General features: G+C 60.3%; 50 protein-coding genes (1 of these 50 running past the window's edge). 23 read left to right on the forward strand and 27 right to left on the reverse strand.

All coding sequences use genetic code 11. The annotated features are described in order from the left end of the window. Window positions 1-115 precede the first annotated feature (115 nt). Entirely contained in the window at window positions 116-613 is a 498-nt protein-coding gene (locus C8K63_RS24710; RefSeq protein WP_108219060.1) for a hypothetical protein, read from the reverse strand. Window positions 614-1,381: 768 nt separating this feature from the next. Between C8K63_RS24710 and C8K63_RS24715 the strand changes: the two genes are divergently transcribed. Beyond that, the gene (locus C8K63_RS24715) at window positions 1,382-1,741 is read left to right on the forward strand and encodes a DUF6124 family protein (protein WP_108219061.1); all 360 of its coding nucleotides are present in this window, start codon (window positions 1,382-1,384) and stop codon (window positions 1,739-1,741) included. A gap of 148 nt (window positions 1,742-1,889) precedes the next feature. Further along, complete coding sequence (locus C8K63_RS24720; RefSeq protein ID WP_108219062.1) at window positions 1,890-2,075, forward strand: hypothetical protein; 186 nt, start codon at window positions 1,890-1,892, stop codon at window positions 2,073-2,075. Between the two features lie 183 nt (window positions 2,076-2,258). Here C8K63_RS24720 and C8K63_RS24725 read toward each other — a convergent pair whose 3' ends face one another. Genes C8K63_RS24725 through C8K63_RS24750 form a run of 6 tightly spaced genes read right to left on the reverse strand, consistent with a single transcriptional unit; the run spans window position 2,259 to window position 8,214 of the window. Continuing rightward, window positions 2,259-4,001 (reverse strand): ABC transporter substrate-binding protein, encoded by a 1,743-nt coding sequence (locus C8K63_RS24725; protein WP_108219063.1) that lies wholly within the window; start codon window positions 3,999-4,001, stop codon window positions 2,259-2,261. 47 nt (window positions 4,002-4,048) lie between these two features. After that, window positions 4,049-4,321 (reverse strand): DUF2160 domain-containing protein, encoded by a 273-nt coding sequence (locus C8K63_RS24730; RefSeq protein ID WP_108219175.1) that lies wholly within the window; start codon window positions 4,319-4,321, stop codon window positions 4,049-4,051. A gap of 10 nt (window positions 4,322-4,331) precedes the next feature. Continuing rightward, window positions 4,332-5,132 carry a carbohydrate ABC transporter permease gene (locus C8K63_RS24735; protein WP_108219064.1) on the reverse strand — a complete coding sequence of 267 codons (801 nt, stop codon included), beginning with the start codon at window positions 5,130-5,132 and terminating at the stop codon, window positions 4,332-4,334. 9 nt (window positions 5,133-5,141) lie between these two features. Further along, window positions 5,142-6,008 (reverse strand): carbohydrate ABC transporter permease, encoded by an 867-nt coding sequence (locus C8K63_RS24740; RefSeq protein WP_108219065.1) that lies wholly within the window; start codon window positions 6,006-6,008, stop codon window positions 5,142-5,144. Continuing rightward, window positions 6,005-7,120 (reverse strand): ABC transporter ATP-binding protein, encoded by a 1,116-nt coding sequence (locus tag C8K63_RS24745; RefSeq protein WP_108219066.1) that lies wholly within the window; start codon window positions 7,118-7,120, stop codon window positions 6,005-6,007. Before C8K63_RS24745 ends, C8K63_RS24740 begins: the two co-directional genes overlap by 4 nt. Further along, the gene (locus C8K63_RS24750) at window positions 7,120-8,214 is read right to left on the reverse strand and encodes an ABC transporter ATP-binding protein (protein ID WP_108219067.1); all 1,095 of its coding nucleotides are present in this window, start codon (window positions 8,212-8,214) and stop codon (window positions 7,120-7,122) included. Before C8K63_RS24750 ends, C8K63_RS24745 begins: the two co-directional genes overlap by 1 nt. A 382-nt stretch (window positions 8,215-8,596) precedes the next feature. Here C8K63_RS24750 and C8K63_RS24755 point away from each other — a divergent pair, with 382 nt between their 5' ends. Further along, on the forward strand, window positions 8,597-10,432 hold the full coding sequence (locus C8K63_RS24755) for a sigma-54-dependent Fis family transcriptional regulator (protein WP_108219068.1): 1,836 nt from the start codon (window positions 8,597-8,599) through the stop codon (window positions 10,430-10,432). A 147-nt stretch (window positions 10,433-10,579) separates the two neighbouring features. Here the strand turns inward: C8K63_RS24755 and cysS are convergent, their stop codons facing one another. Next, complete coding sequence (gene cysS / locus C8K63_RS24760) at window positions 10,580-11,962, reverse strand: cysteine--tRNA ligase (protein WP_108219069.1); 1,383 nt, start codon at window positions 11,960-11,962, stop codon at window positions 10,580-10,582. A 14-nt stretch (window positions 11,963-11,976) separates the two neighbouring features. Beyond that, on the reverse strand, window positions 11,977-13,674 hold the full coding sequence (locus tag C8K63_RS24765) for a glutamine--tRNA ligase/YqeY domain fusion protein (protein ID WP_108219070.1): 1,698 nt from the start codon (window positions 13,672-13,674) through the stop codon (window positions 11,977-11,979). 252 nt (window positions 13,675-13,926) lie between these two features. On the opposite strand from C8K63_RS24765, the gene C8K63_RS24770 reads away from it, so the two are divergent. Continuing rightward, window positions 13,927-14,430, forward strand: coding sequence for a peptidylprolyl isomerase (locus tag C8K63_RS24770; protein ID WP_008053603.1), 504 nt, complete (start codon window positions 13,927-13,929; stop codon window positions 14,428-14,430). After that, on the forward strand, window positions 14,427-15,179 hold the full coding sequence (locus C8K63_RS24775) for a UDP-2,3-diacylglucosamine diphosphatase (RefSeq protein WP_108219071.1): 753 nt from the start codon (window positions 14,427-14,429) through the stop codon (window positions 15,177-15,179). The genes C8K63_RS24770 and C8K63_RS24775 overlap by 4 nt, the downstream gene beginning before the upstream one ends. A 124-nt stretch (window positions 15,180-15,303) precedes the next feature. On the opposite strand, the gene C8K63_RS24780 is transcribed toward C8K63_RS24775, so the two are convergent. The 7 genes from C8K63_RS24780 to C8K63_RS24810 all read right to left on the reverse strand — a co-directional run bounded on the left by C8K63_RS24780 (window position 15,304) and on the right by C8K63_RS24810 (window position 26,506). Next, the gene (locus C8K63_RS24780; protein ID WP_108219072.1) at window positions 15,304-16,836 is read right to left on the reverse strand and encodes a DHA2 family efflux MFS transporter permease subunit; all 1,533 of its coding nucleotides are present in this window, start codon (window positions 16,834-16,836) and stop codon (window positions 15,304-15,306) included. Window positions 16,837-17,024: 188 nt separating this feature from the next. Beyond that, window positions 17,025-18,227 (reverse strand): efflux RND transporter periplasmic adaptor subunit, encoded by a 1,203-nt coding sequence (locus C8K63_RS24785; RefSeq protein WP_108219073.1) that lies wholly within the window; start codon window positions 18,225-18,227, stop codon window positions 17,025-17,027. 15 nt (window positions 18,228-18,242) lie between these two features. Further along, complete coding sequence (locus C8K63_RS24790) at window positions 18,243-19,712, reverse strand: efflux transporter outer membrane subunit (RefSeq protein WP_108219074.1); 1,470 nt, start codon at window positions 19,710-19,712, stop codon at window positions 18,243-18,245. After that, window positions 19,709-20,182: a MarR family winged helix-turn-helix transcriptional regulator gene (locus C8K63_RS24795; protein WP_108219075.1), complete on the reverse strand. Its 474-nt coding sequence runs from the start codon at window positions 20,180-20,182 to the stop codon at window positions 19,709-19,711. The genes C8K63_RS24790 and C8K63_RS24795 overlap by 4 nt, the downstream gene beginning before the upstream one ends. A 212-nt stretch (window positions 20,183-20,394) precedes the next feature. Continuing rightward, a complete protein-coding gene (locus tag C8K63_RS24800) occupies window positions 20,395-24,066 on the reverse strand; it encodes a translocation/assembly module TamB domain-containing protein (RefSeq protein WP_108219076.1) in 3,672 nt (1,223 codons plus the stop codon). Continuing rightward, window positions 24,063-25,790 carry an autotransporter assembly complex family protein gene (locus C8K63_RS24805; RefSeq protein ID WP_108219077.1) on the reverse strand — a complete coding sequence of 576 codons (1,728 nt, stop codon included), beginning with the start codon at window positions 25,788-25,790 and terminating at the stop codon, window positions 24,063-24,065. The genes C8K63_RS24800 and C8K63_RS24805 overlap by 4 nt, the downstream gene beginning before the upstream one ends. 65 nt (window positions 25,791-25,855) lie before the next feature. Further along, window positions 25,856-26,506 (reverse strand): N-acetyltransferase, encoded by a 651-nt coding sequence (locus C8K63_RS24810; protein WP_103395455.1) that lies wholly within the window; start codon window positions 26,504-26,506, stop codon window positions 25,856-25,858. A gap of 297 nt (window positions 26,507-26,803) precedes the next feature. Between C8K63_RS24810 and xthA the strand changes: the two genes are divergently transcribed. Continuing rightward, complete coding sequence (gene xthA, locus C8K63_RS24815) at window positions 26,804-27,616, forward strand: exodeoxyribonuclease III (protein ID WP_108219078.1); 813 nt, start codon at window positions 26,804-26,806, stop codon at window positions 27,614-27,616. Between the two features lie 141 nt (window positions 27,617-27,757). Next, window positions 27,758-29,098, forward strand: a complete 1,341-nt coding sequence (locus C8K63_RS24820; protein ID WP_108219079.1) for a phosphate ABC transporter substrate-binding/OmpA family protein — start codon at window positions 27,758-27,760, stop codon at window positions 29,096-29,098. A gap of 137 nt (window positions 29,099-29,235) precedes the next feature. On the opposite strand, the gene C8K63_RS24825 is transcribed toward C8K63_RS24820, so the two are convergent. Further along, window positions 29,236-30,465 (reverse strand): acyl-CoA dehydrogenase, encoded by a 1,230-nt coding sequence (locus tag C8K63_RS24825; RefSeq protein ID WP_108219080.1) that lies wholly within the window; start codon window positions 30,463-30,465, stop codon window positions 29,236-29,238. 165 nt (window positions 30,466-30,630) lie between these two features. Between C8K63_RS24825 and C8K63_RS24830 the strand changes: the two genes are divergently transcribed. The 3 genes from C8K63_RS24830 (at window position 30,631) to C8K63_RS24840 (ending at window position 33,185) form a co-directional block, all read left to right on the forward strand. Then, window positions 30,631-31,566 (forward strand): LysR family transcriptional regulator, encoded by a 936-nt coding sequence (locus C8K63_RS24830; protein ID WP_108219081.1) that lies wholly within the window; start codon window positions 30,631-30,633, stop codon window positions 31,564-31,566. Between the two features lie 150 nt (window positions 31,567-31,716). Further along, window positions 31,717-32,118 carry a MerR family DNA-binding transcriptional regulator gene (locus C8K63_RS24835; RefSeq protein WP_103395451.1) on the forward strand — a complete coding sequence of 134 codons (402 nt, stop codon included), beginning with the start codon at window positions 31,717-31,719 and terminating at the stop codon, window positions 32,116-32,118. A gap of 167 nt (window positions 32,119-32,285) precedes the next feature. After that, a complete protein-coding gene (locus C8K63_RS24840; protein ID WP_108219082.1) occupies window positions 32,286-33,185 on the forward strand; it encodes a hydroxymethylglutaryl-CoA lyase in 900 nt (299 codons plus the stop codon). A 691-nt stretch (window positions 33,186-33,876) separates the two neighbouring features. On the opposite strand, the gene C8K63_RS24850 is transcribed toward C8K63_RS24840, so the two are convergent. Next, window positions 33,877-35,574 (reverse strand): AMP-binding protein, encoded by a 1,698-nt coding sequence (locus C8K63_RS24850; protein ID WP_108219084.1) that lies wholly within the window; start codon window positions 35,572-35,574, stop codon window positions 33,877-33,879. Window positions 35,575-35,822: 248 nt separating this feature from the next. Between C8K63_RS24850 and C8K63_RS24855 the strand changes: the two genes are divergently transcribed. From C8K63_RS24855 to C8K63_RS24870, 4 genes are all read left to right on the forward strand, one after another. After that, entirely contained in the window at window positions 35,823-36,986 is a 1,164-nt protein-coding gene (locus tag C8K63_RS24855) for an isovaleryl-CoA dehydrogenase (RefSeq protein ID WP_108219085.1), read from the forward strand. 12 nt (window positions 36,987-36,998) lie between these two features. Continuing rightward, window positions 36,999-38,606, forward strand: coding sequence for a carboxyl transferase domain-containing protein (locus C8K63_RS24860; RefSeq protein ID WP_108219086.1), 1,608 nt, complete (start codon window positions 36,999-37,001; stop codon window positions 38,604-38,606). A gap of 118 nt (window positions 38,607-38,724) precedes the next feature. Then, the gene (locus C8K63_RS24865) at window positions 38,725-39,537 is read left to right on the forward strand and encodes a gamma-carboxygeranoyl-CoA hydratase (RefSeq protein ID WP_108219087.1); all 813 of its coding nucleotides are present in this window, start codon (window positions 38,725-38,727) and stop codon (window positions 39,535-39,537) included. Further along, window positions 39,537-41,492: an acetyl/propionyl/methylcrotonyl-CoA carboxylase subunit alpha gene (locus tag C8K63_RS24870; protein ID WP_108219088.1), complete on the forward strand. Its 1,956-nt coding sequence runs from the start codon at window positions 39,537-39,539 to the stop codon at window positions 41,490-41,492. Before C8K63_RS24865 ends, C8K63_RS24870 begins: the two co-directional genes overlap by 1 nt. 39 nt (window positions 41,493-41,531) lie before the next feature. Here C8K63_RS24870 and C8K63_RS24875 read toward each other — a convergent pair whose 3' ends face one another. After that, the gene (locus C8K63_RS24875) at window positions 41,532-42,179 is read right to left on the reverse strand and encodes a LexA family transcriptional regulator (RefSeq protein WP_108219089.1); all 648 of its coding nucleotides are present in this window, start codon (window positions 42,177-42,179) and stop codon (window positions 41,532-41,534) included. A 129-nt stretch (window positions 42,180-42,308) separates the two neighbouring features. Between C8K63_RS24875 and C8K63_RS24880 the strand changes: the two genes are divergently transcribed. After that, complete coding sequence (locus C8K63_RS24880) at window positions 42,309-42,650, forward strand: DUF6124 family protein (RefSeq protein WP_108219090.1); 342 nt, start codon at window positions 42,309-42,311, stop codon at window positions 42,648-42,650. Window positions 42,651-43,073: 423 nt separating this feature from the next. Here C8K63_RS24880 and C8K63_RS24885 read toward each other — a convergent pair whose 3' ends face one another. The 5 genes from C8K63_RS24885 to C8K63_RS24905 form a co-directional block, all read right to left on the reverse strand. Continuing rightward, entirely contained in the window at window positions 43,074-44,684 is a 1,611-nt protein-coding gene (locus tag C8K63_RS24885) for a gamma-glutamyltransferase family protein (RefSeq protein ID WP_108219091.1), read from the reverse strand. Between the two features lie 55 nt (window positions 44,685-44,739). Beyond that, entirely contained in the window at window positions 44,740-45,519 is a 780-nt protein-coding gene (locus C8K63_RS24890) for an amino acid ABC transporter ATP-binding protein (RefSeq protein ID WP_108219092.1), read from the reverse strand. A gap of 1 nt (window position 45,520) precedes the next feature. Further along, entirely contained in the window at window positions 45,521-46,288 is a 768-nt protein-coding gene (locus C8K63_RS24895) for an amino acid ABC transporter permease (protein WP_108219093.1), read from the reverse strand. Window positions 46,289-46,299: 11 nt separating this feature from the next. Then, on the reverse strand, window positions 46,300-47,106 hold the full coding sequence (locus C8K63_RS24900) for an ABC transporter substrate-binding protein (protein ID WP_108219094.1): 807 nt from the start codon (window positions 47,104-47,106) through the stop codon (window positions 46,300-46,302). A 131-nt stretch (window positions 47,107-47,237) separates the two neighbouring features. Then, window positions 47,238-47,906, reverse strand: coding sequence for a GntR family transcriptional regulator (locus C8K63_RS24905; protein ID WP_108219095.1), 669 nt, complete (start codon window positions 47,904-47,906; stop codon window positions 47,238-47,240). A 366-nt stretch (window positions 47,907-48,272) separates the two neighbouring features. On the opposite strand from C8K63_RS24905, the gene C8K63_RS24910 reads away from it, so the two are divergent. Next, window positions 48,273-49,418: a carboxypeptidase family protein gene (locus C8K63_RS24910; protein ID WP_177413305.1), complete on the forward strand. Its 1,146-nt coding sequence runs from the start codon at window positions 48,273-48,275 to the stop codon at window positions 49,416-49,418. Window positions 49,419-49,521: 103 nt separating this feature from the next. Here the strand turns inward: C8K63_RS24910 and C8K63_RS24915 are convergent, their stop codons facing one another. Both C8K63_RS24915 and C8K63_RS24920 read right to left on the reverse strand, forming a co-directional pair. After that, window positions 49,522-50,067: a cytochrome b gene (locus C8K63_RS24915; protein ID WP_108219096.1), complete on the reverse strand. Its 546-nt coding sequence runs from the start codon at window positions 50,065-50,067 to the stop codon at window positions 49,522-49,524. Continuing rightward, complete coding sequence (locus C8K63_RS24920) at window positions 50,064-51,149, reverse strand: catalase family peroxidase (RefSeq protein ID WP_108219097.1); 1,086 nt, start codon at window positions 51,147-51,149, stop codon at window positions 50,064-50,066. The genes C8K63_RS24915 and C8K63_RS24920 overlap by 4 nt, the downstream gene beginning before the upstream one ends. Before the next feature lie 158 nt (window positions 51,150-51,307). Between C8K63_RS24920 and C8K63_RS24925 the strand changes: the two genes are divergently transcribed. Both C8K63_RS24925 and C8K63_RS24930 read left to right on the forward strand, forming a co-directional pair. Continuing rightward, window positions 51,308-51,814, forward strand: coding sequence for an RNA polymerase sigma factor (locus C8K63_RS24925; protein WP_108219098.1), 507 nt, complete (start codon window positions 51,308-51,310; stop codon window positions 51,812-51,814). After that, complete coding sequence (locus C8K63_RS24930; RefSeq protein ID WP_108219099.1) at window positions 51,811-52,563, forward strand: anti-sigma factor; 753 nt, start codon at window positions 51,811-51,813, stop codon at window positions 52,561-52,563. Before C8K63_RS24925 ends, C8K63_RS24930 begins: the two co-directional genes overlap by 4 nt. 30 nt (window positions 52,564-52,593) lie before the next feature. On the opposite strand, the gene C8K63_RS24935 is transcribed toward C8K63_RS24930, so the two are convergent. Next, the gene (locus C8K63_RS24935) at window positions 52,594-53,430 is read right to left on the reverse strand and encodes an IclR family transcriptional regulator (protein WP_108219100.1); all 837 of its coding nucleotides are present in this window, start codon (window positions 53,428-53,430) and stop codon (window positions 52,594-52,596) included. Window positions 53,431-53,674: 244 nt separating this feature from the next. Between C8K63_RS24935 and C8K63_RS24940 the strand changes: the two genes are divergently transcribed. The 5 genes in view from C8K63_RS24940 to C8K63_RS24960 are tightly spaced (at most 47 nt apart) and all read left to right on the forward strand, a layout consistent with a single transcriptional unit that may run on beyond the window. Next, entirely contained in the window at window positions 53,675-54,700 is a 1,026-nt protein-coding gene (locus C8K63_RS24940; protein WP_108219101.1) for an ABC transporter ATP-binding protein, read from the forward strand. Further along, on the forward strand, window positions 54,697-55,566 hold the full coding sequence (locus C8K63_RS24945; RefSeq protein WP_108219102.1) for an ABC transporter permease: 870 nt from the start codon (window positions 54,697-54,699) through the stop codon (window positions 55,564-55,566). Before C8K63_RS24940 ends, C8K63_RS24945 begins: the two co-directional genes overlap by 4 nt. A gap of 6 nt (window positions 55,567-55,572) precedes the next feature. Then, a complete protein-coding gene (locus tag C8K63_RS24950; protein ID WP_108219103.1) occupies window positions 55,573-56,367 on the forward strand; it encodes an ABC transporter permease in 795 nt (264 codons plus the stop codon). Window positions 56,368-56,374: 7 nt separating this feature from the next. Beyond that, on the forward strand, window positions 56,375-56,665 hold the full coding sequence (locus tag C8K63_RS24955; protein ID WP_108219104.1) for a (2Fe-2S)-binding protein: 291 nt from the start codon (window positions 56,375-56,377) through the stop codon (window positions 56,663-56,665). Between the two features lie 47 nt (window positions 56,666-56,712). After that, a protein-coding gene (locus C8K63_RS24960) for an NAD(P)/FAD-dependent oxidoreductase (protein WP_108219105.1) crosses the window boundary here: on the forward strand, window positions 56,713-57,671 show its 5' portion. Its footprint extends 397 nt past the window's final position; the window shows 959 of its 1,356 coding nt (coding positions 1-959); it begins with the start codon at window positions 56,713-56,715; its stop codon lies beyond the right edge, outside the window.

The following is a 57,671-nucleotide window of genomic DNA, read 5'->3' on the forward strand; positions in this document are numbered from 1 at the left end:
ACTCGATCACCCTCGCGGGCATGGGCAATGCCGTACATCATGATCCGGGTGTCACCATCCAGGACCTTGCCGCCACAGGTGGTCTTGTCATGCAGACCGATGAAATGTCCTTCGTTCATTGATGTTCTTCCTCCTTGATGGAAGGCAGAAAGTCCTCGGCCATCGGCACAGCTGCACGCCCCACCAACAAACAACCGCCTTGTAAGGTGTTGATGACCTCGTCGCCATTGCAGAGACGGCTGCCGACCAGCGCCACATCGCTATTTTCTTGTCCCGCACCCGTGACGATCTGCGCCGTACCCCCATCGGCGTACACGACGTAATCGCCTTTCAGTGCCGCAGTTACTTTCTGACCGCTGTCCAATGTGAACGTCAGCGGCGCTGCTGCCTGTTGGATCACTCCGCCATCACGGGTTTGGCTGCCCTCGGTTGCCACACGGAAAATCGCGCGAGGGGGATGTGTTTCCGCGTAAACCTGCTGTTGACGGATGATCGCCATGACTTCGTCGTCAAATCCCGCAAGTTGCTCCTCGGTGAAAGACGAGTCGTCCAGTCGGCAGAGAAACTCAGGAGAAACTTCGTTGGTATACAAGGGGTGCACAGGTGCATTCATTTGCAACTTCCTTATCGTCATCGGATTGAGTGCCTTTCCTTCTCATCTCGGCAGAAGCGCTGAGCAGAGAGAATATTGGGCGACGACGAATAAGACGGTGGAACGCGTGCTGAACGCAATCCAATGGCATAGTCAAATGAACGAATAGGAATTTTCCTAACAACCAACAACCCATTTCCTACAGCGGTAGTTATAAAAGATAATTTTTCGCGCAGTTGAAGCGCACTGTGTGTGGTGTTTTTCACGAGCGAGCGTAGCCCGATGGGTAGACTAATAAACGACATCTTCCCAGACTGCGTGAGAACCCTGCTCACCTGCGCGGCGCTCAAAGAAATTTAAACACTCATATTTAATCGTTTCGGAGAGTTACTTCGTTAAAGCTACAACACCTTGCGGCGTTACCTACAGGTAAGACAGAATCCGCCGGCTTGTGCGTCTTTGACATGGGTTCTATCGTTTGCCGGTCGCTGAAAAAAACAGTGACCGGGTTTGGTAGACCCGTAGCATCGACGCATAGCGTCACCTTTTTGCTGTCCAATGTTTGGGCGGTATTTTTATGGTGGCCATGCGCAGGGCTCCTTCGGGAGCGCCGGTTCCGATGCCCGGTCTACCAACCTTCGTATGGTCGCCACCCTAATGAGATGGTCAGCCCAGTACGGGAGCCCCGGTAAGTTTAGATTTACCGGGGCTCCCGTACTGGGCTGACCATACATTCGTTTGGTAGCGAGGTGGTGATGGCTCCCTTTAAATAGCATCGGAGTTCCATCTATGTTCAAGGTCACACCTAATCCGCCAGACACCGATCCGGCTTCCCCGTACGAAACCCTCGATTCAAAAAGCCTTCACGAAGCCGCAGAGCGCGACATCGACTATCACCTGAAGCCAGAGGTCCCCATCATGGAGACTCCGCGCACACCCGGCACGATGTTCATCGTCAATCCCGAACTAGATACCGAAACCCTCCTGGCCCATGCTTGCGAGTCGCTGGCCTCGGCAAATGTCATGACCATGGATTTGGCGGACCATATGGATGGGCCCAGGCGCAACTCCCTACTAGGTATTGCGCAAGTCATCATGCTGGGCGAACTTGCGGTCAATCGCGCACTGGACCAACTTGACCCACCTTAATAGTCCCGGTAGCTGTGGCTCCGGCCGACTTTCAGGCACAACGCACCATTAGCGGACTAGTTTGTACCCCGCCAATGGTGCTTGGAGCTCTGACACCTATAGGTTGTGCCTCAAGCTGCTGGATAACGAAATTAATGCGAGAACGAAAATGAACCGTGACAGCTTTTCCGAACCCGTAGATGGCTTTGATGCGTTGGCTACTGAGCGTCTGAGTGATGCTGAACCCTGGTACCAACGTATAGGAGCGATGAAAGTTAAATTGGTGCTTCCCGAAGACTTCGACGCGCCCCTGCCTGATGACATACATGATGATTTCGAAGGCCCCCACAAATAAGATTTCTGTTCCACAAGCGGTTAACCAGCTCAGCGACCAGCGTTTCTGACAGATGTTTGTTCGGCTGGAAAAGCTGGCCGTCTGGCATGGCCTCTTCGTCAGACCGCCGCCCGGAGGCGGTGGATCAGGCACAAAAGCGAACGGCACCTTTCGGCGCCGTTCGCTTTTCAAACTCCAACCACTTTACTTACGCGCCGCCTCCCACGATTTCAGCAGTTCGTTGTAGCTCACGGTTTCGCCTTTCGGCTTCTCGTTCGCCAGTTTCGGCTTAGGTGCGCCCGGCTGGTCGAACCAGTATTGCGCGTCACGCTCGGGGTTCATTTTCGGGGCGCAGGTGGCTTGGGCCTTCGAGCGCTCCAGACGGGTCATGATCGCGTCCTGATCCTTGGCCAGCCCATCGAGTGCCTGCTGTGGGGTTTTCTCGCCGCTGGCGGCTTCAGCAATGTGGCTCCACCACAATTGCGCCAGGCGTGGATAGTCCGGCACGTTGGTCCCGGTCGGGGTCCATTGCACACGGGCCGGGCTGCGATAGAACTCCACCAGGCCACCGAGTTTCGGCGCAAGGTCGGTCATGGCTTGCGAGTTGATGTCCGACTCGCGGATCGGCGTCAGGCCGACGATGGTTTTCTTCAGCGACACGGTTTTCGAGGTCACGAACTGCGCGTAGAGCCAGGCCGCGAGTTTTTGCTTCTCAGGTGTGGACTTCATGAACGTCCAGGAGCCGGCATCCTGATAACCGAGTTTCATGCCCTCCTCCCAATACGGACCTTTCGGCGAAGGCGCCATGCGCCATTTCGGCGTGCCGTCGGCATTCATCACCGCCAGGCCCGGTTTGGTCATGTCGGCAGTGAACGCGGTGTACCAGAAGATCTGCTGGGCGATGTTGCCCTGGGAGGGCACGGGACCTGATTCGGAGAAGGTCATGCCCGCCGCTTCCGGTGGCGCGTACTTCTTCATCCAGTCCACGTATTTGGTGGTGGCGAACACCGCCGCCGGCCCGTTGGTGTCGCCGCCGCGGGTCACGCTGGAACCCACCGGATGGCAGTCCTCGACGCGGATGCCCCACTCGTCCACCGGCAAGCCGTTGGGGATGCCCTTGTCGCCGCCACCGGCCATGGAGAACCAGGCATCGGTGAAGCGCCAGCCCAGGGACGGGTCTTTCTTGCCGTAGTCCATGTGCCCGTAGACACGTTTGCCGTCGATTTCCTTGACGTCTTCGCTGAAGAATTTGGCGATGTCTTCATAGGCTGACCAGTTCACCGGCACGCCGAGCTCGTAGCCGTACTTTTCCTTGAACCTGGCTTTCAGCTCCGGACGCTCGAACCAGTCGGCGCGGAACCAGTAGAGGTTGGCGAACTGCTGGTCAGGCAGTTGATAGATCTTGCCGTCCGGCGCGGTGGTGAAAGAAATGCCGATGAAGTCCTTGATGTCCAGGGTCGGCGAGGTGAAGTCCTTGCCCTCGTTGGCCATCAGGTCGGTGATCGATTCGGTCTTGCCGTAGCGAAAGTGCGTGCCGATCAGGTCCGAGTCGTTGACCCAGCCGTCATAGATACTCTTGTCCGATTGCATCACGGTCTGCAGTTTTTCCACCACGTCGCCTTCCTGCAGCAAGTCGTGGGTCAGCTTGATCCCGGTGATTTCGGTGAAGGCCTTGGCCAGCACCTTGGACTCGTATTCGTGGGTGGCGATGGTTTCCGACACCACCTTGATGCTCATCCCGCGAAATGGCTCCGCCGCCTTGATGAACCACTTCAGCTCTTCCAGTTGTTGTTCGGCCGTGAGTGTGGACGGTTTGAATTCACTGCCGATCCATTTTTTCGCGGCATCTTCGTAGGCATCGGCCCAGGCCGAAGCGCTCAAACCGCTGAGTGCCAGCATGGCTGCCAATGAAATGCTATGTCGCAGCTTATTGTTTTTGTCGAACATAGAGACCTCCTGTTTAAGTTTCGGAGCAACATTGCCGAGCGATTCGACTAGCCCCAACGCATCACAGCCAACAGCCACACCAGGGACATCGCGAAGGCGACCCAGATGCTCCAGTCGGTGACGCCGATTACCAGCAAGTGCAGGTAGGCGCTGCCGAGAAGACCGATAAACAAGCGATCGCCACGGGTGGTGGCAATCGGCAGAAAACCACGCCGAAGGATGCTCGGCGAACGCAATTCCCAAGTGGTCATGACCACCAGGACCAGGGCAATCACGCTGAAGAATGCCGCCGTGGGGGTGGTCCAGCTCATCCATTCCATCATCAGTTCCTCATACCCGGCCCAGGGCAAAGCCCTTGGCCACGTGGTTGCGCACGAACCAGATCACCAGCATGCCCGGCAGGATGGTCAACACCCCCGCCGCCGCCAGCACGCCCCAGTCGATGCCGGATGCCGAGACCGTGCGGGTCATCACCGCGGCGATCGGTTTGGCGTTCACCGACGTGAGCGTTCGTGCCAGCAGCAGTTCGACCCAGGAAAACATGAAGCAGAAGAACGCCGTGACGCCAATGCCGGAGCCAATCAGCGGGATGAAAATCTTCACGAAGAACTTGGGAAAACTGTAGCCATCGATGTAGGCGGTTTCGTCGATTTCCTTGGGCACGCCGGACATGAAACCTTCGAGAATCCACACCGCCAAGGGCACGTTGAACAGGCAGTGAGCCAGGGCCACGGCGATGTGAGTGTCGAACAGGCCAATCGAGGAGTAGAGCTGGAAGAACGGCAACAGGAACACCGCCGGCGGCGCCATGCGGTTGGTCAGCAGCCAGAAGAACAGGTGCTTGTCGCCGAGGAATCGGTAACGCGAAAACGCATAGGCCGCCGGTAGCGCCACGGTCAGGGAAATGATCGTGTTCAGACTCACGTAGTACGCCGAGTTGATGTAGCCGGTGTACCAGCTCGGATCGGTGAAGATCACCTTGTAGTTGGCCAGGGTGAAATCCTGTGGGAAAAGCGTCAGGCCGCCGAGGATTTCGGTGTTGCTCTTGAAGGACATGTTCAGCAGCCAGTAGATCGGCACCAGCAGGAACAGGATGTAGATCAGCAGCGGAATAAGCTTTCTCTTGCTCATGGCCGGGCCTCAGCGGTTGGCGTCGGAATGAGTCATGGCGGTATAGAACAGCCAGGACACCAACAGGATGATCAGGAAGTACACCAGCGAGAATGCCGCTGCCGGCCCCAGGTCGAATTGCCCTACGGCCATCTGGGTCAAGGTCTGACTGAGGAAGGTCGTGGCATTGCCAGGACCACCGCCCGTGAGTACGAACGGTTCGGTGTAGATCATGAAACTGTCCATGAAGCGCAGCATCACCGCGATCAGCAGCACACTCTTGAGCTTGGGCAACTGGATATGCCGGAACACCGCCCAGGCCGAGGCACGGTCGATCCGCGCCGCCTGGTAATACACGTCGGGAATCGCCCGCAACCCGGAGAAGCACAGCAACGCCACCAGCGAAGTCCAGTGCCAGACGTCCATGATCAGCACCGTGACCCAGGCGTCCATGGTGTTCGCCGCATAGTTGTAGCTGATGCCCATGGCCTTGAGACTCGCCCCCAGCAGGCCGATATCGGCGCGGCCGAAGATCTGCCAGATGGTGCCGACCACGTTCCACGGGATGAGCAACGGGATCGCCAGCACGATCAGCACCACCGAAGACCAGCGGCCCTTGGTCGGCATGGTCAGGGCAATGGCGATGCCCAGTGGAATTTCGATCAGCAGCACACAGGCGGAATAGATGAACTGACGCAGCAAGGAGTCATGCAGCCTCGGGTCGAGCAGCACTTGCTTGTACCAGTCGGCACCGACGAAATAGCGGCTGGACTGGTCGAAAATATCCTGCACCGAATAGTTGACCACGGTCATCATCGGGACCACCGCACTGAACGCCACCAGCAGGAACACCGGCAGCACCAGCCACCAGGCCTTGTTGTTCTGCACCTTGTTCATGGCTGCACCTCAATGTTGGCTTGGGTTTCCAGGAGGAATTCGTCGGCGTAGACCATCAGCCACTGCGCCGGAAAGCTGATGTAGGCCGTGCCCTGGGGCACCGGTTTGTCTTCGGCCAGACGCACTTTCAGGGGGACGCCATCGAGGTCGAGGCTCATGATCTTGTAAGTGCCCAGGTCTTCGACGTGTACGACCTTTGCCCGCAGTGCGTCATCAAAGGCTTCGTCCCACACATGGACGAACTCCGGACGAATGCCGACCTTCAGGGTTTTCCACTCCGATTCGGCAATACGCTGCTGCATCGCCTCGGACAGCGGCAAGTGCGTCGAGGCGAAACCGACACCACCCGGTTGCGGCTGCACGTCGATCAGGTTCATCCCCGGACTGCCAATGAAGTAGCCGACAAAGGTGTGGCTCGGGCGCTCGAACAACTCCCGCGGCGTGCCGAATTGCACGATCTGCCCGCCGTACATCACCGCAATCTTGTCGGCGAAGGTCGAGGCCTCCAGCTGATCGTGGGTGACGTAGACCATGGTGATGTTGAACTGTTCGTGGATCTGCTTGAGCTTGCGTCGCAGCTTCCACTTCAGGTGCGGGTCGATCACCGTCAGCGGCTCGTCGAACAGGATCGCCGACACGTCATCGCGCACCAGCCCACGGCCCATGGAGACTTTCTGTTTTTCGTCGGCGGTGAGGTTGCGAGCTTTCTTGTACAGCAGTGCCTGGAGGTCGAGGACTTCAGCGATTTCCTGCACTTTGCTGTGAATTTTCGCTTCCACCATGCCTTGATTGCGCAACGGGAAGGCCAGGTTGTCGAACACCGTCATGGTGTCGTAGACCACCGGAAACTGGAAAACCTGGGCGATGTTGCGCTTCTCCGGGGTCAGGTCGTTGACCGCTTTGCCGTCGAACAGCACATGGCCCTGGGACGGGCTGAGCAACCCGGAAATGATGTTGAGCAAGGTTGACTTGCCGCAACCCGATGGTCCGAGCAAGGCGTAGGCACCACCCTGCTCCCAGATGTGATCCATTTCGCGGATCGCGTAGTCCTCAGGTCCCACCGGGGTCTTGGTGTAGCTGTGGGCGAGGTTCTGCAAACGGATTTCGGCCATCAGGCAACCCTCGTGACACGCCGGCCCGGCGCCTGGACCAGGCGCCCCTGCGTATCGAACACAAACAGTTTATGGGTCGGGATGTAGATGCGGATCGGCGCATCGACGTCGTATTCGTGGACACCCGGCAAGTGCAGCACCAGCAGGAAGTGCTCGTTGCGCACGTGCAGGAAGGTTTCCGAGCCGCTGATCTCGGCCACCTCGACGGTCACCGCCAGCTCAAGATCATCATCATTGCTCGGTACCAGCGAAATATGGCTGGGCCGCACGCCGAAGCGGAACTCGCCCTCGCCCACCGGGCGCAGATCGACGTTCAGGGGGAAGTGCACGAAATTGGCGAAACTCACTTCGTTGCCGGCAATGCGCCCCGGCATCAAATTGATCGGCGGCTCGGAGAACAGCTCGGCCGCCAGCACCGATTGCGGTTGGTGATAAACCGACGAGGACTGGCCGCTCTGGATCACCCGGCCTTCATGAAGAATGGTCGTGGTACCGCCCAGGGCCAGGGCTTCGTTGGGTTCGGTGGTGGCGTAAATGGCAATGGTGTGGCGCGCCTTGAACAGCTCGCGCATTTCCTGGCGCAGCTCTTCGCGCAACTTGTAATCGAGGTTGACCAGTGGCTCGTCGAACAGGATCAGCTCGGCGTCCTTGACCAGCGCCCGGGCCATGGCCGTACGCTGTTGTTGGCCGCCGGAGAGTTCGAGGGGATGGCGCTGGAGAAATTTCTCGATGCGCAGCATCTTCGCGGTTTCCAGCACCTTGCTCTGGATCAGCTCGCTGGACACACCGGCCTGGCGCAGCGGCGAGGCGATGTTCTCGAAGACGGTCATGGTCGGGTAATTGATGAACTGCTGATACACCATCGACACGTTGCGCAGGCGCACCGGGCGCTGGGTGACATCGACGCCGTTCATCAGGATGCGGCCGCTGTCGGGCTTGTCCAGACCGGCCATCAAGCGCATCAGGCTGGTTTTGCCGGACAAGGTGCGACCCAGCAAAACGTTGAAGGAACCGGGTTCAAAACTCAGGTTGGCATCGTCGATCCAGATCTGGCCCTCGACGGTGCGGCTGACGTGCTCCAGGGTGAGTGACATGGCTCGGCCTTTTTATTATTGGAGTCAAGCGACCGGAGCTCTAAAGCGACAAACATGCCAGAAATCACAAACTGTTGATTCAACTTGAAATTATTGAAAAACATAGTCAATCGACGTTCGTTGCTGAACACAAATGAACAATCGGAAATGAACAATTGAACAATTCACCCATTGACAGTGAACAATAGTGAACAACACTCTACGGACTGTTCACGCCCCCTGTAGGAGCGAGCTTGCTCGCGATGCACTTGAGAGCGCCGCGTTTATTCAGGCAGCCCTCTTCTCCGTTAACGTCCATCGCGAGCAAGCTCGCTCCTACAGGGACCGTGCGTAGTTGAAGTCACCATAAAAACAATAAAAGCTTGCCCAGAGATCGACTGCCATGGCCGCACCCGCATCGCCGTTGTCCCACGACGCCATCATCCAGGACTCCTGGTCCCGTTGCCGCGCGTTCGGCCTCAGTCATCAGAGCACGCCCGCATTCGACCAATTACCGGCCGCGGGCATCGCGCAGCTGCTGGAGAGCCAGCATTCACTGGTGCAAACCACCCACCAGGAAGTGCTGCCCTACTACGAAAACATCCTGAGCAATTCCAATTGCCTGATCATGCTCGCCGACCATCAGGGCCAGGTGCTCACGTCCTGGGGAACCCAGCGCTTTATCGAACCCAAACTGGCCCGGGGGTTCAGCGCCGGCGCCAGCTGGATGGAACGCTGCACCGGCACCAACGCCATTGGCACCGCCCTGGCCTGTGAACAAGCGGTGCACATCGAACACGACGAACATTTCCTCAAGGCCAACCGCTTCATGACCGGCTCCGCTGCGCCGATTTTCGATGCCGAGCGCAAGGTGATCGCGGTGCTGGACGTATCCAGTGACAGCTACCTGCCGCCCTCCCACACCCTGGGCATGGTCAAGATGATGAGCCAGACCGTGGAAAACCGGCTGATCCTCAACCTGTTCCATGGCCAGCATTTCCAGCTGACGTTCAATACCGGCCTGAACAACTTCGACAGTCAGTGGGCTGGCTTGCTGATCTTCGATGAAACCGGCCAGGTGCTGTCGGCCAATCGCAGGGCCGATAATCTGCTGGGCATCAGCCTGTCGCGGGTCAGTGTCGAGAGCCTGTTCAAGGTCTCGCTGCTGGAGCTGCTCAACCAGCCAGAAGGCCTGCCCTTCGCCCTGCAAACCTCTGGGCGCAACCGCTTCCAGTGCCTGTTGAAGCGGCCCAAACAGGCATCAATTCAACCTCGAGTGTTCACCGAGCCGGTTGTAGCTGCACCCGCGGCCATCAGCCTCAACACCTTGCATTTCGGCGACAGCCGCGTGGAAAAAGCCGTGCGTCAGGCCGAGCGCTTGCTGGAAAAAGACATTCCCTTGCTGATCCACGGCGAAACCGGGGTCGGCAAGGAAGTGTTCGTCAAAGCCCTGCATCAGGCCAGCTCGCGCAGCAAACAAGCGTTCATCGCCGTCAACTGTGCGGCGATTCCCGCCGAACTGGTGGAATCCGAGTTGTTCGGCTATGAGAAAGGCGCGTTCACCGGCGCCAACCAGAAAGGCAGCATTGGGCTGATCCGCAAGGCTGACAAAGGCACGCTGTTTCTCGACGAAATCGGTGACATGCCGCTGCCGACCCAGGCGCGACTGTTGCGGGTGTTGCAGGAGCGCTGCGTGCAACCGGTGGGCAGCAGCGAGTTGTTCCCGGTGGACTTGCGCATCATTTCAGCGACCAATCGCTCGTTGCGCGAACAGGTACAACTGGGGCGGTTTCGTGAAGACCTGTACTACCGCATCGGCGGCCTGACCCTGGAGCTGCCACCGTTAAGAGAGCGCAGCGATAAAGAGGCGCTGTTCAAACGCCTGTGGGAACAGCATCGCGAACCCAGCCAATGGGCTGGACTGAGCCGCGAGGTATTGGAGTTGTTCGACCGCCACCCGTGGCCGGGGAATTTGCGCCAGGTCAGCAGTGTGATGCAGGTGGCATTGGCAATGGCCGAGGAACAACCGGTGCGGCCGGAACATTTGCCGGATGATTTTTTTGTTGATCTGGAGATGGAGCCGGTGGAGACGCCCGAGCCACTGGTGGTCGACCTCAATGATGTCGAGGAATTGAACCGGCAGTTGCAGGCAGTTGGGGGGAATATTTCGTATCTGGCCCGACGGTTGGGGGTTAGTCGCAATACCCTGTACAAGCGGTTGCGTCAGTCGGAGGGTTAAAAGCCAGATCAAAAGATCGCAGCCTGCGGCAACTCCTACAGGGTGTATGCGATTCCAGTGTAGGAGCTGCCGCAGGCTGCGATCTTTTGATTATAAAAAAACAAAAACCCGCACATGGCGGGTTTTGTTTTACAGCGGATCAAGCAATCAGTCAGCCAATCGCCAGGTCGTCCCGCCCTTGCCGTCTTCCAGCACCACGCCCATGGCGGTGAGCTGGTCGCGGATGCGGTCGGATTCGGCCCAGTCCTTGCCGGCACGTGCCGCCAAGCGCGCAGCGATCAGCGCCTCGACTTCAGCGGCATCCACACGCCCTTCGGCGCCGGCCTGCAGGAAGTCATCGGCTTCGAGCTGCAACACACCCAGCACGCTGGCCAATTCCTTCAGGCGGGCTGCCAGACCGGCCGCTGCATCCAGATCGCTCTCGCGCAGGCGGTTGATCTCGCGGACCATCTCGAACAGCACCGCGCAGGCTTCCGGCGTGCCGAAGTCGTCGTTCATCACCTGGGTGAAGCGCTCGACGAAGGCTTCGCCGCCCGCCGGCGCCACGCTCGGCAGACCTTTCAACGCATGGTAGAAACGCTCCAGGGCGCCCTTGGCGTCCTTGAGGTTGTCTTCCGAGTAGTTGATGGCGCTGCGGTAGTGGCTCGACACCAGCAGGTAACGCACGACTTCCGGGTGGTACTTGTCGAGCACGTCGCGGATGGTGAAGAAGTTGTTCAAGGACTTGGACATCTTCTCGCCATTGATGCGGATCATGCCGCAATGCATCCACGCGTTGGCGTAGGTCTTGCCGGTGGCCGCTTCGCTCTGGGCGATTTCGTTTTCGTGGTGCGGGAACTCGAGGTCGCTGCCGCCGCCATGAATGTCGAAAGTATCGCCGAGGCAGCAGGTCGACATCACCGAGCACTCGATGTGCCAGCCCGGACGTCCGGCGCCCCATGGCGATTCCCAGCTCGGCTCGCCCGGCTTGGCGGCTTTCCACAATACGAAGTCCAGCGGGTCCTGTTTCGACTCGTCGACTTCGATCCGTGCGCCGATGCGCAGGTCTTCGATCTTCTTGCGCGACAGCTTGCCGTAGCCCATGAACTTGCCGACGCGGTAGTACACGTCGCCATTGCCCGGGGCATAGGCGTAGCCCTTGTCGATCAGGGTCTGGATCATCGTGTGCATGCCCGGGATATGATCGGTGGCACGCGGCTCCATGTCCGGCTTCTTGATGTTCAGGCGCGCTTCATCTTCGTGCATCGCCGCGATCATGCGCTCGGTCAGCGCTTCGAACGACTCGCCGTTCTCGCGGGCACGATTGATGATCTTGTCGTCGATGTCGGTGATGTTGCGCACGTAGGTCAGGTCGTAGCCGCTGAAGCGCAACCAGCGCGTCACCAGGTCGAACGCGACCATGCTGCGGCCGTGGCCCAGGTGGCAGTAGTCGTACACGGTCATGCCGCACACGTACATGCGCACCTTGTTGCCATCGAGCGGCTTGAAGACTTCTTTGCTCTTGGTGAGCGTGTTGTAGATCGTAAGCACGTTTAATCCTTGAATCACTGGCCCCACGAATCACGCAAGGTCACGGTACGGTTGAATACCGGCTGACCTGGTTTCGAGTCCTTGATATCCGCGACGAAGTAACCTTCGCGCTCGAACTGGAAACGGTCTTCCGGCTGTGCATTGCCCAGCGAGGGTTCAGCACGACAACCAGTGAGAACTTGCAGCGAGTCAGGGTTGATGTTGTCCAGGAAACTGGCACTGTCTTCGGCTTTTTCCGGGTTCGCAGAACGGAACAGACGATCGTACAGACGCACTTCGCATTCGACGCTGGCCGCAGCCGGCACCCAGTGCACCACGCCTTTGACCTTGCGACCTTCAGGGTTCTTGCCCAGGGTGTCCGGATCGTACGAGCAGCGCAGTTCGACGATATTGCCGTCGGCGTCCTTGATCGCTTCGTCGGCACGGATCACGTAGCTGCCGCGCAGACGCACTTCGCCGTTCGGCTCCAGGCGCTTGTAGCCTTTTGGCGGCTCTTCCATGAAGTCTTCACGGTCGATATAGATCTCACGGGCGAATGGCAGAACGCGCATGCCCATGTCTTCTTTCGGATGGCACGGCAGTTCGAGGTTCTCGACCTGGCCTTCCGGGTAGTTGGTGATCACGACTTTCAGCGGACGCAACACGCACATGGCACGCGGGGCGCTATGGTCGAGGTCGTCGCGGATGCTGAATTCGAGCATGCCGAAGTCGACCACGCCGTCGGAACGGTTGGTGCCGATCATTTCGCAGAAGTTGCGGATCGATTTCGGCGTGTAGCCACGGCGGCGGAAGCCCGACAGCGTGGACATGCGCGGGTCGTCCCAGCCATTGACGTGACCTTCGTCCACAAGCTGCTTGAGCTTGCGCTTGCTGGTGATGGTGTAGTTCAGGTTCAGGCGGCTGAACTCGTACTGGCGCGGGTGCGCCGGCACTGGCAGGTTATCGAGGAACCAGTCGTACAGCGGGCGATGGCTTTCGAACTCCAGGGTGCAGATCGAGTGGGTAATGCCTTCGATGGCGTCCGACTGACCGTGGGTGAAGTCGTAGTTCGGGTAAATGCACCACTTGTCACCGGTCTGGTGGTGATGGGCATGCCGGATGCGGTACATGATCGGATCGCGCAGGTTCATGTTCGGCGAAGCCATGTCGATCTTGGCCCGCAGCACGCGTGCGCCGTCCTTGAACTCGCCGGCCTTCATGCGGGCAAACAGGTCGAGGTTTTCTTCAACCGAGCGGTCGCGGAACGGACTGTTCTTGCCCGGCTCGGTCAGGCTGCCACGGTATTCCTTGGCTTGTTCAGGGGTCAGGTCGTCAACATAGGCCTTGCCGGCCTTGATCAGCTCTACCGCCCAGTCGTGCAGCTGGTCGAAATATTGCGAGGCGTAGCGCACTTCACCGGACCACTCGAAGCCCAGCCATTTGACGTCGCTTTCGATCGCGTCGATGTATTCCTGGTCTTCCTTGGCCGGGTTGGTGTCGTCGAAACGCAGGTGCGTGACGCCGCCGAACTCCTGGGCCAGGCCGAAGTTCACACAGATCGACTTGGCGTGACCGATGTGCAGGTAGCCGTTGGGTTCAGGCGGGAAACGGGTGACGATTTGCGTGTGCTTGCCCGAGTCCAGGTCTGCCTGGATGATCGGCCGCAGGAAGTTGACCGGCACGGCAGGGCCGGTCTTGGCATTCGAGGTAGGGTCGACAGTGGGCTTGCTCATAGGATCCTTGAACGTACAAGTGCGTGGCCGTAATGAAGGCCGGACAAAACAAAGCCGCTATCATAGCCGATGCCGTCAAGTACCTGACAGAGCGAGCTCTGTAAACCGTCGCATTTAATAGGCCGCAAATGAAAAAACAGCCTCGAAATTCGCGTCTGGCAGGCTAAACTGCGCACCTTGGCCAAAACAGGCTGAACCGGTGGCGGGACATGAGGTTCCAACACCACGAATTCCTTATAAAGAGTAACGATCATGACCCAAGTCAAACTGACTACCAACTTCGGCGACATCGTCCTCGAACTGAACGCCGATAAAGCCCCGATCACCGTGGCCAACTTCGTCGAATACGTCAAAGCCGGTCACTACGAAAACACCGTTTTCCACCGTGTCATCGGTAACTTCATGATCCAGGGCGGCGGTTTCGAGCCAGGCATGAAAGAAAAGAAAGACAAGCGTCCAAGCATCCAGAACGAAGCGGATAACGGTCTTTCCAACGACAAGTACACCGTCGCCATGGCCCGCACCATGGAACCGCATTCGGCTTCCGCCCAGTTCTTCATCAACGTGGCCGACAACAGCTTCCTCAACCACAGCGGCAAGAACGTGCAGGGCTGGGGCTACGCGGTATTCGGCAAAGTAACCGCAGGCACCGACGTTGTCGACAAGATCAAAGGCGTGGCCACCACCTCCAAGTCCGGCCACCAGGACGTACCGGCAGACGACGTGATCATCGAGAAAGCCGAGATCATTGAGTGATATTGCTGATTTCAGACTTGCATCTGGAAGAGGAGCGCCCGGACATTACCCGGGCGTTTCTGGATTTGCTCGCCGGACGCGCCCGCTCGGCGAGTGCGTTGTACATTCTGGGCGACTTTTTCGAGGTGTGGATTGGCGACGACGCCATGACACCCTTCCAGCGTTCCATCTGCCAGGCCCTGCGCGATTTGAGCGACAGCGGCACGGCTATTTTCCTGATGCACGGCAATCGCGACTTCATGCTCGGCAAGGCCTTCTGCAAAGCAGCCGGCTGCACCTTGTTGAAAGATCCGAGTGTCGTGCAGTTCAACGGTGAGCCGGTGCTGCTGATGCACGGCGACAGCCTCTGCACCCGCGACGTGGGTTATATGAAATTGCGGCGCTACCTGCGCAACCCGATCTCCCTGTTCATCCTGCGGCACTTACCGCTGAGCACCCGGCAGAAACTGGCGCGCAAGTTGCGCAGTGAAAGTCGAAGCCAGGTACGGATGAAGGCCAATGACATCGTCGATGTCACACCCGAAGAGATTCCGCGGATCATGCAGCAATACGGCGTGAAGACCTTGATCCACGGGCATACCCACCGTCCCGCGATTCATAAGTTGCAGTTGGGCGAGCAAGCGGCCAGGCGCATTGTGCTGGGGGATTGGGATCGTCAAGGGTGGGCGTTGCAGGTGGATGAGCAGGGGTTTGCGCTGGCGCCCTTTGATTTCACGCCGCCACCGCAGCTGGCAGCACCCGCGAACTGATGCCCGAAACACAAAGCCCTGTGGGAGTGAGCCTGCTCGCGATTGCGGACTCAAATTCAACATCATTGTTGATTGATCCACCGCTATCGCGAGCAGGCTCGCTCCTACAGGGGGTGTGCGGTGTTTAGTGTCCGGCCGAGGCAGCAGGCCCGGCCTTCGCCGTAAACGGCGGCTTGGCCAGCCACACGATCAGGATCAGCCCCATGAACATCCAGCCCAGCAAGGTGAAGTAATCCACCGTGGACATGATGTACGCCTGGCTGATCACCGTCTGCTCCAGCTGCGTGTAGGCCTTGGCCCCTGCCCCGCCCAGATGGGTCAATGCTTCGCGGGTCGCCGGATCGAACGGGGTGATGCTTTCGGTCAGGTAGGCGTGGTGCTGGTCGGCGCGGCGAATCCAGATCCAGGTGGTCAGCGACGCCGCGAAACTACCGCCCAGGGTCCGCAAGAACGTCGCCAGCCCCGAACCGTCGGCGATCTGACTCGGTGGCAGGTCCGACAGCAGGATGGTCAAAGTCGGCATGAAGAACAGCGCCACGCCAATCCCCATGAATAGCTGCACCATGGCGATGTGCTGGAAGTCCACTTCATTGGTGAACCCGGCGCGCATGAAACAGCTCAGGCCGATGGCCAGGAACGCCCCGCCCGCCAGCACGCGCATGTCGAATCGCGGCGCGTACTTGCCGACAAACGGCGACAGCAGCACCGGCAGGATCCCCAGCGGTGCCACGGCAAAACCGGCCCAGGTCGCGGTGTAGCCCAAGCGTGTCTGCAGCCACTGCGGCAGGATCAGGTTGATCCCGAAGAACCCGGCGTACCCCAGAATCAACACGATGGTGCCGTAGCGGAAGTTGCGATGGGCAAACAGGCGCAGGTTGACCACTGGGTGTTCGTCGGTCATTTCCCAGATCACGAAGAACGCCAGGGCCACCACCGAAATCACCGAACCGATCACGATGAAGCTGGATTCGAACCAGTCGGCATCGTTGCCCTTGTCGAGCACGATCTGCAACGCGCCGACGCCGATGATCAGTGCGATCAAACCCACGTAATCCATCGGTTGGCGGCTGGTGACCACCGGGCGTTTTTTCATCTGTTGGGTCACCACCCATGCCGCGAACAGGCCGATCGGCACGTTGATGAAGAAAATCCACGGCCAGCTGTAACTGTCGGTGATCCAGCCGCCGAGGATCGGCCCGGCAATCGGCGCGACCACCGTGACCATCGCCAACAACGCCAGCGCCATCCCCCGTTTCGCCGGGGGGTAAACTGCAATCAGCAGGGTCTGGGTCATCGGGTACAGCGGCCCCGCCACTACCCCTTGCAGCACCCGGAAACCCACCAGCTCGGGCATTGAGGTGGAGATCCCGCACAAAAACGAGGCCAGCACGAACAGCAGTGTCGCCCAGACAAACAGCTTCACCTCGCCAAAACGGCGACTGAGCCAACCGGTCAGCGGCAAGGCAATGGCGTTGCTCACGGCAAACGAGGTGATGACCCAGGTGCCTTGCTCCGAACTCACGCCCAGGTTACCGGAGATCGTCGGCAACGCCACGTTGGCGATGGTGGTGTCGAGCACTTGCATGAAGGTCGCCAGCGACAGGCCGATGGTGCTGAGCAACAGGCTGGGCGGTGTGAAAGACGCGTTATTGCTCATCGCGAATCCTTTGGAGCTGATTTCTTTGGAGCGGGGCTGGCGCTGCGCCGATTACTGGCGCCGCCGACCCTGTGGGAGCGAGCCTGCTCGCGATAGCGGACTCGCATTCAACATCAATGTCGACTGAACCGACGCTATCGCGAGCAAGCTCGCTCCCACAGAGGTCAGTGTGATGACGGATTGGCATATCAGCGTTGCGCGGTCTTGCTGACCGCGGCGCTGTTGTCGTGGATCAACTGGGTGATCATCGCGTCGACCTCGGCCAACTGGCGGTCGTAGACGTTGGTGCTGAACGAAGCCTTCTGCGGCGGTTGTTGCGCCAGCACCGGCCCGCTCTGATCGCGCAGGTTCACATCGACCATGGTCGACAGGCCCACCCGCAACGGGTGCCTGGCCAGTTCTTCGGCGTTGACATGGATCCGCACCGGCACGCGCTGCACGATCTTGATCCAGTTGCCGGTGGCGTTCTGCGCCGGCAGCAAGGCAAATGCGCTGCCGGTCCCGGCGCCGAGGCTGTCGATGGTGCCGCTGTACTTCACGTCGCTGCCGTAGAGGTCGGTTTCGATCTCCACCGGCTGGCCGATACGCATGTCACGCAGCTGGGTTTCCTTGAAGTTGGCGTCGATCCACAGCTGATCCAGCGGAATCACCGCCATCAGCGCGGTACCCGGTTGCACGCGCTGACCAAGCTGAACGGTACGTTTGGCCACGTAACCGGTCACCGGTGCGATCAAGGTGCTGCGGGCATTGTTCAGGTAGGCCTGACGCAGTTGTGCGGCGGCGGCCATCACGTCCGGGTGCGACGAAACCACGGTGTCATCGACCAGCGCGCTGGTGGTCTTGAGCTTTTGTTCGGCGTTGGCCAGGGCGTTTTGCGCCGAGGTCAGGTCGTCGCGGGCGTGGGACAGCTCTTCCTGGGAAATCGCCCCGCCAGCGGCGAGGTTCTTGCGTCGGTTGAAGTTGTCCTGGGCCTTTTGCACTTCGGCTTTCTGGGCGTTGACCTGGGCTTTCATGCCGTCCACATCGCTGTACAAGCCGCGCACCTGACGCACGGTGCGGGCCAGATTGGCCTGGGCGTTTTGCAGACCGATTTCGGCATCGTTCGGGTCGAAGTTCACCAGCACCTGGCCTTCGTGGACCAGATCGCCGTCATCGGCGCCGATGCTGACCACGGTGCCGGTGACCAGCGGCGTGACTTCCACCACGTTGCCGTTCACATAGGCGTCGTCGGTGCTTTCGCTCCAGCGCCCGTAAAACTCGTGGTAGGCCCAGACGCCCGCGCCGCTGAGCGCGACGGCGGCAGCCAGTACCAGCAACATGAATTTGCGCTTGCCCGAGTTGGGGTTGCCCTGGGTGTTTTCAGGAGGTTGAGTTGTATCGGCAGTGGCCATGACAAGTACCTTGAATTAGTGGGTCAGGGTGGCTGGCGTGGTGGTGGCCGAGGCGATCGCCTCAGGCTGGAAACCGCCGCCCAGCGCCTGCATCAACTGGATCGACAGGTCAATCTGCTCGGCATTCAGGTTGGCCAGCTGACGCTGGGCCTGGAGCAATTGCTGCTCGATGCTGAGCACGTCCAGGTAGTTGCCGATGCCGGAACCGTAACGCTGGACCACGGTGTTGTAGGAATCCTGGGCAATATCGGTGGCGTGTTGCTGGGCAGCGATCTGCCGACCGATATCGCGCAACTGGTTGATGCTGTCACTGACATCCCCCAGTGCCTTCACCAGGCTTTTGTTGTACTGCCCCACAGCGAGGTCGTAATCGGCGTCACGCGAATCGAGGTCGGCACGCAGGCGGCCACCGTCGAAAATCGGCACAGAGATCGTTGGTGCAATGTTGAAGAAGCGGCTGGCCGAACCAAACATCGCATCGCCCAACAGGGATTCGGCACCGGCAGCGGCGCTGAGGTTCAGGTTGGGATAGAATCGGGTCTTGCCGGCATCGATGTTTTTGCTCGCCGCCTCGACCCGCCAGCGCGCGGCCACCAGGTCCGGACGACGCCCGAGCAACTCGGCCGGCAGCACTGAAGGTAGCGCTACCGCTCTCGGCTGAAGAATGTTCGGACGGGCAATTTCATTGCCACGGTCCGGTCCTTTGCCGAGCAGCACCGCAAGCGCGATTTTCGTGCTGTTCAGGCGCTTTTCGGCGTCGATCAGGTTGGCCTGGGAAGTAGCTTGCAGGCTTTCGGTCTGCTGGAACTGGTATTGGCTGTCGATCCCGGCAGTCAGGCGCCGCTGGCTCAGCTCGAGCATTTGTCGGGTGCGCTTGAGGTCTTCGCTGGACAGGTCATAGACGATGTGCGCCTGCCCCAGATCACTGTAGGCCCGGGCAACATCGGCGGCCAGGGTCAGTTGCGCAGCCTGCTGGTCGACTTCGGCAGCGCGGGCCTGGCCGAGGGCCGCTTCCCAGGCATCGCGCTGACCGCCCCACAGGTCGAAGTTGTAATTGAAACTGGTGCTGATGTTACGCACGGTGGCGTACGCGTCACCCTGCCCGCGCGGGTCCTGGTCCCGGGCCAGCCGCGAGCGACTGACACCGGCGCTGGCATCCAGGGTCGGCATTCGCTCGGCGTCGGCGGCGTAGGCCGCAGCGCTGGCCTGATGGGCACGGGCGTCGGCGATCTGCATGTCCGGGCTGTCACGCAGGGCCTCGCGGATCAGGCCGTCGAGTTGCGGGTCGCCGAGGCTTTTCCACCAGTCGCTTTTCGGCCAGGCGGCTGGCGACAGGGTCACGCCGCCAAGGGATTGCCCGGCCTCGAGGCTCTTCGCATCGAGGTTGACGCCTTCGGTTTTCAGGCCGCTGTAACTGGCGCAACCGGCCAGGGTCATGGCCAACAACACCAGGCTCAGGCCGGTACGCAAGGGGTTACTGCTCATTTGTCACCTACCCGCAGCAGGGTGATCGCGTCACCGGCTGCCACCAGAATTTTCTTCAGGATCAGCTCCAGGGTTTTCAATTCTTCTGGAGTGATTGCACCGGTCAGTTCATTCATGGCTTCGGCGCCGATGTGCGGCAACAGCCCGGCGAGCTTCTGCCCTTCTTCCGTGAGTACAAGCTGCACCTGACGGCGATCCGCCTCGCAGCGTTGGCGAGCGAGGAAACCCTTCTGTTCCAGACGATCGAGCATGCGCGTCATCGAGCCGCTGTCCAGGGACAGGTGGCGGCACAACTCGCCCGGCGAATCGACGCCGAACTGGGCCATGATGATCAACACCTTGAACTGCGCGGCGGTGATGCCGTGGGGTTCCATGTGAGTGTCGATGATCCGGTCCTTGAGCAGCGCGGCACGTCCGAGCAGCAGGCCGAGATGGCAATTGTGGAAATCGTCTGGAGAGAAATGCTTCATCTGACCACCCGTTAGCTGCCTAGGCAGTGAATGTATGTCGAGATGTTACTGCCTAGGCAGCGAATGTCAACGAAATAGTTAGCAGGCTTGGTAAGTAGTTGATCAATGGCGTCGGATAATGCAAAAAGATCGCAGCCTTCGGCAGCTCCTACGGGTGTACATAAAACCCTGTAGGAGCTGCCGAAGGCTGCGATCTTTTGCTTTAAGCGGGTCTAGAAATCCCGCTTGTAGAAGATGTCCAGCGAACTGGCCACGCCACCCGCGGCTTCGAGGTAGACCTTCTTGCTCAGCTTATAGCGCAAGGCAATGGTGTTGGCCGGTTCGAACACACCGACGCCATAGCGCAGGCTGAGCTTCTCGGAAATATTGCCGCTGGCCACCACACTGGTGGCAGTACCGCTGCCCTGGGTGTCGAGCTGGAAGTCCTGGATGCCCAGGTTCTTGGCCAGGCCACTGGTCACTCCGGAACTGCCCATCAAGCCCAGACCGAGGGCCGCCTGGGCGAGCATGTTGTTGTCTTCGCCATTGCTGCTCAGCGGACGCCCGAGCACCAGATAGGACAGGGCCTGCTCCTGGCTCATGGCCGGTTCGGAGAAGATCTGTGTGGTCGGCTGCTCGGCGCTGCCACTCAGGCGAATGCCGGCGATGATGTCGTCGGTCTTGCGAATGGCCTCGATGTCCAGGTACGGCTGATCGATGGGCCCGGCAAACAGCAAGCGTGCCCGGCGCACCGAAAGCCGCTGGCCGTAGGCGCGGTATCGGCCATCGTTCAGCCACAGCTCGCCACGGGTGTCCATGTTGTCACCGATGTGCACATGCCCCTGCACATTCGCGGTCAAGCCAAACCCGGCGAAGCTCAACTTGTCCTCGCCGACCAGCACCTCGATGTCCATCTTCATCGCCAGCGGCGGCTTGCCCTCATCGGTTTGCTGACCGACGATCACCGTGTCATCGGAGACCTTGACCGTCGACGGCGGCAAATCGCGAATGGTGATTTCGCCCTTGGGCACCAGCACTTTACCGGCGATGGCCAACTCGCCATCCTTCATCGAGATTTTCAGATCCGGTGCGACCTCAAGCTTGGCGTAAGGCTCGACGGTGACCGGCAACTGCGAGCCCCTGAGCGCCAGGTCCACCATCAGCGCTTGCCCCCAGGCGATGTTGCCGTTCAGGCTGCCTTGCCCAACCTTGCCGCTGTTCCAGCCACCATTGATCGATACGTTTTCGCCGGCGATCAGCGCTTGAACGTGCAGGTTTTGCAGCTCCATCGGCAGTTCAGGTCCGGCAATCACGCCGTCGCTGAGTTGCAGGCTGCCATTGATCTGTGGCGCCAACAGCCCACCGGAAATCGTGCCACTGCCATTGAGGTGCCCGGCCAGCTTTTCGACCATTGGCACAAACGGCCGCGCCACCGACAGATCCAGCCCGCTCAAGCGGAACGAGCCGCTCAACGGTTTGTTCTTCGGCAACGGATTGAGTTGCGCCTGCACCATCAGCTCACCGAGCTTGCCACCGACGAAATTGAGCTCGGTGTCGATGCGTTTGGGCGTGAGTTTGCTGGTGAGTTTCAGAGTCTGGTACGGGAAGTCCAGCCACTGGTCCTTATCCTTGATGCGCAACGTGCCCCCGCCGGCATCGACGCTGATCTGGCCGTTCGGGCCACTGGCCGGCAGGTCCAGTTGCAGGTCGGCGTTGAGGCGGCCCTGCCAGGCGAAATCCTTCGGCAACCATTGCGCAAGGCTGTCGATCGGGAACTGCTTGAGGTGATAACGCAGTTTCGGCTCGGGCATCAGGCGCGAGTCTTCTCCACACAGGCTGGCCTGGCCGGATGCCCAGCAATGGGCGCCAAAATTGATTTTGCCGTCCGCCAGGCGTTCGAGTTTCGCCGGCCCTTGCAGCTTCCAGTCCTGGCCACCGGCCTGGATATCACCGCTGGCCAGGCGTCCGCGCCAATTGCCCTTGTCCAGTGCACCGTCCAGACCCAGCGCCAGTTTCAGCTTCGGCCCTTGCAGATCGAGGCTCAGCTTCTGGTTTTTGATGTCACCCTGACCGCTGGCGGTCAGCGTTCCCAGCGATGTGTCACCGGCCCGGATGCCACTGCCCTTGAGGTCGATTTTCGCCCGTTGCGCACTGTCCAGCGTGGCGTCCAGGTTCAGGCTTTGCAGGCGATGGTCCTGGAAAGCCAGTTGCGAGCCTTGCAGGTCAAGCTTGCCTTGGGGCGCGTTGAGCGTGCCGGCGACATCCACGCGGCCATTGAGCTGGCCGCGCAGCTCTGGCCAGAGCTGGGCCAGGCGCGGCAGCTTGAGATCGATCTGGCCGGCGAGTTTCTGTTGCAGGCTGCCCTTGCCACTGATGCTGTTGTCGCCGAGACGAACTTGCAGGGCATTGAGGTTCCATTGCTCGCCACGGCCATCGGCCTTGGCCTGGATCACCGCCGGTTGACCGCGCAGTTTGCCCTTGAGGTCCAGGTCGGCATTGAGGCTGAGCACTTCGTTCTTCATCTCGCCCTGGCTGCGCAACGGCCCGGCCAGCGTACCCGGCAGCTCCGCGACCCAGTACGCGGGGTTGATCGCCGACAGGTCCAGCGCGGTGTCCCAGGCAATGCCGTCGGCGAATTGCAGGTTCAGGTGCCCTTCAGCCTTGCCCTGCCCGGCCTGAAGTTGAATCTGTTGCAGGTAGATTTTCGTCAGGTCGCCGGCGAAAGGGCTGGCCAGGGTGAAGGCGCCGGCCGGACCATCCGCCGCCGCGGCGAAGTGACCAAGGTACTTGCCGTCTGTGTAGGAGATTTCGCCGGTGAACGTGCGAAGCGCTACTTGCGGTTCGTCGATGAGCGGATAAAGCCTGTGCCACGGAAAGTCCAGCCAGTCGATCTTCGCTTCAGCGCTCAAGCCCTCGCTCCAATCCAGCTGCCCTGTGAGCTTGAGGCTTTGCTTGTCGTTGGCGGTCAGGTCCAGCGCGGCGATCTGCGCGCCCCTGGCGTCGACCTTGCCTTGCAGCGCCAGGGCGACTGGCCCTTGCTCGGCGGGCAGCGTGGCTTTGCCGAGCAGCGCGTAGCCGTTCTTCAAGTCGCCAGCCCCCGTGAGCTCAAGCTGATTGAGTTGCAGGGTGTCCGGCAGATCGGCACCGGGCTTGAAGCCATCGGCGGTGATCCGCACCTTGGCCGGCAGGTTTTCCACCAGCGGTTGCAGTTCGCCGGTCAGTTGCCCGTTGAGGTAACCGCTGCTGTCGGCTTTCAGGTTCAGAGTCTTGAGCAGGTCACCGTCGACTTTCAGCGCCAGCGCCAAGGGCTCAGGCGTCGACAACAGGGTCAGCTTGCCTTCGGCACTGAGGGGCCAGTTACCGGAGGGTTGCAGCAGGCCGGACAGGTTCAGGCTCAGGTCATCGCGCTGCAACGCCACCGAATCGATCCTCAAACCGGCCGCCGTCCAGTGCGCCGCCAGTTGCAAGCTCTTGAGCGCTTCGCTGCCGTTGAACAACAGGCTGCCGACCTTGATCTCCCCCAGTTCCAGGGTCAACGGTAACTTGAGCTCCGGGAGCGTGATCGGGCCGCTGTCTGGCTCTTCGGCACCCGGCGGGAACGTCAGGCTGACCTGATCGGCCTGCAATTGCTCGATGCACAAGGCCCTGCGGGACAGGCACAACGGCGACCAGGCAAAAATCACCTTGTTCAGCTCAACCCGATTATTGGCCTGTTGCCACAACACTCGGTCGGCACTCCACTGCCCGCCCAGCCGGCCCTGGAAGTTGTCCAGGGTCAAACCCGGCACGAAGCCCAACGCCCAGCGGCTGCCCGTCGCCGTCCCCAGCACCGTGGCCAGCGTCAGGACAACCAGCATCAACAGCGCCACTATCGCCAGCAGCGTTACTTTCAAACCACGCTTCACAGCTCAGGCCCCATGGAAAAGTGCAGTCGAATGCCGCCATCGTCGTCCAGCGCGTGGGCCAGGTCGAGGCGGATCGGCCCCACCGGCGATACCCAGCGCACGCCGATACCGACCCCGGTCTTGAGGTTCGGCAGTTCGAGTGTATTGAAGGCGTTGCCCTGATCGACAAAGGTCGCGATCCGCCATTTTTCGGCGATGGAATACTGATATTCCGCGCTGGCGGCCACCATGTAGCGACCACCGATGCGGTCGCCGTCGGAGTTTTCCGGGGACAGGCTCTGATAGTCGTAACCGCGCACGCTCTGATCGCCACCGGCGAAGAAGCGCAGCGATGGCGGCACCGATTTGAAGCCGTTGGTGGCACTGCCGCCGACCTGCACCCGCCCGAGGAAGCGGTGATTATCGAACACCGTGGTCAAGCCTTTGACCAGCGCCGTGCCGTAGAGCAGGTTGCTGTCGGAACCCAAACCTTCCTTGGCCACTCTGGATTCGAATTGCAGCCGATAGCCGTTATGCGGGTCGATGCGGTTGTCGCTTTTCAGGTACGAATAATTCACACCGGGCATCAGCAGGTTACTGAGCCCGGAGTCATCGCCAAGTTGGTAATCCTCGCGCTGCCACTTCAGCGACACCACCCGTTGCCAGCCGCTGGGCAATTTGCTGTGCCACTCGGGGCCGAGGGTCAGCAGCTTACTGTGGGTGTCGGTACCCGCGATGTCCTCATTCTGATAACCGCCGGCAAAACGCAGTTTGTCGGTCAGTGGCGGGTCCAGTGGAATGTCGTAGAACAGCCCGACGTTTTGCCGCGGTGCCGAGACTTCGGTTTCCCAGCCATAACTGTGCCCTTGGGCGTTGACCCAGTGTCGGGTCCAGTTGGCCTTGGCACGTGGGCCGACGTCGGTGGAGAAACCCAGGCCCAGGCCCATGGTTCGCGGCTTGCGGGTTTCGAGCTTGACGTCCACCGGGATCGCATCGTCCCTGGACGCCTTGGGTGCCGCGTCCACGCGCACGCCTTCGAAGTAGCCGCTCGATTGCAAGTTCTGATTGAGTTCGGCGATCAATTCCGAGTCATACGGCTCGCCGGCCTTGAATGGCACCATGCGTTGCAACAGCTCGTCATCGAACGGCGTATCACCCTCGAAATTGACCTTGCCCAAGGTATAGCGCGGGCCACTTTCATAGATCAGTTCGATATCGGCGACGCCGGCACGCGGGTCGACCGACAGTTTTGAACGGGTGAAGCGGCCGCTGAAAAAGCCATAACGCGAAGCCTGATTCTGGATCAGGCGCTTGGCATCCTCGTAATGACCATGATTGAGCACTGCGCCGGGCTTGAGTGCGTCGCTTTTGGGGACTCGAAAGGACTTGAGGGAGGCTGCCGGACCGTCGACACGCACCGTGACGTTACGCAAGTGCACCGGCTCGCCGGGGTCGACCGTCAGCACCAGGCGCGGCGTGTCGCCACCCTTCACCTCGCTGTCGATGTGCGGCTGGTAGTAGCCCAAGGCCTGGGCGGCCTTGTGCGCCTGTTCTTCGGCGCCGCGGCTGAAGCGCAGCAATGCCTGCTCGTCGCGATCGCCGAGGCTGCCGATATAGCCCTCTATATTGGCCTTCAGCTCATCATTGGACGGTTTGATCCGTACATCCAATTCACTTTGAGCCAGCGCCGTGCAGCTGGTCATCAGCATCAGCACACCGCTGGTAATTCTTCCTGGAAACTTCATAGGCGCGGATGCTATCACGAGCTTGAGAGCGTGATAGAGCCTGACAGACCCGGAAAGTTCGCCGCTCAAGCCGTTGCAGTATGTAACACCTGGGGATTGGGGTGAAAAAACACGTGTTCGCGGATCGGTCCTACGGCGACCTCACCAATTTCCTCGTAGCCTTGACGCTTATAGAACTCCAGATAGCGAGGATTCCCGGTGTCGAGAATCACGCCCTGTGAGTTTTCATCCACCGCGCACCAGTTGTGCACGGCCTGCAACAACTGCTCGCCGAAATGTTTGCCCTGGAATTGCGGATGCACCCCCAGCAACGGCAGGACGTGCACCGAGTCGTTCGGCACACAGGCCTCCACGGCAGCGTGATATTCGAGGTAGCGACGGGTGCAGCGAAATCCAGTGCTGAGCACCATGCGCAGGCGCCAGGCCCAACTTTCGGTGACACCAAGACGACGTTGCGGCGGCGCGATCAGGGCGATGCCGATCAGGCGGTCGTTGACCAGCAGGCCGATGGCCGGCAGGTCCTGGAGAAAATGCTGGGTCACCAGTTCGCGCACGGTGGCGCGAACCCGCTGTTCGTAACCGGGGCGTTCGGCTTCGAACAAATAGCCGAAAGTCGGCTCGTGTCGATAAGCCTGGTACAGCAGCGAACGCGCTTCGCGGGCGTAGCCGCTGTCAAGCATGTGAATATCGGCAATGGCGGTCGAGGTTTCGGGCATGACAGTTGATCTCCCCGGCACAGCTCGGGTGGCTGCACTCTTGTTGTTACGAACTGATCGACGCTGACACAGTTCCTTACAGATCCGAAATCAGTGTAGGCAATGAAATCGCCTTCGCGAGCAGGCTCGCTCCCACAAAGGTACAGACCACATCCGTTCCCTGTGGGAGCGAGCCTGCTCGCGATGAGGCCATTGCTGCCGACACAAAGCTGGCAGAACACAGTAAATCCCCTCACCCCACACTGGCCCGATTCCCACATGTCAGCTAGCATCGCCCTTTTGCCAGGACTGCCGGCCATGAAGATCGTCTCCTTCAACATCAACGGGCTGCGCGCCCGTCCCCATCAGCTGGCGGCGCTGATCGAAAAACACCAGCCCGATGTGATCGGCTTGCAGGAAACCAAGGTCCACGACGACCAGTTTCCCCTCGATGAAGTCAGAGCACTGGGCTACCACGTGTATTTCCACGGACAAAAGGGGCACTACGGCGTCGCCCTGCTCTCGCGCCAGGAGCCGCTGGCCCTGCATAAAGGTTTCGCCACCGACGAAGAAGACGCCCAACGACGCTTCATCTGGGGCACCTTCGCCGACGCCAATGGTGTGCCGGTGACCATCATGAACGGTTATTTCCCACAGGGCGAAAACCGCGACCACCCGACCAAATTCCCGGCCAAGGAACGCTTCTACAGCGATTTGCAGCAACTGCTGGAAAGCCAGTTCGAGAACCACCAGCCACTGGTGGTGATGGGCGATGTGAACATCTCCCCGGAAGACTGCGATATCGGCATCGGCCCGGACAACATGAAGCGCTGGCTGAAAACCGGCAAATGCAGCTTCCTGCCGGAAGAGCGCGAGTGGATGGCCCGCTTGAAGAGCTGGGGCCTGGTCGACAGTTTCCGGCACCTGAACCCGGACGTGACCGACACCTTCAGCTGGTTCGACTACCGCAGCCGTGGCTTCGAAGACGAACCCAAGCGTGGCCTGCGCATCGACCTGATCCTCGCCTCCCAGGGCTTGCTGCCACGGGTGAAAGCCGCAGGGGTGGACTACGAACTGCGTGGCATGGAAAAACCTTCGGACCATGCGCCGATCTGGCTTGAATTGAGCTAAAAAGCCCAAGATCGCAGCCTGCGGCAGCTCCTACCTATACCTGTAGGAGCTGCCGCAGGCTGCGATCTTTTAGCTGTCATTTTTCGGAAACCTTACTGACTTAATCTCCCGACACCTCCTTTGGCTATGTAGGGTGCCGGCATGATGCTGCGCGTGCTGTTCCTGTTGATGCTGTGCATGGGCTTGCCGCAGGCGGCTCCGGCTGGCGATTTGCCGACACCCGAGCACGTCCCGGTGCTGCGCATTCAGGGTTCCAACACCATCGGTGCGGCATTGGGACCGGCGCTGGTCGAGGGCCTGATGAATGAACAAGGCCTGCGCAAGATCCACCGCGAACCCCCGGACACCGCCAATGAACTGCGCATCGTCGGCGAAACCGTTCAGGGCCGGCGGGTCGTGGTGGAGGTGGCGGCCCATGGTTCCAGCACCGGTTTCACTGCGCTCAACGCAGCCAGCGCCGACCTGGCCGCCTCATCGCGCCCGATCAAGGACAGCGAACTGGCCAGCCTCGAATCCCTCGGTGACCTGAAAAGCCCGAGCGCCGAACAGGTCATCGCCATCGATGGCCTGGCGATCATCCTCCATCCGGACAACCCGCTGAACCAACTCGACACCGTGCAACTGGCGCGCATCTTCAGTGGCGAGGTGAAAACCTGGGAAGACATCGGCGGTCGCGGCGGACCGATTCACCTGTATGCGCGGGATGATCAGTCCGGGACCTTCGACACCTTCAAGGAACTGGTCCTCAGTGGCCGCGGGAAAAACCTGAGCGGCGCGGCGAAGCGCTTCGAATCCAGCGAGCAACTGTCCGATGCGGTCAGCGCCGACCCGCAAGGCATCGGTTTTATCGGTTTGCCCTACGTGCGCCAGGCCAAAGCCGTGGCCATTGTCGACGGGCAATCCCAAGCCATGCTGCCGCTCAACAGCCTGATTGCCACGGAAGATTATCCGCTGTCCCGCCGGTTGTTCTTCTATCTGCCACCCAACGGGAAAAATCCCTGGGCCCAAGCGCTGGTGGTCTACGCCCAAAGCAGCAAAGGGCAGGCGATTGTCGCCGCCAACGGGTTTGTTGCCCAGACCGTCCAGGCCATGGCCGTCACCCCCAATGCGTTGATGCCCGAGGGGTATCAGGCGCTGAGTCGGCATGCCCAACGGCTGTCGGTGAATTTCCGTTTCGAGGAAGGCAGTGCCAGCCTGGACAACAAGGCGCGGCAAGACCTGACGCGAGTGCTCGACTATATAAAGCAGCAAGACAAAATGTCCGGGCAAGTGACGCTGGTGGGGTTTGGCGATGCCAAGAGCGACCCGGCGCGCGCCGATCTGTTGTCGAAGCTGCGGGCCATGGCAGTACGGCGGGAATTGGTGAAGAGCGGCGTGGTGTTTCGCGAGATACGCGGATTCGGTGCCGAAATGCCAGTGGCGGCCAATAGCGCCGATGAGGGAAGGATCAAGAATCGGCGGGTTGAGGTTTGGGTATATTGAGGTTGAGGTTGAGGTTGAGGTTGAGGTTGAGGTTGAGAGGGTGAATTTACTGACGCCATCGCGAGCAGGCTCACTCCTACAGGGATCGCAGTGAACCTGTGGGAGCGAGCCTGCTCGCGATGAACGATAACGCGGTCTTACTGCCCGCTACGCATCATCTCCTTCGGCACATACTTGCCGATTTCGAACTTGCCGATCGCCGCTCGGTGCACTTCGTCCGGGCCGTCGGCCAGGCGCAGGGTACGCTGCATGGCGTACATGTAGGCCAGCGGGAAATCGTTGGAAACCCCTGCCCCGCCATGAATCTGGATCGCCCGGTCGATCACCCGCAGCGCCACGTTCGGCGCGACGACCTTGATCTGCGCGATCTCGCTTTTCGCCACTTTGTTGCCGACGGTGTCCATCATGTACGCCGCTTTCAACGTCAGCAGGCGTGCCATGTCTATTTCCATCCGCGAGTTGGCGATCTTGTCGACGTTACCGCCCAGCCGCGCCAGGGGTTTGCCGAATGCGGTGCGGCTCACCGAGCGCTTGCACATCAGTTCCAGTGCGCGCTCGGCCATGCCGATCGAACGCATGCAGTGGTGAATCCGGCCCGGGCCAAGGCGACCTTGAGCAATTTCGAAGCCGCGGCCTTCCCCCAACAGGACGTTTTCGTACGGCACCCGGACGTTTTCGAACAGCACTTCGGCGTGACCGTGGGGAGCGTCGTCGTAACCGAACACCGGTAGCGGGCGCACGATCTTCACGCCGGGAGCATCCACCGGCACCAGAATCATCGAGTGCTGCGCGTGGCGTGGCGCGTCAGGATCGCTCAGCCCCATGAAAATCAGGATTTTGCAGCGGGGGTCGCAAGCACCCGAGGTCCACCATTTCTTACCGTTGATCACCCACTCGTCGCCATCGCGCACCGCACGGGCAGCCATGTTGGTGGCGTCGGAGGACGCGACATCCGGTTCAGTCATGGCGAAGGCCGAGCGGATCTCGCCGCGCAGCAATGGTTCGAGCCAGCGTTGTTTCTGCTCTTCGTTGGCGTAACGCACCAGCACTTCCATGTTGCCAGTGTCCGGTGCCGAGCAGTTGAACGGCTCTGGCCCCAGCAACGAGCGGCCCATGATTTCCGCCAGCGGCGCGTATTCGAGGTTGGTCAGCCCGGCACCCAGTTCGGACTCAGGCAGAAACAAATTCCATAGGCCCTCGGCCTTGGCCTTGAGTTTGAGTTCTTCCATGATCGCGGTCGGCTGCCAGCGATCGCCTTCAGCAACCTGGCGCTCGAACACGGCTTCGGCGGGATAAACGTAGGTGTCCATGAACGCTGTTACGCGCTCACGCAGTTCCTGAACCTTGGGCGAATAAGCGAAATCCATGAGCGAGATACCTTCTTGGGGGAGGTTGTTTAGGTCATGCGATCGATGCTAGAACAGCGTTGATAATTTACCTAGCCTATTCTCGGCGTGTATAAACATTCATCACCGATATATGATCGGCTGATCGTCACGGTCAGTCCGCCCACACAATAAGAGAGCCGCGTAATGAATCTGAGCAAGGTCGATCTCAACCTTTTCATCGTCTTCGACGCGATCTACACCGAAGCCAACCTGACCCGCGCCGGGCAAATCGTCGGCATCACCCAGCCGGCGGTGTCGAACGCACTGGCGCGTCTGCGCGAGACCTTCAATGACCCGCTGTTCGTGCGCACCGCCCAGGGTATGGTGCCCACGCCGATGGCGCAGAACATCATCGGCCCGGTGCGCAACGCCCTCTCGCTGTTGCGCGTATCGGTGCAGGAAAGCCGCATTTTCAACCCGCAGCAAGCGGTCAAGACCTACCGCATCAGCATGACCGACCTCACCGAAGCGGTGATCCTGCCGCCGCTGTTCCAGCGCCTGCGCCGCCTGGCGCCGACGGTGATCATCGAAAGCTTCCTGTCCAAACGCCGCGAAACCACCAAGGAACTTGCGGCCGGTCGCCTCGACTTCGCGGTCGATGCGCCGCTCAACACCGACCCGCAGGTACGTCACGTCAAGTTGATGGAAGACCGCTACGTGTGCGCCATGCGCAAGGGGCACCCGCTGGCGGGCAAAGAGAAATTCACCCTGGATGATTACCTGGGCCTGACCCACATCCATATTTCCAGCCGCCGCAGCGGCCTCGGCTATGTCGACCTGGCGCTGGGCAAGATGGGCATCCAGCGCAAGATCGCCCTGCGCTCCCAGCATTACCTGATGGCCTCGCAAGTGCTACAACAGACGGACATGGTCATGACCGTGCCGGAACGCTTCGCCCGACGTAACGACCTGCACGCCTTTTATCTGCCGGTCAACGATGTGCCGCCAGTGGAAACCCATCTTTACTGGCACGAAAGCACTGACCAGGACCCGGCGAACCGCTGGATGCGCGAGCAGATGATCGAGTTGTGCCAGCAGGTGACGGCGCAGGAGAAAAAGCTCGACACTAAAACGGCGTAAAGCCGTTCAAAAGATCGCAGCCTGCGGCAGCTCCTACATGGATATGCATTTTCCTGCAGGAGCTGACGCAGGCTGCGATCCTTTTTCGCCCCTTGACGTAAACGTCAACCTGCCATTAGCTTAGCGCCATGACCTTTTGCGAGCGCTTCCATGAGCAGCCAGACCTACAGCATTTCCGACCTCGCCCGCGAGCTCGACATCACCACCCGGGCCATTCGCTTTTATGAAGAGCAAGGCCTGCTCAGCCCTGAGCGCCGTGGCCAGGAACGCATTTACTCACCCCGCGACAAGGTCAGCCTGAAGCTGATCCTGCGGGGCAAGCGCATCGGTTTCTCGCTGGCTGAATGCCGCGAACTGATCGAGCTCTACGACCCGTCCAGCGGTAACACCAAGCAGTTGCACAGCATGCTGGCGAAAATCAGCGAGCGCCGTGAGCAGCTTGAACAGCAGTTGCTGGACATCGAACAGATGAAGCTGGAACTGGACACTGCCGAGGAGCGCTGCGTGCAGGCGCTGGAGCAGACGCTCAAAAGCCAGGAAGTCATTCAATAAAACCCGCCCCCTTGTAGGAGCGAGCTTGCTCGCGATGGTCGTTAACGATAACGCGTGTCTGCTGGATAAACGCGGTGCCTGGGAGTCCATCGTCGGATCGCCGCCCGGAGCAAGCTCGCTCCTACAGGTTTTTTGCACATTCAGACAACCAGCACAGGTCGAACCCCATGTCCCTCCCCACCCACGTACGCATTGTCGAAGTCGGCCCACGCGACGGCCTGCAAAACGAAGCCCGGCCCATCAGTGTTACCGACAAGGTACAACTGGTCGATGCACTGACCGCAGCAGGGCTCAGCTATATAGAAGTCGGCAGTTTCGTGTCGCCCAAGTGGGTGCCGCAGATGGCCGGCTCGGCTGAGGTCTTCGCGCAGATCCAGCGCAAACCGGGCGTGGTCTACGGCGCGCTCGCTCCCAACCTGCGCGGTTTTGAAGATGCCCTCGCCGCCGGGGTCAAGGAAGTGGCCGTGTTCGCGGCGGCTTCAGAGGCGTTTTCCCAACGCAACATCAATTGCTCGATCAGCGAAAGCCTGGAGCGTTTCGCGCCGATCATGGACGCCGCCAGACAACACGGAATTACCGTGCGCGGGTATGTGTCCTGTGTGCTGGGCTGCCCCTATGAAGGTAACGTCGCCCCGGAACAAGTCGCCGTAGTCGCACGTGAACTGTATGCCATGGGCTGCTATGAGGTCTCGCTGGGGGACACCATCGGCACCGGCACCGCTGGCGCAACCCGCAAGATGTTTGAAACGGTAGCAAAGGATGTGCCCCGGGAAAAACTCGCCGGGCACTTCCACGACACCTACGGTCAGGCCGTGGCCAACATCTATGCCAGCCTGCTGGAAGGCATCTCGGTGTTCGACAGCTCCATCGCCGGCCTGGGCGGCTGCCCTTATGCCAAGGGCGCCAGCGGTAACGTCGCGACCGAAGACGTGGTTTACCTGCTCAACGGCCTGGGCATCGACACCGGAATCGACCTCGACGCCTTGATCGTTGCTGGCCAACAGATTTGTACCGTACTGGGTCGCCCTACCGGTTCCCGCGTGGCCAAGGCCCGCAGCGCACAGTGAGTGCGCTGCGCGTGTCCGGGTGTTACCGCACGGACTCAAACGTGGGCGCAAGCGAGTAACACGGAAACAAAATGTAGGGCTTTGCCTGGAGCGCAAAACCTTACAAATCTACAAACCATTGATTTTAAAGACTTTTAAAAAGTTGGCATGGCTCCTGCTATATCTATCGCACAACAAGAATAAAAAAATTGCGGCAAACCTAATAAAAACAAGACGTAACGACTCTGACATAACAAAAACAACACGGCAGAGACGCAGCTAACAGATTTTTTTGGAGAAGATGTGCTTTTCAGGGTGCTTTTCGGAGTTACCCGCAACCGGGCAGAGAAAAATAAAACTACCTTCAGGTAGCTCCCGATTCGGTTGGATCGCTCAGCGAGAAAGTAGATCAGCGCTCAAAAAAATACGTTTGCTCTTGATCCCGGATGGGGATCGCTAAAAACAGCGGTAAAGGGCAACGGTTGCCAAAAACAACAACAGACCGACCCTCAATAATAAAAAAAGAGCACGTGCAACGAAATTAAAGGGGAGCTTCGGCTCCCCTTTGTGCTGTCTGGCGTTTGAGATCTCCGCAGCCCTTTGTAGGAGCGAGCTTGCTCGCGAAGAACACAAGGGCACCGCGTATTTCCAGACTGCACGCGTTATCGTTGACGTTCTTCGCGAGCAAGCTCGCTCCTACAGTCGGCCTTCGTCAGACCTGCTTGCTACGCAACTCCTCGACGCTGATCTCGCGCATCCGGAATTTCTGGATCTTGCCGGTCACGGTCATCGGAAACTCCTCGACGAACTTGAAGTAACGCGGCGTCTTGAAGTGCGCGATGCGCTCCTTGCACCAGGCTTGCAGTTCTTGCTCGGTGGCGCTGTGGCCGGGGTGGAACTTGATCCAGGCGACGATCTCTTCGCCGTAGCGCGAGCAAGGAATGCCTATCACCTGAACGTCCGCAATGGCCGGGTGAGTGAAGAAAAACTCCTCCAGCTCCCGCGGGTAAATGTTCTCACCGCCGCGAATGATCATGTCCTTGTTGCGCCCGGCAATGCACACGTAACCCTCGTCATTCATGCACGCCAGGTCGCCGGTGTGCATCCAGCCGGCCTGGTCGATAGCTTGCGCCGTGCCTTCGGGGTTGTTCCAGTAACCCAGCATCACGCTGTAACCACGGGTGCACAGCTCACCGATGGTGCCCCGTGGCACCAGGTTGCCCGCTTCATCGATGATCTTGCTTTCGAGCTGCGGCTGGGTGCGGCCGACGGTGGTCACGCGCAGCTCCAGGTCGTCTGCAGGGCCGGTCTGCAACGACACCGGACTGGTTTCCGTCATGCCGTAGGCAATCTGTACTTCGCTCATGTGCATTTCGCTGATGACCCGACGCATCACCTCGATAGGACAGGTCGCGCCCGCCATGATCCCGGTGCGCAGGCTCGACAGGTCGAATTCGGCACGTTGGGGCTGATCGAGCATGGCGATGAACATGGTCGGCACACCGTACAACGCCGTGGCTTTTTCGTCGGCCACTGTGCTGAGGGTCAGCAACGGATCGAACGCGTCGTTCGGGTAAATCATCGTGCTGCCATGGGTGATGCAGCCGAGGTTGCCCATGACCATGCCGAAGCAGTGATACAGCGGCACCGGGATCACCAGCCGATCGGCCGCCGTCAGGCCCAGGCTTTCGCCGACCATGTAACCGTTGTTGAGAATGTTGTAGTGACTGAGGGTCGCGCCCTTGGGGAAACCGGTCGTACCGGAGGTGTACTGGATATTCACCGGCTGATCGAAATGCAGGTTGTCCTGGCGCTCATGCAACTGCTCGATCGTCACGCTGCCCGCCAGACCGGCCAATTGCGACCACGGCAGGAAACCGCTCGGCGGCTGCGCATCCAGGCTGATGACGCCACGCAACTCCGGCAACCGCTCGCTGTGCAACTTGCCGATGGATTGCTCGGCCAGCTCCGGCACCAGGCCTTGCAGCATCGCGTGATAGTTCGAGGACTTGAAGGCCCCGGCACACACCAGCCATTGGCAACCGGATTGCTTCAACACGTATTCGAGTTCGGAACTGCGATAGGCGGGGTTGATGTTGACCAGGATCACGCCGATTTTTGCGGTGGCAATCTGGCTGATGCACCATTGCGCGCAATTGGGCGCCCAGATGCCGAGACGGTCACCCGTCTGCAGACCCAACGCCAGCAGTGCTCTGGCGTGCAGGTCCGCGGCCTCGGCCAATTGCCGCCAGGTGTAACGCAGCTGTTGATGGCGTACCACCAGCGCCTCCCCGTCCGGGTACTGCGCAACCGTGTTGTCGAACGCCTGGCCAATGGTCATCGCCAGCAAGGCTTTGTCCTGGGAACCGCGGGTATAACTGCGTTGCGGGCTTGCACTGGGTTGATCCATGACGACCCCTATTGTCTTTATTCTGTAGGAGCGAGCTCGCTCGCGAAGAACGTCAGGGCACCGCGATCATCCAGACAACACGCGTTATCGTTAACGTCCATCGCAAGCAAGCTCGCGCCTACAGAATCACCTAAGTTGACGTTAACGTAAAGGGTGATTGACAGCCATTCGTCACAGGCTTACGTTAACGTAAAGGTGAGAACCCATTGACAGTCTCACCAACCGACAAAAAAGCCAAAAGGTGACCCATGAGCTATCCATCCCTGAACTTTGCCCTCGGTGAAACCATCGACATGCTGCGCGATCAGGTCCAGTCCTTCGTCGCCAAGGAGATCGCCCCGCGCGCCGCTCAGATCGACATCGACAACCTGTTCCCCGCTGACCTGTGGCGCAAATTCGGCGACATGGGCCTGTTGGGCATCACCGTGCCGGAAGAGTACGGCGGTGCTGGCCTGGGTTACCTGGCCCACGTTGTCGCAATGGAAGAAATCAGCCGTGGCTCGGCCTCGGTGGCGTTGTCCTACGGCGCCCACTCCAACCTCTGCGTCAACCAGATCAACCGCAATGGCAATCACGAACAGAAAACCAAATACCTGCCCAAGCTGATCAGCGGCGAGCACATCGGCGCATTGGCCATGAGCGAACCGAACGCCGGCTCCGACGTGGTCTCGATGAAGCTGCGCGCCGACAAGCGCGGCGATCATTACGTGCTCAACGGCAGCAAGACCTGGATCACCAACGGTCCGGACGCCAACACCTATGTGATCTACGCCAAGACCGACCTGGAAAAGGGCCCCCACGGCATCACCGCCTTCATCGTCGAGCGCGACTGGAAAGGCTTCAGCCGCAGCAACAAGTTCGACAAGCTCGGCATGCGCGGTTCGAACACCTGCGAGCTGTTTTTCGATGACGTCGAAGTGCCGGAAGAAAACATCCTCGGTGTGCTCAACGGCGGCGTGAAAGTGCTGATGAGTGGCCTCGACTATGAGCGAGTGGTGCTCTCGGGCGGCCCGACCGGGATCATGCAGGCGTGCATGGATCTGATCGTACCGTACATCCACGACCGCAAGCAGTTCGGCCAAAGCATCGGCGAATTCCAGCTGATCCAGGGCAAGGTCGCTGACATGTACACCCAACTCAACGCCAGCCGCGCCTACCTGTACGCCGTGGCCCAGGCCTGCGAGCGCGGCGAAACCACGCGCAAGGACGCCGCCGGCGTGATCCTCTACAGCGCCGAACGCGCCACGCAAATGGCCCTCGACGCGATCCAGATTCTCGGTGGCAACGGCTACATCAATGAATTCCCGGCCGGCCGTCTGTTGCGTGACGCCAAACTGTACGAAATCGGCGCGGGCACCAGTGAGATCCGTCGCATGCTGATCGGTCGCGAACTGTTCAACGAAACCCGCTAAACGGAGCTGCACATGGCTACCCTGCATACCCAGCTCAACCCCCGTTCAGCGGAGTTCGCCGCCAACAGTGCGGCGATGCTCAAGCAGGTCGACGCGTTGCACACCCTGCTCGCCCAAGTGGCGCAAGGTGGCGGCCCGAAGGCTCAGGAACGCCACACCTCGCGGGGCAAACTGCTGCCTCGCGAGCGCATCAACCGCTTGCTGGATCCGGGCTCACCGTTTCTGGAAATCAGTCAACTGGCGGCCTACGCGGTGTATGGCGAAGACGTCCCCGCCGCTGGCGTGATTGCCGGGATCGGCCGTGTGGAGGGCGTCGAATGCATGATCGTCGCCAACGATGCCACCGTGAAAGGCGGCTCGTACTACCCGCTGACGGTGAAAAAACACCTGCGCGCGCAGACCATCGCCCAGCAGAACCGCCTGCCGTGTATCTACCTCGTGGATTCGGGTGGTGCCAACCTGCCGCGTCAGGATGAGGTCTTTCCGGACCGCGAGCACTTCGGGCGGATCTTCTTCAATCAGGCCAACATGAGCGCCATGGGCATACCGCAGATTGCCGTGGTCATGGGTTCCTGCACCGCTGGTGGCGCCTATGTACCGGCGATGGCCGACGAAGCGATCATGGTCCGCGAACAAGCAACGATCTTCCTCGCCGGCCCGCCGCTGGTGAAAGCCGCGACCGGTGAAGTGGTCAGCGCCGAAGACCTTGGCGGGGCCGATGTGCACTGCAAGATTTCCGGTGTGGCCGACCATTACGCCGAGAGCGATGAACACGCCCTGGCACTGGCACGCCGCAGCATCGCCAACCTCAACTGGCGCAAGCAAGGTGAGGTTCAGCAACGCACACCAATCGCCCCGCTCTACAGCAGCGACGAGTTGTACGGCGTGGTTCCGGCCGACGCCAAGCAACCGTTCGACGTGCGCGAAGTGATTGCGCGGCTGGTGGATGGTTCGGTGTTCGACGAGTTCAAGGCGCTGTTCGGGACAACGCTGGTATGCGGTTTTGCTTACCTGCACGGTTACCCGATCGCGATCCTCGCCAACAACGGCATCCTGTTCGCTGAAGCGGCGCAGAAAGGCGCGCACTTCATCGAACTGGCGTGCCAGCGCGGCATCCCGCTGCTGTTCCTGCAAAACATCACCGGCTTCATGGTCGGCCAGAAATACGAAGCTGGCGGCATCGCCAAGCACGGCGCGAAACTGGTGACCGCCGTGGCCTGCGCCAAGGTGCCGAAGTTCACCGTGATCATCGGCGGCAGTTTCGGTGCCGGTAACTACGGCATGTGCGGTCGCGCCTACGATCCGCGCTTTTTGTGGATGTGGCCGAATGCGCGTATTGGCGTGATGGGCGCCGAGCAGGCGGCCGGCGTACTGGTGCAGGTCAAGCGTGAGCAGGCCGAACGCAGTGGCCATGGTTTCAGCGCCGAGCAGGAAGCCGAAATCAAGCAGCCGATCCTCGACCAGTACGAAGAACAGGGTCACCCCTACTATTCCAGCGCGCGCCTGTGGGACGACGGTGTTATCGACCCGGCCCAGACCCGCGACGTACTGGCCCTGGCCTTGTCCGCGTCGTTGAACGCGCCAATCGAACCGAGCCGCTTCGGCGTGTTCCGGATGTGATTTTCTGTGGGCGCGGGCTTGTGTGGCGAGGGAGCTTGCTCCCGTTCGATTGCAGAGCAATCGTAAAATCGTTTCGCGAACCAGCCCGCCCCCGCAAGGACCGTGGAGACGGACGAATATGAGCGACTTCAACACCCTCGAACTGCTGAGCGACCCCCGTGGTTTTGCCACGCTGTGGCTCAGCCGCGAAGAAAAGAACAACGCCTTCAACGCCGAAATGATCCGCGAACTGATCCTCGCCCTCGACAAAGTCGCGAGCGATGCCAGCCTGCGATTTCTGATCGTGCGCGGCCGCGGCAAGCATTTCAGCGCCGGCGCTGACCTTGCCTGGATGCAGCAATCGGCCGAACTCGATTACGCCACCAACCTCGATGACGCCCGGGAACTGGCAGAGTTGATGTACAACCTGGCCAAACTGAAAGTCCCGACCCTGGCGGTGGTGCAAGGCGCAGCCTTTGGTGGCGCACTGGGCCTGATCAGTTGCTGTGACATGGCCATCGGTGCCGATGATGCGCAGTTCTGCCTCTCGGAAGTACGCATCGGCCTGGCGCCGGCAGTGATCAGCCCGTTCGTGGTGCAAGCCATTGGCGAGCGCGCTACCCGTCGCTATGCCTTGACCGCTGAGCGTTTCGGCGGGCAACGGGCTCGGGAAATCGGTTTGTTGTCGGAGAGTTATGCAAGTGCCGAGCTGGAACAGAAAGTCGAACAGTGGATCGACAACCTGCTGCTCAACAGCCCGGCGGCCATGCGCGCCAGCAAGGATCTGCTGCGCGAAGTCGGCGACGGCTCACTGACCCCGGCATTGCGTCGCTACACCGAAAACGCCATCGCCCGCATTCGCGTCAGCCCAGAAGGCCAGGAAGGCTTGCGTGCCTTCCTGCAAAAACGTCCGCCGAGCTGGCAAGCCGAATCCACCAAGGAGCCCCGCTGATGAGCGCACCTGTCCTCACCACCCTGCTGGTGGCCAACCGTGGCGAAATCGCTTGCCGGGTGATGCGCACCGCCAAGGCGCTGGGCCTGACCACCGTGGCCGTACACAGCGCCACCGACCGTGACGCCCGGCACAGCCGCGAAGCCGACATTCGTGTCGACCTGGGTGGCAGCAAAGCCGCCGACAGCTACCTGCAGATCGACAAACTGATTGCCGCCGCCAAGGCCAGCGGCGCCCAGGCGATTCACCCCGGCTATGGCTTTTTGTCGGAGAACGCCGGCTTCGCCCGTGCCATCGAAAACGCCGGCCTGATTTTCCTCGGCCCGCCTGCCTCGGCCATCGACGCCATGGGCAGCAAGTCCGCGGCCAAAGCCTTGATGGAAACCGCTGGCGTGCCGCTGGTGCCCGGTTATCACGGTGAAGCCCAGGACCTGGAAACCTTCCGCACCGCCTGCGAACGCATCGGCTACCCGGTGCTGCTCAAGGCCACCGCGGGTGGTGGCGGCAAAGGCATGAAAGTGGTCGAGGACGTCAGCCAACTGGCCGAAGCCCTGGCCTCGGCCCAGCGCGAGGCGCAATCGTCGTTCGGCGACTCGCGGATGCTGGTGGAGAAATACCTGCTCAAGCCACGTCACGTGGAAATCCAGGTGTTCGCCGACCAGCACGGCAACTGCCTGTACCTCAACGAACGCGACTGCTCGATTCAGCGCCGTCACCAGAAAGTCGTCGAAGAAGCGCCAGCACCCGGCCTGAGCCCGGAGCTGCGACGCGCCATGGGCGAAGCCGCTGTGCGTTCAGCGCAGGCCATCGGTTATATCGGTGCCGGCACCGTTGAGTTTTTGCTGGATGCGCGGGGCGAGTTCTTCTTCATGGAGATGAACACCCGCCTGCAAGTGGAACACCCGGTCACCGAAGCCATCACCGGCCTCGACCTGGTGGCCTGGCAGATTCGCGTGGCACGCGGCGAAGCGTTGCCGATGACGCAAGACCAGGTGCCGCTGGTGGGGCACGCGATCGAGGTGCGGCTGTATGCCGAAGATCCGGGCAATGACTTCCTGCCGGCGACCGGTCGCCTGGAGCTGTATCGCGAATCCGCCCAGGGGCCGGGGCGTCGAGTGGACAGTGGTGTTGAAGAAGGCGATGAAATTTCGCCTTTCTACGACCCGATGCTCGGCAAGCTGATTGCCTGGGGCGAAGATCGTGAACAGGCGCGATTGCGCCTGTTGAGCATGCTCGACGAATTCGCCATCGGCGGATTGAAGACCAACATCAATTTCCTGCGGCGCATCATCGGTCACCCGGCATTTGCCGCTGCCGAACTCGATACCGGCTTCATTCCGCGCTATCAGGAACAGTTGCTGCCGACGCCTGCGGAACTCAGCGATGATTTCTGGCAGGCCGCCGCCCAGGCGTTTGCCCAGAGCCAACCGCCTGCAACCCGCGCCGATGATCCGAGTTCGCCATGGGCGGCGCGTAATGGCCTGCGTGCCGGTTTGCCGAGAGCAATCACCCTGCACCTGAGTTGTGAAGGCCAGGACCGGGCGCTCACGCTGGGCGACATCAATGCCCACAGCGCTCGGCTCAAGGGCGAGCAGCTGCTGACCGAGCAGGCTGGCGTGCGCCGTCAACACCGCGCAATACGCCGTGGCGAACAGGTGTATTTGCAATGGGATGGCGAGTTGCGCCGCATCGAGGCTTACGACCCGATCAGCGCTGTCGAGGCCAGCCACAGCCATCATGGCGGGCTGACCGCACCGATGAACGGCAGCATCGTCCGCGTGCTGGTTGAGGCCGGGCAATCGGTCGAAGCCGGGGCGCAATTGGTGGTACTGGAAGCGATGAAGATGGAGCACAGCATTCGCGCGCCCCATGCCGGGGTGATCAAGGCGCTGTATTGCCAGGAAGGCGAGATGGTCAGCGAAGGCAGTGCACTGGTCGAACTGGAAGAAGCGTGAAATGAAGATCGGTCCTGCGCATCGCGAGGACCGATCTGATCAGAACCTGGCAGTTGCCTGAACCACTACGCCGATGATTCGACAATCTTCGGCGTACAAGGCTTTCGGATACGTCGGATTGAGCGGCACCAGATAACGCTGCCCGCCCTCTTCGATGAGCTTGCGGAACGTGGCTTCGGCGCTGTCCGGCCACTGGGCAATGACCAGTTTGCCGGGCACCGCTTCCACCGCCGGGTCCACCAGGATCAGCATGCCTTCCGCAATACTGATGCCAGTGGGTGCGGTCATCGCATCACCTGACACTCTCAACCAGAATGCCGGTCCCTGCGCGTGATAATCGGACAATTCAAAGTGCCCTTTCCCATACACCGCGACCTCGCCATCGCGCACTTCGGCAGGTTCTCGCCAGTCACTGACCGGGTAGCGGAAGTAGGGATTGTACTTCTGTGTCAGAGGGATTTCGTCGTCCGTTGACGCCTGCGGTTCCCGGATTACCAGCGCCACTTCGAGAAACTCAAGGCCCAGCGCCCGCAGGACACGGTTCATGTCTTCGATGCCGGGTTCACGACGTTTGTTGAGCCAGTGGCCAATGCCGCCCTGGGACATCCCGAGGCGCTCGGCGAGTATCTCTTGAGTGATTTTGAGTTCACTCATCTTGGCCTTGACCAATTCAATCCATTTATCCATGTGCGGCACGATACGTGGACGACTCCGGCCTTCAAAACACAAATTGTAGTATTTAAATTATCGTCACAAATACATTACGTATTAGGATCGATTCACGGATCTGAATCTAACACGGAGCTTGCCATCGTCATGAACCCACCCACCAATGACCTGTCGGACATGCAAATCGACACCACCCTCACCTCTCCTCAGGGCTCAGCGGCGGCACAACGCGCGCTGGACTATTACTTGAAACCAGCTATTTCGGAGGAAGTGACCGAACCGCGTTTTTTTGATGTGAACCGCAACATCAGCGGCGAAGAGGCGCTGGTCCATGCTTTGGACCTGTTGCGCTGTGCTGCCGCCACCGCGTCCGAATCAGCCAATCACCTGCAAGGCGCAAACCGCGACCTGGCATTTTCGACGGTGCACATGATCGACATGGCCAAGGCGATGGTCGATCGATCGCTGGAGAAGTATGAAAACGGTTGAGGTGAGAACGCAAATCGAGAAGACAGGAAAGAATTTTCCTGTCGAGCAGGTAAAAATGATTGACCTGCAAACGATAATGATTATTATTACATCGACTGATCGCGAGATCAGTCGATGGACCAGATGACCTTAGGTCGGTCTCCTGGACTATCTCCTCATCAGGCTAATCACGGTTTTTGACCCGGCTTTTTGCCGGGTCTTTTTTTGCCGGTTTTTCTGGCTTTGGCTTCAGGCTAATGAAGTCTTTGGGTGCCGAAAATTCGATGGCGCGGACGATATCAAAAGAATTCCAGTTGGCAAGAGAAGCCCGGCTTCATTGGTCAAAACCAGCGACAAATAGCACGTGAGAACCAATCGCACAGTCTCTAAGCTGCGGCGGCGTCAAGGAGGACGCCCCCAACTCCTGGCCCTCTCTCCTGCTCTTCAATACACCGCTATATGTGAATCCGTTCGTGGCTCTGTCCCACCGCATAACACACCGGTTTCAGGATCGCGCAAGATAATTTGCCCACGCCCATAACTGGTGAGATCGCATGCCACCTGAACCTCGTGCCCGCGACGCGTCAGTGCCGCCGCCATATCTCGCGAAGCGTCCTGCTCAATGCCCACCTTCATGCCCCCCAACCATTGCCAACGCGGTGCGTCCAGCGCGGCTTGAGGGTTGAGTCCGAAATCCACCAGATTCATGACCATCTGCACATGCCCTTGCGGTTGCATGTAGCCGCCCATGACACCAAAGGGGCCCATCGCTTCACCGTCTTTTGTAAGGAACCCTGGAATGATGGTGTGGAAGGTCTTTTTGCCAGGCGCCAGGCAATTGGCGTGCACGGGATCAAGGCTGAACTCTTCACCGCGGTTTTGCAGGGCGATACCGCTGTCAGGCAACACCACGCCGGAACCAAAGCCGTGGTAGTTGCTCTGGATGAACGAAACCATGTTGCCCTCCGCATCGGCGGTGGCCAGATAGACGGTGCCACTGGCGTGGGGATCACCCGGCAGGGGCGTCACGGCCTGTTCACCAATCTGCGCCCGGCGATGAGCGCAATAGTGATCGCTGAGAAGATCGTCCACCGCCACCCGCATGTGCACCGGATCGGTGATGTAGTGCAAACCATCGCTGTAGGCGAGTTTCATGGCCTCGAGTTGACGATGCCAGGTCTGCTGGCTGTCGCGATGATCGAAGTCAAAGCCCTCGAGAATCTTCAACGCCATCAACGCCACGAGTCCCTGACCACTCGGAGGAATCTCCCAGACGTCGACACCACGATAGTTGACCTTGATCGGCTCAACCCACTGGGCGCTGTAGTCCTGCAAATCACTGGCGCGCAGATAGCCGCCCGTGGCCCGCGAATGCGCATCCAGCCTCTGCGCCAGCGCGCCACGATAAATACTTTCACACTCGGTGGCGGCCAATTCGCTCAAGGTCCGTGCCTGGGCCGGGTTACGGAACAGCTCGCCGGCGCGGGGGGCACGGCCTTCGATCAGGAAGGTCTCGAACCAGCTCTCGAGCACGTCGCTACGGTCCGGAGTGAAATCCTCCAGCGCGGCTTGCCACTGCAAGGCCACCACTGGCGAAACGGGAAATCCGTCCCGCGCCAGACTGATCGCCGGTTGCAGCAAGTCCGCAAAGGGCAGACGACCGAAACGCCGGGACAATTGCGCCCAGGCCGACGGGCAGCCAGGAACAGTGACAGGCGTCCAGCCATGCAGCGGCATTCTTTCATGACCGGCCGCTTTCACTGCCTCAATGCCCAGGGCTTGCGGGGCGGCGCCGTTGGCAGCCAGGCCATGCAGTTTGTCTTGGGTCCAGACCAAGGCAAAAGCGTCACCACCGATACCACAACCGGTGGGCTCGACCACCGTCAATGCGGCTGCCGTGGCGATGGCCGCATCGATGGCATTGCCGCCGCGACGCATCACTTCTATCCCGGCTTCGGCGGCCAGTGGCTGAGAGGCGGCGACCATGCCGCGCTTGGAAAAAACGCTTTGACGTTGTGAGGTGTAGGGATACTCGTGGGCAGAAAATTTGAACATGGCAGGACTCACACAAAAGTAATGTTCATAAAAACCTGTAGGAGCCGGCTCGCTCCTACAACACGCGACTGAGAAAGGCGCGGGTACGGGCGTGCTTCGGCTGGCTGAAGATCTGTTCGGGTGGACCCTGCTCGATCAGCTCGCCTTGATCGAGGACCACCACCCGATCGGCCACTTCGCGGGCAAAGCCCATTTCGTGGGTGACCACGACCATGGTCATTCCCTCCTCGGCCAACTCCTTCATGACTTGCAGCACTTCACCCACCGTCTCCGGGTCAAGGGCGCTGGTGGGCTCGTCGAACAACATCGCCTGGGGTTTCATGGCCAACGCCCGGGCGATGGCCACCCGCTGCTGCTGCCCGCCGGAAAGCATCGAAGGGTAGTGATCCGCCTTCTCGGCCAGCCCGACCCGCTTGAGTAACCCCCGCGCCTGCTCCACCGCTGCCGCGCGAGGCACGCCGAGCACATGGATGGGCGCCTCGATGATGTTTTCCAGGGCGGTCATGTGCGGGAACAGATTGAAGCGCTGAAACACCATGCCGATGTCCCGGCGCTGACTTGCAATGTTGCGCTCCGAGTCCCGGACCAGGCTGCCATCGGCGCGGGTGCGGTAACCCATGGGCTGGCCGCTGACACGGATTTGCCCGGACTGAATGTCCTCAAGCAGATTGATGCAGCGAATAAAGGTGGTTTTGCCTGAACCGGATGCGCCGATCAACACCACCACTTCACCCCGTTTCACTTGCAGCGAAATGCCCTTGAGAATTTCCAGGTCACCAAACGACTTGTGAATATCCAGCGCTTCGATGACCAGCTCTTCACTCATGTGCGCCATCTCAACGCCCTCTCAACAGTTTCATGGTGTTGCGACCGAACATTCGGCTGGCGGCCTGAGCCGGGCGATCGGATTGGCCGAAACGCGCCTCGAGCCAGCGCTGGAAAAAGCCCCAGAGCGTGGTCAAGGCCAGGAAGTAAATGGCAACCACCAGATACAACTCGAACACCCGGAAGGTCGCCGAGGTCACCATTTGCGTGCTGAGCAACAACTCCTGCACCCCGATCACGCTGACCAGCGTGGTGTTTTTCAGCATCACGTTGAACTCGTTGCCCAGCGGCGGCACGATCACCCGAAACGCCTGGGGCAACACGATACGGCGCATCAACTTGGGAAACGTCATGCCCAGGGACCGCCCGGCTTCGTACTGGCCCTTGTCCACCGCACCGATGCCGGCCCGAATGATCTCGGCCATGTACGCGCCTTCGTTGAGGCCCAGGGCGATGATCGCGGCCTGAATGTTGCCCGGCACGATGAACCAGCCGAGGTCCAGATCTTCGAAGCGGAAAATTCCACCGGCCGCCAACGCCGTGTACAAAAACACGATCTGCACCAGCAGCGGCGTGCCGCGCATCAGCCAGACATAAAAGCGCACCGGGTATCGCAACAGCGGGTTACTCGACAGTTTCATCAACGCCGCGATCAACCCCAGCACACAGCCGAGCAACATCGCCGACACACTGATCAGGCACGTCAGCCACAACCCCGTCAGGTAGACATCACTGGGCTGTAACAGGTATTGCCAGAACACATCCCAATTGAAGTTCATCAGGTTCGTCCTCAGTCCAGTTTGTCGCTGCCGACATGCCATTTACTGAGGAGTGCTTCGTAACTTCCGTCGGCGCGCATGCCTTGCAAGACTTCGGTCAGCGCGACGGTCAATTGCGGATCACTTTTGCGCACACCGAAACCGGTCAGGATGCGGTTGAAAGCAGGCACCGCCGATTGAAACAAGTCAGGGGCCAGTTGCTGGTAGTGGCCGGCAGACTCGACCGTGGTGCCGAAAGCGTCCACCTGGTTGATGCGCAAGGCCTGAAATGCATCGGCGTCGACGTTGTAGACCACCAGTTTCATCGGTGCCTTGCCGGCCGCTTCGAGTTTTTCGTTCTCTTTGCCCAGCAGCACGCGGATGGTTGAACCATTACTGACTGCGACCTTGAGCCCCGACAAATCTTCCAGCGTGTTCACCGATTTCGGATTGCCTTTGGGCACCACGATGGACTGGCTGGAATACATGAAGTTGACGATGTCGATCACCTCACGGCGTTCGGGTTTGTCGAACAGTTGATCGACGATCATGTCGCACTGTTGCGCCAGCAGCGCCGGGATCAGCCCGGCGAATGGAGAGATCCGCCATTCGACTTTTTTGTCACCCAGGCGCTGGGCAATCGCCTCGCCCATATCCACCTGAAGTCCGACCGGTTTTTGCTTGAGGTCAAACGACACCAGCGGTGGCGAATCCATGCCGGAGCAATAGACGATCTTCTCGCTCTTGCTTAATCGCTCGGGAAGTTCAGGCGCCGCCAGCGCCCATTGCGAGTAGAGGCTTAAGGAAAGGACAGCAGCTAACGCGCAAGGCTTGTACATGGCAATACTCCAGGTGGCTGCAACGAATGTCCGGGAGGAGCCGCCGCAGGCTGCGATCTTTTGATGTTGCTTCTGAAAAGATCAAAAGATCGCAGCCTGCGGCAGCTCCTACGGGAAATGTGTTTGTTCTTCTATTGATGAGCCTCAAGAAACTGAATCAGGCGCGGAATCGTTCCTTCGATGTGCTCGCACACCACCGCCGCCGCTTCATCCGGATCGCCGGAACGCAACGCGGTCACGATCGAGGCATGTTCGTCCCGGGCACTGCGGGGCTTGTCGGCGTGTTGCAGCCACAGGCGCATGTGCGGCTCGATCACCGAATACAGCGCCGAAATTTGCCGCATCAGGCGCGGGCGTTCACTCAGGCTGCACAGGTATTCATGGAAGGCGCGATGACGGCTGACCCACTCGGCACCGTCCTCGCGGTAGTCGTCCATCTCGTCGAGCAGACGCTCCAGATGGCTGAAATGGCGCTCGGTCATTTTGCTGACAGCCACCCGGATGGCGAGCCCCTCAAGGGCACTGCGCATCTCGAACACTTCACGCATTTCGTCGATGTTCAGGCCCCGTACGATGGCGCCGCGATTGGGCCGCAACGTCACCAGGCCGTCGGCATCCAGACGGCGGAACGCTTCGCGCACCGGCATGCGGCTCATGCCGATTTCACCGGCGATGTCCTCGGCGATCAGCCGTTCACCGGTGCGGTAACGTCCTTTGCAAATGGCCTCCAGAAGAAAGTTGTAAGCCTCCTCCTCAGCAGTAACAGGTTGGCGCTCGGTATAGGCAGGGGCGAATTTCATCAGTGCACCTTTTGTATTTTTGTATCCAATTATCCATAAATCCAAAACAGCACATTGCGTGCCAGATTCAGCGCATCTATTGCAGGTATTTGATTGCATTGATGTATCAGCCATTACGACGACTGGTTACACCCGAAAGTATTGATCCGGAACGAGTTGAAATGCCCCATCCTGTCACCTGAAGGCCTCAAAACGGTGCTGGTGGTAACACGGATGATCGCTACGCTTGGTTGGAGGACTTCGTGGCAAACCTTGAGTCGCAAAGTGAACAGGCGTCTTGGTGGTAAGACGGTTTTTCTGCGCTCCTAAGGCCCTGCACTTGCGTGTAAAGTGGCCGCCATAAAAATCTTGATCAGGAACCCGACCGTGGCTAAATCCTCCCTCGACATCAGTGCCAATTTCGACAGCGGCAACATCCAGGTAATCGATGTCAGCGACCCGCTCAAGCCCCTGCTGGCGATCCGCCCCGATACCAAAAGCAACCATTTCCAATGGTTCCACTTCAAGGCCAGCGGCCTGCATGTTGGCCAGGAACACTGGTTTCGCCTGAACAATGCCAGCCAATCCTCCTATAACAAAGCCTGGACCGGTTATCAGGCGGTGGCGTCCTACGATCACGTCAACTGGTTCCGCGTACCGACCATTTTCGAAGGCGACTGCCTGCGTTTCAGCCTCGAAGCCGAGCAGACCCACGCCTGGTTCGCTTACTTCGAACCCTACAGCCGCGGCCGCCACGACTGGCTGATCGAGCAGGCGCTGACCAAGGCCGGCACCGAACTGTTGGCCACCGGCAAAAGTGTCGAAGGTCGCGACATCCAGTTGTTGCGCAAAGGCACCGGGGCCGAGGGCCGACGCAAGGTATGGATGATTGCCCAGCAACATCCGGGCGAACACATGGCCGAGTGGTTCATGGAAGGCGTGATCGAACGCCTGGAAAAACACGACGACCCTGTGCTGAATAAACTATTGGCCAGCGCCGACCTGTATCTGGTACCGAACATGAACCCGGATGGTGCTTTCCACGGCAACCTGCGTACCAACGCCATGGGCCAGGACCTCAACCGCGCCTGGCAGAGCGCCAGTCAGGAAATCAGCCCGGAAGTCCTGTTCGTTCAGCAACAAATGGAAAAGTACGGCGTCGACATGTTCCTCGACGCCCATGGTGACGAAGAAATCCCTCACGTATTCACCGCCGGTTGCGAAGGCAACCCCGGTTACACGCCGCGGATCGAAAAGCTCGAGGAGCACTTCCGCAGCCATCTGAAGCACACCACCAAAGACTTCCAGACCAAGTACGGCTACACCCGCGACGAACCGGGCCGGGCCAACATGACGCTGGCCTGCAACAGCGTCGGGCAGAAGTACGACTGCCTGTCGTTGACCCTGGAAATGCCGTTCAAGGATCACGACGATCATCCGAACCCGTTGACGGGCTGGTCGGGCAAGCGGTCGAAGCAGTTGGGGAAGGATGTGTTGACCACCGTGGCCGAGATGGTCGATAGCCTGCGTTGATTGCCCTTTAAGATCAAAAGATCGCAGCCTGCGGCAGCGCCTACAGGGAAATGTATTCCAATGTAGGCGCTGCCGCAGGCTGCGATCTTTTTTCGCCCGGCTATTATCCGCGATCCTTGCCCCGCAACATGCTGTCCAGCACCTCATCGCGACGCACCCAACCGTGAAACAACGCTGCCGCCAAATGCAGCAACACCGTCAGAAACAACAGATACGCCAGATACCCGTGCGCCTTGCGCAAAAACGCAAACACCTGCGCGTTCGCCGGCACAATCGACGGTAGTAGCAATGAACTGCTGAGCATGACCGGCTCGCCCGACGCCGAAATCATCGCCCAGCCCAGCAGCGGCAGAACCAGCATCAATGCATACAACAAGACATGCGAGGCCTTGGCCGCGAGTACTTGCACACCCGGCATGTCCGCAGGCAGCGGCGGCTGCGTGGTGGAAAAGCGCACCACCAGCCGCACGATCACCAACAGCAAAATCGCGATGCCCAAGGGTTTGTGCAGATGAATCAGCCATTCATGACGCTCGGACACCGAGGCGACCATGCCGGCACCGATAAACAGCATCGCGATGATCATCAGCGCCATCAGCCAGTGCAGCAGGCGCGCCAGCGGGGCGAAGTGGTTCGGTTGGTTGCTCATTGCTGGGCCTCCTGTTTGGCGGCGGGCAACTGGCTGACTTCGCTGGTGCGACGCAGGTAGGAATTGGCGTAACCGGCTGAACGGGTGGCGAGCAACGGGTCGTCGGAACCTTCGATCCCGGCAGGCAACACCAGCGGATCGTAGTTGATGTCACGGCATTCACCGTTGAGTTGCGGTTGAGTCTTTTCAAGCACCAGGGTGCCAGCGTTCAACACCTTGCGCCCTTCGGGCCAGGCCTTGCTGGCGTCGTTGACCGGATCGCCGGGGTTGGCCAGGGTGATGTTCAACTGCCAGCGCAACGGGCCGGCGGCAATTCGCTGAACCAGGTCTTTCTCCAGGAAATCATTGCCCTCCGGTGCTGTGCCCCCCGGTGCGTCCTGGGCCAGTGGCACCATGTTCCAGCGCACGGCCTGGCGTTGGCCGGCCGCGTTGACCAGGTAGAACGCATTGACGCTGTTGTAGTTTTCGGTCACGTAACTGGCCGACGGCTTGGCAGTCTTGATCCAGGCCAGGAACGGTGCGGCTTGCGGGTGCGAAGCAAAAAACGCCGATACCGCCTTGGGGTCCGGTTTGCCGGTGGCCGGGTCTGGCGTCTGGGCTTTTTGCAGTTGATAGAACGCCTCTGGCGTGTCCACCGGGAACACCGGCATGCTGTTCATCCCGGTGCGCCACTGCTGGCCGTTAGCCTGAGTGAAGCGCAAGGCCATGCTGCGGATCGGCACGGCACTGTCCGGCGCGTTTGGGTTACCGGACCCCAAGGCGAAACGCCCCACCACCGGTGTCCGTGCTTCGTTGAACACTTGAGCGGTGGAATAGCTGCGCGCCTCAAGGCTGCTCTCGAAATGCCCGATCACGCACACGCCTTTGGAATGGTTGCGACGCAAACCCGGATGCACGCCGTTGTTGGCTTCCAGCACGTTGATCAGTTTTTTCGGGGTCAGGCGCTGTGGGTCCAGGGTGCCGTTGACGTAGGCAAATGCCGCAGCCACTGCGGCAACGACCACGGCAATGCCCGCCAGACGCAATGTCAGGCTCGCCGCACTCAAGGGTGGCCGGGGTGGCGGTGATGATCGATCTACCATGAAAGACTCCAGGGCCATCGGCCACAAGTGAGAAGAATCAAGCAGACGAACCGCACGCAGGTTTATTCCCACATGCGGTGTTTATTTTTTCTGACGTGGAATAACCTCCAGGTTCGGACGTCTTCCTAGTCCCAAGCGTAGCGACTAGTCAGAACTTCATGAACGATATCGACGAACAACTGAGGGAAATCATTCCCCGATTGCGACGGTTTGCCCTGTCGTTGACGCGCAACGCCAGCAGCGCTGACGACCTGGTGCAGGCAAGCCTGGAGCGGGCATTGTCGAGTTGGAACGGCAAACGCGTCGAGGGCGACTTGCGCGCCTGGCTGTTCTCGATTGTCTATCGGCAGTTTCTCGATGCGCACCGCCGCTCCCGGCGCTATGCGCGCATGCTCGAATTCTTCACCGGGCGTGACGATGCCCAGCCCTCGGTGGAGCGCACCGTTATCGCTCAATCGACCCTCAGCGCTTTCGACCGACTGCCTACCGAGCAACGCGCGCTGCTGCTCTGGGTGTCGGTGGAGGGCCTGAGCTACAAAGAGGTCGCCGGGATTCTCGACGTACCCACCGGCACCGTGATGTCCCGCCTGTCCCGGGCTCGCCAGGCCCTGCGCCAACTCAGCGATGGCGAAATCAACCGCCCTTCCCTGCGGAGACTCAAATGATCAGCATGCCCCCCAGCGAGCACGACCTGCACGCCTACGTCGACCACCAACTGAGCGACGCCGACCGACGCCGGGTAGAGACTTTTCTGGCGAGCAATCCGCAAATCTCCGCGCAAGTGCGCGCCTGGCAACTGGACGCCCAGCAACTGCGCGCGGCCCTCGGTGGCGCCTTGCAGCAACCGGTCAACCCGAACCTCGATCCAGCCGTGATTCGCCAACACCTGAAACGCCAGTCCCGTCGGCATCTGGCCAGCGCGGCGGTGCTGTTGATCGCGGTCAGTGTCGGCGGATTCAGCGGTTGGCAAGCACGGGAAATGACCCTGGTCAGCGCCCCGGCACCGATGGCCGACGCACTGCAGGCCTATCGCCTGATTGCCCAGCAAGGCCTCCTGCCGGCCGATTACAAGGTCGGCGCGGACGGCGATATGCAAGGCTGGCTCGACCGTTATTTCACTCAGGCCAATCGCCTGCCCGACCTTTCGGATGCCGGCTTCAAACCGGTCAGCGGGCGCCTGCTGAGCACCGAGCAAGGCCCGGCGGCGATGGTGGTCTACGAGAACCAGGGCGGGCAGAAAGTCAGTTTCTACGTACGCCCGCCAGGGCCGAAAAACTTCCTGCTGCCCAGGGGCAGCCGCAGTGATGGTGAGTTGCAGGCCGAGTACTGGTCCGGTGGCGGCTACAACTATGCGATGGTCAGCCCGGCGGACACGGCGGCGGCGCGGATGCTCAAACAGACCACCCAGTTCTGACAGATCAAAAGATCGCAGGCTGCGATCTTTTCATCCTTGCCCGAACACCTGCGAAGGCCGGCGCAGCAGCGGGTCGAACGGATTGATCCGCGGCCCGATCAGCGCCGCTTCGCGCTTGAGCATGTCCACCACCGTCGGTAGTCGATCCGGGCCCAATCGGTCACTCACGGTCGCCACACTCAACGCCGCCACCGCACGACCTTCACGATCGAGAATCGGCACGGCCACCCCGGCCATGCCCTGCAGCACGCCGGTATTGCGCCCGGCGTAACCCAGGGCGCGCACGTTGTCGACTTCCGAGCGCAGGAACACCTCGTCATACAGGTGGAAGTCTTTCAGGCGCGGCAAGTTGTAATGGATGACGGTGTCGCGCTCCTCCTCCGGCAGAAACGCCAGAATCGCCAGGCTGCCCTGACCCACGCCAAGCGCCACACGCCCGCCGATATCCCCGGTAAAGGTGCGGATCGGGAACGGCCCTTCGCTGCGGTCCAGACAGATCGCATCAAAGCCGCAGCGCGCCAGCAAAAACAGCGAATCACCCAGCGACGCCGAGAGTCTCAGTAGCGCCGGCCGTGCCAGTTCGCGCAAGTTTCCGGTGTTGCCCGCACGAGCCGCCAGCGCGAAAAAATCCAGGCTCAGGCGATAGCGTTTACTGCGCGCATCCTGCTCGACCATGCCCTCGTCCATCAGGCTGCGCAGTAACCGATGGGTCGTCGGTTGCGATAAACCGATGCGCTGCGCCAGTTGCGTCACCCGCTCGCCGCCCTCGACGGTATCCCCCAGTGTTCGCAGTACCGCAAACAGTCTTGAGACGGCGCCGACACCGACTTCATTTTTGTTTTCATTCCGCTCAATGGAATCTTGCATCTTGTTTTCCGATTATTAATTTACTGATCGAATAAAACTTAAAATAGTCATCGCCTCAGTGAAATAGGCCATTGAGCCCATCCTAGTCTTCGTCCTACTCTGCGTCCAGACAGGGGCGATTCGAACAACAGCGGCAGCCGACTCAAGTCGAGCGCCACGCACCCCGGCAACATCTTTTCGTATCTGCCCATACAAAAAAGCGCGCCTTTGGGTGACGCATAACAATCTCAGGTGGAGCGCAGTCATGGCTTTTGTGCAACTTGAAAAACTCTGCAAACGCTACGGCGAAATCGACGCTGTCGTCGCCACCGACCTCTCGGTCGAGAAAGGTGAATTCGTGTCCTTGCTCGGCCCCTCGGGGTGCGGCAAGACCACTACTCTGCAAATGATTGCCGGCTTCGTCGAAGTCACCAGCGGGCGCATCGTGCTCGATGGCCGCGACATCACCCACGCCAAACCCGCCAGCCGCGGCTTGGGGGTGGTGTTCCAGAGCTACGCGCTGTTCCCGCACATGACCGTCAAGGACAACGTCGCCTTCGGCCTGCGCATGCGCAAAGTGCCGAACGCCGATATCCAGCAGCGAGTCGACCGGGTACTCAAACTGGTGCGCCTGAATCAGCACGCCGAGCGTTACCCGCGGGAGCTTTCCGGTGGCCAGCGCCAGCGCGTCGCCCTGGCCCGCGCCCTGGTGATTCAGCCGCCGGTGCTTTTGCTGGATGAACCACTGTCCAACCTCGACGCCAATCTGCGCGAAGAGATGCAATTCGAGATCCGCCGCATCCAGCGCGAAGTTGCAATCACTACGCTGATGGTCACCCACGACCAGTCGGAAGCGCTGTCCATCAGCGACCGTGTCGTGGTGATGCAGGCCGGGCGCATCACCCAGATCGACGCGCCCTACACCCTCTACGAACACCCGCGCACCGAGTTCATTTCCGGATTCGTCGGCAAGGCCAATCTGCTGCCCGGCGAGCGCAATGGTGCCGGTGCGGTTCAGGTGTGCAGTGTTGGCAAAGGCGATCTGACCCTGAGCCTGCGGCCGGAAAAAATCGATCTGCGCGATGCCGGCCACGGTCGCTTGCAAGGCAAGATCGTCAGTCGGTTTTTCCTCGGCAGCCAATGGCTGTACGGCGTCGGGACGAGCCTGGGTGAACTCTGCGTGGTGCGCCGCAACGATGGCTCGGCGCCGTTGAACGAAGGTACTGCAGTCGGTCTGGACTGGGACGCGACGCTGCTGCGAGTGCTGAGTGTCGACGAGGTGCCAGCATGAGTACGCTCACCGCCACCCGCCAGGGACGCCAGGGGTATTGGCTGTCTGCACCGGCCCTGGCCTTGTACCTCGGCTTGCTGATCATCCCGCTGGGATTGACCCTGGTGCTGTCGTTCAACGTCTTCGACTACAGCTCGGGGATCAACGGCGACGCCTACACCGTCGAGCACTACAGCAACCTGCTGGGCGATCCGTATTTCTACGAGATCTTTCTGCGCACCTTGTGGATCAGCGCCCTGACCACTTTGCTCTGCGTGCTGATCGGCGTGCCCGAGGCCTATATCCTCAGCCGCATGGGCACACCCTGGCGCTCGATTTTCCTGATTCTGATCCTCACTCCGCTGCTGATTTCGGTGGTGGTGCGCGCCTTCGGCTGGAGCCTGTTGCTCGGCGCCGACGGCCTGGTCAACCAGACCCTGCAAGCCCTCGGCGGCTCGCCGATGAAGCTGCTCTATACGCCGTTCGCGGTGGTGATTGCGCTGGTCCACGTGATGCTGCCGTTCATGATCATTCCGGTCTGGACCTCGCTGCAGAAACTCGATCCCGCCGCCGAACAAGCCGCGCAGTCGCTGGGTGCCAGTCACTTCACGGTGATTCGCCAGGTCGTGCTGCCACAGGTCATGCCCGGTGTGTTGTCCGGCACATTGATCGTGTTTGGCCTGGCCGCCAGCTCTTTCGCGATCCCCGGCCTGCTCGGCGGTCGTCGGCTGAAGATGGTTGCCACGCTGATCTACGACCAGTACCTGTCGGAGCTCAATTGGCCCATGGGCGCGACTATTGCCGTGGCTCTGCTGCTCATCAACCTGCTGATCATGCTGTCGTGGAATCGCATGATCGAAGGCCGCTACAAGAAGTCATTGGGATAATTCGTCATGTCCAGGAACGGTCCTTTCGCCCTGCTGTTTCATACCCTGGTGGTGCTGTTCATGATGGCGCCGCTGGTGGTGGTTTGCCTCGTGGCCTTCACCCCGGAAAATACCCTGAGCCTGCCGACCACGGAGTTCTCTCTACGCTGGTTTCGCGCGGTGTTCGAGCGTGCCGATTTTGTCGATGCGTTCTACAACAGCCTGATCCTGGCGTTCAGTGCCGCCACCCTGGCGACGCTGATCGCGGTGCCCGCCGCGCTGGCGATCACCCGATTCGAGTTTCCCGGTCGAGACTTTCTCAACGGCCTGTTTCTGTCGCCGATCATCATTCCGCACCTGGTGCTCGGTGTGGCGTTGCTGCGCCTGTTTGCGTTGCTGGGTGTCAATGGCAGCTTCGTCTGGCTGATCTTCGCCCATGTACTGGTGATTACACCGTATGTGCTGCGTCTGGTGCTGGCCTCGGCCATTGGCCTGGATCGCAGCGCCGAACACGCCGCGCAATCCTTGGGCGCCGGGCGCTTCACACTGTTCCGCCAGATCACCCTGCCGATGATTCTGCCGGGGGTGGCCGGTGGCTGGTTGCTGGCGTTCATCAACAGTTTCGACGAAGTCACGCTGTCGATTTTCGTCACCTCGCCGGCCACACAAACCCTGCCGGTGCGCATGTACGTGTACGCCACTGAGTCCATCGATCCGATGATGGCGGCGGTGTCGGCACTGGTGATTGCGCTGACCGCGCTGACGATGATTCTGCTTGATCGGGTCTACGGCCTGGATCGGGTGCTGGTGGGTAAACAATGAGGGCGCCATGGCTCTGCTGAGAAGACTGGCCGAAGCTGACCGCCCGGCCCTGGACTTTACCCTCGACGGCCATCCCGCCAGCGGTTTGCTCGGCGATACCGTGCTGACCGCCGTGCTGACTTGCAGCGAACACCTGCGCGGCAGCGACTTCAGCGCCGAACCCCGCGCCGGCTTCTGCCTGATGGGGGCCTGTCAGGATTGCTGGGTGCGCCTGGGCGATGGTCGCCGGGTGCGCGCCTGCTCGACGCTGCTCGAAGCCGGGCAACAGGTCTGCCGCGAACCGGGGCGATCGTTATGAATAAACATTCCATCTGCAGAAACCGGATCCCTTGTGGGGGTAAGAGTATGAAGTCTGTGGTCATCGTCGGTGCCGGTCCGGCGGGCATTCGTGCGGCGCAAACGCTGGTTGCCCATGGCGTGTGTCCGGTGCTGCTGGACGAAGCCGCACGCGGCGGCGGGCAGATTTATCGGCGTCAACCGGCCAACTTCAAACGATCGCCGGTCAAGCTGTACGGCTTTGAAGCACGCAAAGCCAATGCGCTGCATCAGACGATTGACGCACTGCGCGAACAAATCGATTACCGCCCCGAAACCCTGGTGTGGAATGCCGAGGACGGCGCCCTCGACACCTTGCAGAACGGCCGCGCCGCACGCATGGAGTTCTCCCGGGTGATCGTCGCCACCGGCGCCACCGACCGGATTCTGCCCGTACCGGGCTGGACATTGCCGGGGGTCTACAGCCACGGCGCGGCGCAAATCGCCTTGAAGTTCCAGGGCTGCGCCATCGGCGAACGCGTGGTGTTCGCCGGCAGCGGCCCGTTGCTGTACCTGGTCGCCTATCAATACGCCAAGGCTGGCGCCAACGTGGTCGCGGTGCTCGACAGCTCCCCCTTCAGCGCACAGGCCCGAGCCCTGCCTGGCCTGCTGGCGCAACCGTCCACGCTGGCCAAAGGCATTTATTACCGCAGCTGGCTGACCGCGCACGGTGTCCCTGTGCATCAAGGCGCGACCCTGGCAGCCATCGACGGCGAGCAACGCGTGCACTCGCTGCGCTGGTCCAACACCAAGGGCAACCACTCACTGGACTGCGACGCGGTGGCCTTCGCTCACGGCCTGCGCAGTGAAACCCAACTGGCCGATCTGCTCGGCTGTGAATTTGCCTGGAACCCGCTCAATCGCGCCTGGTTACCGCAGCGTGACCGTGCGGGCCGCAGCAGTGTCGCCGAGGTTTATCTGGCGGGCGACGGCGCCGGCATCATGGGTGCGGACGCGGCGGAAATGGCCGGTGAGCGCGCCGCTTTGGC

Source organism: Pseudomonas sp. GV085, from assembly GCF_003050925.1.
Classification (GTDB): domain Bacteria; phylum Pseudomonadota; class Gammaproteobacteria; order Pseudomonadales; family Pseudomonadaceae; genus Aquipseudomonas.

Coding starts and splice junctions, on each gene's coding strand:
- C8K63_RS24710 (WP_108219060.1), bottom strand. CDS start 613: ATGAATGCACCTGTGCACCCCTTGTATACCAACGAAGTTTCTCCTGAG.
- C8K63_RS24715 (WP_108219061.1), top strand. CDS start 1,382: ATGTTCAAGGTCACACCTAATCCGCCAGACACCGATCCGGCTTCCCCG.
- C8K63_RS24720 (WP_108219062.1), top strand. CDS start 1,890: ATGAACCGTGACAGCTTTTCCGAACCCGTAGATGGCTTTGATGCGTTG.
- C8K63_RS24725 (WP_108219063.1), bottom strand. CDS start 4,001: ATGTTCGACAAAAACAATAAGCTGCGACATAGCATTTCATTGGCAGCC.
- C8K63_RS24730 (WP_108219175.1), bottom strand. CDS start 4,321: ATGGAATGGATGAGCTGGACCACCCCCACGGCGGCATTCTTCAGCGTG.
- C8K63_RS24735 (WP_108219064.1), bottom strand. CDS start 5,132: ATGAGCAAGAGAAAGCTTATTCCGCTGCTGATCTACATCCTGTTCCTG.
- C8K63_RS24740 (WP_108219065.1), bottom strand. CDS start 6,008: ATGAACAAGGTGCAGAACAACAAGGCCTGGTGGCTGGTGCTGCCGGTG.
- C8K63_RS24745 (WP_108219066.1), bottom strand. CDS start 7,120: ATGGCCGAAATCCGTTTGCAGAACCTCGCCCACAGCTACACCAAGACC.
- C8K63_RS24750 (WP_108219067.1), bottom strand. CDS start 8,214: ATGTCACTCACCCTGGAGCACGTCAGCCGCACCGTCGAGGGCCAGATC.
- C8K63_RS24755 (WP_108219068.1), top strand. CDS start 8,597: ATGGCCGCACCCGCATCGCCGTTGTCCCACGACGCCATCATCCAGGAC.
- C8K63_RS24765 (WP_108219070.1), bottom strand. CDS start 13,674: ATGAGCAAGCCCACTGTCGACCCTACCTCGAATGCCAAGACCGGCCCT.
- C8K63_RS24770 (WP_008053603.1), top strand. CDS start 13,927: ATGACCCAAGTCAAACTGACTACCAACTTCGGCGACATCGTCCTCGAA.
- C8K63_RS24780 (WP_108219072.1), bottom strand. CDS start 16,836: ATGAGCAATAACGCGTCTTTCACACCGCCCAGCCTGTTGCTCAGCACC.
- C8K63_RS24785 (WP_108219073.1), bottom strand. CDS start 18,227: ATGGCCACTGCCGATACAACTCAACCTCCTGAAAACACCCAGGGCAAC.
- C8K63_RS24790 (WP_108219074.1), bottom strand. CDS start 19,712: ATGAGCAGTAACCCCTTGCGTACCGGCCTGAGCCTGGTGTTGTTGGCC.
- C8K63_RS24795 (WP_108219075.1), bottom strand. CDS start 20,182: ATGAAGCATTTCTCTCCAGACGATTTCCACAATTGCCATCTCGGCCTG.
- C8K63_RS24805 (WP_108219077.1), bottom strand. CDS start 25,790: ATGAAGTTTCCAGGAAGAATTACCAGCGGTGTGCTGATGCTGATGACC.
- C8K63_RS24810 (WP_103395455.1), bottom strand. CDS start 26,506: ATGCCCGAAACCTCGACCGCCATTGCCGATATTCACATGCTTGACAGC.
- xthA (WP_108219078.1), top strand. CDS start 26,804: ATGAAGATCGTCTCCTTCAACATCAACGGGCTGCGCGCCCGTCCCCAT.
- C8K63_RS24820 (WP_108219079.1), top strand. CDS start 27,758: ATGATGCTGCGCGTGCTGTTCCTGTTGATGCTGTGCATGGGCTTGCCG.
- C8K63_RS24825 (WP_108219080.1), bottom strand. CDS start 30,465: ATGGATTTCGCTTATTCGCCCAAGGTTCAGGAACTGCGTGAGCGCGTA.
- C8K63_RS24830 (WP_108219081.1), top strand. CDS start 30,631: ATGAATCTGAGCAAGGTCGATCTCAACCTTTTCATCGTCTTCGACGCG.
- C8K63_RS24835 (WP_103395451.1), top strand. CDS start 31,717: ATGAGCAGCCAGACCTACAGCATTTCCGACCTCGCCCGCGAGCTCGAC.
- C8K63_RS24840 (WP_108219082.1), top strand. CDS start 32,286: ATGTCCCTCCCCACCCACGTACGCATTGTCGAAGTCGGCCCACGCGAC.
- C8K63_RS24850 (WP_108219084.1), bottom strand. CDS start 35,574: ATGGATCAACCCAGTGCAAGCCCGCAACGCAGTTATACCCGCGGTTCC.
- C8K63_RS24855 (WP_108219085.1), top strand. CDS start 35,823: ATGAGCTATCCATCCCTGAACTTTGCCCTCGGTGAAACCATCGACATG.
- C8K63_RS24860 (WP_108219086.1), top strand. CDS start 36,999: ATGGCTACCCTGCATACCCAGCTCAACCCCCGTTCAGCGGAGTTCGCC.
- C8K63_RS24865 (WP_108219087.1), top strand. CDS start 38,725: ATGAGCGACTTCAACACCCTCGAACTGCTGAGCGACCCCCGTGGTTTT.
- C8K63_RS24870 (WP_108219088.1), top strand. CDS start 39,537: ATGAGCGCACCTGTCCTCACCACCCTGCTGGTGGCCAACCGTGGCGAA.
- C8K63_RS24875 (WP_108219089.1), bottom strand. CDS start 42,179: ATGGATAAATGGATTGAATTGGTCAAGGCCAAGATGAGTGAACTCAAA.
- C8K63_RS24880 (WP_108219090.1), top strand. CDS start 42,309: ATGAACCCACCCACCAATGACCTGTCGGACATGCAAATCGACACCACC.
- C8K63_RS24885 (WP_108219091.1), bottom strand. CDS start 44,684: ATGTTCAAATTTTCTGCCCACGAGTATCCCTACACCTCACAACGTCAA.
- C8K63_RS24890 (WP_108219092.1), bottom strand. CDS start 45,519: ATGGCGCACATGAGTGAAGAGCTGGTCATCGAAGCGCTGGATATTCAC.
- C8K63_RS24895 (WP_108219093.1), bottom strand. CDS start 46,288: ATGAACTTCAATTGGGATGTGTTCTGGCAATACCTGTTACAGCCCAGT.
- C8K63_RS24900 (WP_108219094.1), bottom strand. CDS start 47,106: ATGTACAAGCCTTGCGCGTTAGCTGCTGTCCTTTCCTTAAGCCTCTAC.
- C8K63_RS24905 (WP_108219095.1), bottom strand. CDS start 47,906: ATGAAATTCGCCCCTGCCTATACCGAGCGCCAACCTGTTACTGCTGAG.
- C8K63_RS24915 (WP_108219096.1), bottom strand. CDS start 50,067: ATGAGCAACCAACCGAACCACTTCGCCCCGCTGGCGCGCCTGCTGCAC.
- C8K63_RS24920 (WP_108219097.1), bottom strand. CDS start 51,149: ATGGTAGATCGATCATCACCGCCACCCCGGCCACCCTTGAGTGCGGCG.
- C8K63_RS24925 (WP_108219098.1), top strand. CDS start 51,308: ATGAACGATATCGACGAACAACTGAGGGAAATCATTCCCCGATTGCGA.
- C8K63_RS24930 (WP_108219099.1), top strand. CDS start 51,811: ATGATCAGCATGCCCCCCAGCGAGCACGACCTGCACGCCTACGTCGAC.
- C8K63_RS24935 (WP_108219100.1), bottom strand. CDS start 53,430: ATGCAAGATTCCATTGAGCGGAATGAAAACAAAAATGAAGTCGGTGTC.
- C8K63_RS24940 (WP_108219101.1), top strand. CDS start 53,675: ATGGCTTTTGTGCAACTTGAAAAACTCTGCAAACGCTACGGCGAAATC.
- C8K63_RS24945 (WP_108219102.1), top strand. CDS start 54,697: ATGAGTACGCTCACCGCCACCCGCCAGGGACGCCAGGGGTATTGGCTG.
- C8K63_RS24950 (WP_108219103.1), top strand. CDS start 55,573: ATGTCCAGGAACGGTCCTTTCGCCCTGCTGTTTCATACCCTGGTGGTG.
- C8K63_RS24955 (WP_108219104.1), top strand. CDS start 56,375: ATGGCTCTGCTGAGAAGACTGGCCGAAGCTGACCGCCCGGCCCTGGAC.